Source organism: Muriventricola aceti, assembly GCF_025567565.1.
In the GTDB taxonomy this organism is placed as follows: Bacteria; Bacillota; Clostridia; order Oscillospirales; family Oscillospiraceae; genus Lawsonibacter; species Lawsonibacter aceti.
On sequence record NZ_JAOQKF010000002.1, the window covers coordinates 206,446 to 264,116 of the forward strand.

49 protein-coding genes, 1 other RNA gene and 1 riboswitch are annotated in these 57,671 nt (G+C 59.1%); of the genes, 21 read left to right on the forward strand and 29 right to left on the reverse strand.

The window, feature by feature from the left end:
- Positions 1-145 precede the first annotated feature (145 nt).
- Positions 146-496, reverse strand: a complete 351-nt coding sequence (locus tag OCV64_RS03090; protein WP_186852773.1) for a hypothetical protein — start codon at positions 494-496, stop codon at positions 146-148.
- A gap of 201 nt (positions 497-697) precedes the next feature.
- Here OCV64_RS03090 and OCV64_RS03095 point away from each other — a divergent pair, with 201 nt between their 5' ends.
- Positions 698-1,609, forward strand: coding sequence for a hemolysin family protein (locus OCV64_RS03095; RefSeq protein ID WP_240287009.1), 912 nt, complete (start codon positions 698-700; stop codon positions 1,607-1,609).
- 78 nt (positions 1,610-1,687) lie between these two features.
- Entirely contained in the window at positions 1,688-2,899 is a 1,212-nt protein-coding gene (dpaL, locus tag OCV64_RS03100; RefSeq protein ID WP_186852774.1) for a diaminopropionate ammonia-lyase, read from the forward strand.
- A gap of 168 nt (positions 2,900-3,067) precedes the next feature.
- Here the strand turns inward: dpaL and OCV64_RS03105 are convergent, their stop codons facing one another.
- From OCV64_RS03105 to OCV64_RS03120, 4 genes are all read right to left on the reverse strand, one after another.
- Entirely contained in the window at positions 3,068-4,540 is a 1,473-nt protein-coding gene (locus OCV64_RS03105; protein WP_147570801.1) for a HAMP domain-containing sensor histidine kinase, read from the reverse strand.
- Positions 4,541-4,646: 106 nt separating this feature from the next.
- Entirely contained in the window at positions 4,647-5,150 is a 504-nt protein-coding gene (locus OCV64_RS03110) for a hypothetical protein (protein WP_147570802.1), read from the reverse strand.
- Positions 5,151-5,195: 45 nt separating this feature from the next.
- Positions 5,196-5,870: a response regulator transcription factor gene (locus tag OCV64_RS03115; protein ID WP_147570803.1), complete on the reverse strand. Its 675-nt coding sequence runs from the start codon at positions 5,868-5,870 to the stop codon at positions 5,196-5,198.
- Positions 5,871-5,890: 20 nt separating this feature from the next.
- On the reverse strand, positions 5,891-6,535 hold the full coding sequence (locus tag OCV64_RS03120; protein ID WP_147570804.1) for a UBA domain-containing protein: 645 nt from the start codon (positions 6,533-6,535) through the stop codon (positions 5,891-5,893).
- Positions 6,536-6,721: 186 nt separating this feature from the next.
- On the opposite strand from OCV64_RS03120, the gene OCV64_RS03125 reads away from it, so the two are divergent.
- Positions 6,722-7,879, forward strand: a complete 1,158-nt coding sequence (locus OCV64_RS03125) for a polysaccharide deacetylase family protein (RefSeq protein WP_262669310.1) — start codon at positions 6,722-6,724, stop codon at positions 7,877-7,879.
- Positions 7,876-8,196: a hypothetical protein gene (locus tag OCV64_RS03130; protein ID WP_147570806.1), complete on the forward strand. Its 321-nt coding sequence runs from the start codon at positions 7,876-7,878 to the stop codon at positions 8,194-8,196. Before OCV64_RS03125 ends, OCV64_RS03130 begins: the two co-directional genes overlap by 4 nt.
- A gap of 57 nt (positions 8,197-8,253) precedes the next feature.
- Here the strand turns inward: OCV64_RS03130 and OCV64_RS03135 are convergent, their stop codons facing one another.
- Genes OCV64_RS03135 through OCV64_RS03145 form a run of 3 tightly spaced genes read right to left on the reverse strand, consistent with a single transcriptional unit; the run spans position 8,254 to position 10,849 of the window.
- Positions 8,254-10,167, reverse strand: coding sequence for a heavy metal translocating P-type ATPase (locus OCV64_RS03135; RefSeq protein ID WP_262669312.1), 1,914 nt, complete (start codon positions 10,165-10,167; stop codon positions 8,254-8,256).
- A gap of 56 nt (positions 10,168-10,223) precedes the next feature.
- Entirely contained in the window at positions 10,224-10,445 is a 222-nt protein-coding gene (locus OCV64_RS03140; RefSeq protein ID WP_147570808.1) for a cation transporter, read from the reverse strand.
- Between the two features lie 44 nt (positions 10,446-10,489).
- Complete coding sequence (locus OCV64_RS03145; protein WP_186852778.1) at positions 10,490-10,849, reverse strand: ArsR/SmtB family transcription factor; 360 nt, start codon at positions 10,847-10,849, stop codon at positions 10,490-10,492.
- 266 nt (positions 10,850-11,115) lie between these two features.
- On the opposite strand from OCV64_RS03145, the gene OCV64_RS03150 reads away from it, so the two are divergent.
- From OCV64_RS03150 to OCV64_RS03165, 4 genes are all read left to right on the forward strand, one after another.
- Positions 11,116-12,099 carry an Ig-like domain-containing protein gene (locus OCV64_RS03150; RefSeq protein WP_262669313.1) on the forward strand — a complete coding sequence of 328 codons (984 nt, stop codon included), beginning with the start codon at positions 11,116-11,118 and terminating at the stop codon, positions 12,097-12,099.
- Between the two features lie 93 nt (positions 12,100-12,192).
- A complete protein-coding gene (locus tag OCV64_RS03155; RefSeq protein WP_240286997.1) occupies positions 12,193-13,596 on the forward strand; it encodes an MBOAT family O-acyltransferase in 1,404 nt (467 codons plus the stop codon).
- Positions 13,597-13,609: 13 nt separating this feature from the next.
- Positions 13,610-14,764: a DHHW family protein gene (locus tag OCV64_RS03160; protein WP_240286995.1), complete on the forward strand. Its 1,155-nt coding sequence runs from the start codon at positions 13,610-13,612 to the stop codon at positions 14,762-14,764.
- 84 nt (positions 14,765-14,848) lie between these two features.
- The gene (locus OCV64_RS03165) at positions 14,849-16,177 is read left to right on the forward strand and encodes a CCA tRNA nucleotidyltransferase (RefSeq protein ID WP_262669314.1); all 1,329 of its coding nucleotides are present in this window, start codon (positions 14,849-14,851) and stop codon (positions 16,175-16,177) included.
- 254 nt (positions 16,178-16,431) lie between these two features.
- Here OCV64_RS03165 and OCV64_RS03170 read toward each other — a convergent pair whose 3' ends face one another.
- The 8 genes from OCV64_RS03170 to OCV64_RS03205 all read right to left on the reverse strand — a co-directional run bounded on the left by OCV64_RS03170 (position 16,432) and on the right by OCV64_RS03205 (position 29,608).
- Entirely contained in the window at positions 16,432-16,737 is a 306-nt protein-coding gene (locus OCV64_RS03170) for a hypothetical protein (protein ID WP_262669315.1), read from the reverse strand.
- 269 nt (positions 16,738-17,006) lie between these two features.
- The gene (locus OCV64_RS03175; protein WP_262669316.1) at positions 17,007-18,386 is read right to left on the reverse strand and encodes an alanine/glycine:cation symporter family protein; all 1,380 of its coding nucleotides are present in this window, start codon (positions 18,384-18,386) and stop codon (positions 17,007-17,009) included.
- 243 nt (positions 18,387-18,629) lie between these two features.
- Positions 18,630-22,307 (reverse strand): DNA-directed RNA polymerase subunit beta', encoded by a 3,678-nt coding sequence (gene rpoC / locus OCV64_RS03180; protein WP_147570815.1) that lies wholly within the window; start codon positions 22,305-22,307, stop codon positions 18,630-18,632.
- Positions 22,308-22,328: 21 nt separating this feature from the next.
- A complete protein-coding gene (gene rpoB / locus OCV64_RS03185) occupies positions 22,329-26,189 on the reverse strand; it encodes a DNA-directed RNA polymerase subunit beta (RefSeq protein ID WP_262669317.1) in 3,861 nt (1,286 codons plus the stop codon).
- A gap of 439 nt (positions 26,190-26,628) precedes the next feature.
- Complete coding sequence (locus OCV64_RS03190; RefSeq protein ID WP_240286987.1) at positions 26,629-26,778, reverse strand: FeoB-associated Cys-rich membrane protein; 150 nt, start codon at positions 26,776-26,778, stop codon at positions 26,629-26,631.
- A gap of 47 nt (positions 26,779-26,825) precedes the next feature.
- Positions 26,826-29,060: a ferrous iron transport protein B gene (gene feoB / locus OCV64_RS03195; protein WP_262669318.1), complete on the reverse strand. Its 2,235-nt coding sequence runs from the start codon at positions 29,058-29,060 to the stop codon at positions 26,826-26,828.
- Between the two features lie 101 nt (positions 29,061-29,161).
- Positions 29,162-29,383, reverse strand: a complete 222-nt coding sequence (locus OCV64_RS03200) for a FeoA family protein (protein ID WP_186852787.1) — start codon at positions 29,381-29,383, stop codon at positions 29,162-29,164.
- Positions 29,384-29,395: 12 nt separating this feature from the next.
- Positions 29,396-29,608: a FeoA family protein gene (locus tag OCV64_RS03205; RefSeq protein ID WP_147570819.1), complete on the reverse strand. Its 213-nt coding sequence runs from the start codon at positions 29,606-29,608 to the stop codon at positions 29,396-29,398.
- A 196-nt stretch (positions 29,609-29,804) separates the two neighbouring features.
- On the opposite strand from OCV64_RS03205, the gene OCV64_RS03210 reads away from it, so the two are divergent.
- The 3 genes from OCV64_RS03210 to OCV64_RS03220 all read left to right on the forward strand — a co-directional run bounded on the left by OCV64_RS03210 (position 29,805) and on the right by OCV64_RS03220 (position 31,592).
- A complete protein-coding gene (locus tag OCV64_RS03210; protein WP_147570820.1) occupies positions 29,805-30,176 on the forward strand; it encodes a metal-dependent transcriptional regulator in 372 nt (123 codons plus the stop codon).
- A 179-nt stretch (positions 30,177-30,355) separates the two neighbouring features.
- Positions 30,356-30,646: a hypothetical protein gene (locus tag OCV64_RS03215; RefSeq protein WP_147570821.1), complete on the forward strand. Its 291-nt coding sequence runs from the start codon at positions 30,356-30,358 to the stop codon at positions 30,644-30,646.
- A 52-nt stretch (positions 30,647-30,698) separates the two neighbouring features.
- Positions 30,699-31,592: a C40 family peptidase gene (locus OCV64_RS03220; protein WP_262669319.1), complete on the forward strand. Its 894-nt coding sequence runs from the start codon at positions 30,699-30,701 to the stop codon at positions 31,590-31,592.
- Positions 31,593-31,652: 60 nt separating this feature from the next.
- Here OCV64_RS03220 and OCV64_RS03225 read toward each other — a convergent pair whose 3' ends face one another.
- The 4 genes from OCV64_RS03225 to OCV64_RS03240 form a co-directional block, all read right to left on the reverse strand.
- Complete coding sequence (locus OCV64_RS03225) at positions 31,653-33,092, reverse strand: MATE family efflux transporter (RefSeq protein ID WP_394803816.1); 1,440 nt, start codon at positions 33,090-33,092, stop codon at positions 31,653-31,655.
- 34 nt (positions 33,093-33,126) lie between these two features.
- On the reverse strand, positions 33,127-34,461 hold the full coding sequence (locus OCV64_RS03230; protein WP_147570823.1) for a sodium-dependent transporter: 1,335 nt from the start codon (positions 34,459-34,461) through the stop codon (positions 33,127-33,129).
- 170 nt (positions 34,462-34,631) lie between these two features.
- Positions 34,632-35,999, reverse strand: coding sequence for a 23S rRNA (uracil(1939)-C(5))-methyltransferase RlmD (gene rlmD / locus OCV64_RS03235; protein ID WP_262669320.1), 1,368 nt, complete (start codon positions 35,997-35,999; stop codon positions 34,632-34,634).
- Positions 36,000-36,115: 116 nt separating this feature from the next.
- Positions 36,116-37,531: an alanine/glycine:cation symporter family protein gene (locus OCV64_RS03240; RefSeq protein WP_186852790.1), complete on the reverse strand. Its 1,416-nt coding sequence runs from the start codon at positions 37,529-37,531 to the stop codon at positions 36,116-36,118.
- Between the two features lie 116 nt (positions 37,532-37,647).
- Positions 37,648-37,745: riboswitch (glycine riboswitch) on the reverse strand.
- A 331-nt stretch (positions 37,746-38,076) separates the two neighbouring features.
- Between OCV64_RS03240 and ffs the strand changes: the two genes are divergently transcribed.
- The 5 genes from ffs (at position 38,077) to OCV64_RS03265 (ending at position 42,773) form a co-directional block, all read left to right on the forward strand.
- An RNA gene (gene ffs, locus OCV64_RS03245) (signal recognition particle sRNA large type) lies at positions 38,077-38,341 on the forward strand.
- 262 nt (positions 38,342-38,603) lie between these two features.
- On the forward strand, positions 38,604-40,328 hold the full coding sequence (dnaX, locus tag OCV64_RS03250; protein WP_262669321.1) for a DNA polymerase III subunit gamma/tau: 1,725 nt from the start codon (positions 38,604-38,606) through the stop codon (positions 40,326-40,328).
- Between the two features lie 27 nt (positions 40,329-40,355).
- Complete coding sequence (locus OCV64_RS03255) at positions 40,356-40,703, forward strand: YbaB/EbfC family nucleoid-associated protein (RefSeq protein WP_147570827.1); 348 nt, start codon at positions 40,356-40,358, stop codon at positions 40,701-40,703.
- Positions 40,704-41,005: 302 nt separating this feature from the next.
- Complete coding sequence (locus OCV64_RS03260) at positions 41,006-41,236, forward strand: hypothetical protein (protein ID WP_147570828.1); 231 nt, start codon at positions 41,006-41,008, stop codon at positions 41,234-41,236.
- Between the two features lie 163 nt (positions 41,237-41,399).
- Positions 41,400-42,773: an MATE family efflux transporter gene (locus OCV64_RS03265; protein ID WP_262669322.1), complete on the forward strand. Its 1,374-nt coding sequence runs from the start codon at positions 41,400-41,402 to the stop codon at positions 42,771-42,773.
- A 38-nt stretch (positions 42,774-42,811) separates the two neighbouring features.
- Here the strand turns inward: OCV64_RS03265 and gluQRS are convergent, their stop codons facing one another.
- From gluQRS to mltG, 5 genes are read right to left on the reverse strand one after another with little or no spacing between them, the layout of a single operon-like run.
- The gene (gluQRS, locus tag OCV64_RS03270; protein ID WP_240286974.1) at positions 42,812-43,726 is read right to left on the reverse strand and encodes a tRNA glutamyl-Q(34) synthetase GluQRS; all 915 of its coding nucleotides are present in this window, start codon (positions 43,724-43,726) and stop codon (positions 42,812-42,814) included.
- A 1-nt stretch (position 43,727) separates the two neighbouring features.
- Positions 43,728-43,946, reverse strand: coding sequence for a PF20097 family protein (locus tag OCV64_RS03275; RefSeq protein ID WP_262669323.1), 219 nt, complete (start codon positions 43,944-43,946; stop codon positions 43,728-43,730).
- Positions 43,943-44,326 carry a metallopeptidase family protein gene (locus OCV64_RS03280; RefSeq protein ID WP_262669324.1) on the reverse strand — a complete coding sequence of 128 codons (384 nt, stop codon included), beginning with the start codon at positions 44,324-44,326 and terminating at the stop codon, positions 43,943-43,945. The genes OCV64_RS03275 and OCV64_RS03280 overlap by 4 nt, the downstream gene beginning before the upstream one ends.
- 13 nt (positions 44,327-44,339) lie before the next feature.
- Complete coding sequence (locus OCV64_RS03285; RefSeq protein WP_147570832.1) at positions 44,340-45,560, reverse strand: peptidase U32 family protein; 1,221 nt, start codon at positions 45,558-45,560, stop codon at positions 44,340-44,342.
- Positions 45,561-45,616: 56 nt separating this feature from the next.
- A complete protein-coding gene (gene mltG, locus OCV64_RS03290) occupies positions 45,617-46,732 on the reverse strand; it encodes an endolytic transglycosylase MltG (RefSeq protein WP_240286968.1) in 1,116 nt (371 codons plus the stop codon).
- A 124-nt stretch (positions 46,733-46,856) separates the two neighbouring features.
- On the opposite strand from mltG, the gene OCV64_RS03295 reads away from it, so the two are divergent.
- The gene (locus tag OCV64_RS03295; protein WP_186852796.1) at positions 46,857-47,027 is read left to right on the forward strand and encodes a hypothetical protein; all 171 of its coding nucleotides are present in this window, start codon (positions 46,857-46,859) and stop codon (positions 47,025-47,027) included.
- 24 nt (positions 47,028-47,051) lie between these two features.
- Here OCV64_RS03295 and OCV64_RS03300 read toward each other — a convergent pair whose 3' ends face one another.
- Genes OCV64_RS03300 through OCV64_RS03315 form a run of 4 tightly spaced genes read right to left on the reverse strand, consistent with a single transcriptional unit; the run spans position 47,052 to position 49,602 of the window.
- Positions 47,052-47,651: a 5-formyltetrahydrofolate cyclo-ligase gene (locus tag OCV64_RS03300; protein ID WP_147570834.1), complete on the reverse strand. Its 600-nt coding sequence runs from the start codon at positions 47,649-47,651 to the stop codon at positions 47,052-47,054.
- Positions 47,632-48,180 carry a DJ-1 family glyoxalase III gene (locus OCV64_RS03305; RefSeq protein ID WP_262669325.1) on the reverse strand — a complete coding sequence of 183 codons (549 nt, stop codon included), beginning with the start codon at positions 48,178-48,180 and terminating at the stop codon, positions 47,632-47,634. The genes OCV64_RS03300 and OCV64_RS03305 overlap by 20 nt, the downstream gene beginning before the upstream one ends.
- Before the next feature lie 16 nt (positions 48,181-48,196).
- On the reverse strand, positions 48,197-48,865 hold the full coding sequence (locus tag OCV64_RS03310; protein ID WP_147570836.1) for a dTMP kinase: 669 nt from the start codon (positions 48,863-48,865) through the stop codon (positions 48,197-48,199).
- A complete protein-coding gene (locus tag OCV64_RS03315) occupies positions 48,862-49,602 on the reverse strand; it encodes a WecB/TagA/CpsF family glycosyltransferase (protein WP_317246459.1) in 741 nt (246 codons plus the stop codon). Before OCV64_RS03315 ends, OCV64_RS03310 begins: the two co-directional genes overlap by 4 nt.
- Before the next feature lie 212 nt (positions 49,603-49,814).
- Here OCV64_RS03315 and OCV64_RS03320 point away from each other — a divergent pair, with 212 nt between their 5' ends.
- From OCV64_RS03320 to polA, 4 genes are all read left to right on the forward strand, one after another.
- Complete coding sequence (locus OCV64_RS03320; RefSeq protein ID WP_147570838.1) at positions 49,815-50,798, forward strand: pyruvate kinase; 984 nt, start codon at positions 49,815-49,817, stop codon at positions 50,796-50,798.
- A gap of 2 nt (positions 50,799-50,800) precedes the next feature.
- Entirely contained in the window at positions 50,801-51,415 is a 615-nt protein-coding gene (locus OCV64_RS03325; protein ID WP_262669327.1) for an NAD(P)H-dependent oxidoreductase, read from the forward strand.
- Positions 51,416-51,603: 188 nt separating this feature from the next.
- A complete protein-coding gene (locus OCV64_RS03330; protein WP_262669328.1) occupies positions 51,604-54,714 on the forward strand; it encodes an S-layer homology domain-containing protein in 3,111 nt (1,036 codons plus the stop codon).
- Positions 54,715-54,866: 152 nt separating this feature from the next.
- Complete coding sequence (gene polA / locus OCV64_RS03335; protein ID WP_262669329.1) at positions 54,867-57,557, forward strand: DNA polymerase I; 2,691 nt, start codon at positions 54,867-54,869, stop codon at positions 57,555-57,557.
- The last annotated feature ends 114 nt before the right edge of the window (positions 57,558-57,671 follow it).

The following is a 57,671-nucleotide window of genomic DNA, read 5'->3' on the forward strand; positions in this document are numbered from 1 at the left end:
GTTTTTTCCAGTCTCCTGGCAAAAGCAGGGCCCCACACACCTCCCAATTACCCTTTGGACAGATTTTAGACATTTAGATATAAATAACCTCCCCCAGTCAAAATGACGAGGAGAGGTATCTGCGCCGATAACAACTGATAGAGAATTATTCAGCATCTTGATTCGCTGGAGTTTTTAATGTAATGCCGTATACCGTATTTATTTGTAGCGGGTCGCTTTCCGCTATCTCACCATTATAGTACACAACAATTTCATCGCCAACAGATATATCGGTATAGCTGTCTTTGTTTTCCACATCTAAAGAAACTTTACAACTTGCCCCGTTAGGATATCCCTGTGTATTGATATAGATGATAATTGCGTTATCTCTTACTTCTTCCACAGTTCCGGTAATACTTGGCTCATTTTCTATGATATAATTCATGGTTCGATTGTCGCAGCCCGCTAATCCTAATATGCAGACCAAAGTCAAAAAAAGTGCTGTCCATCTTTTCATATTCATACCCCATAAAATCCAGTTTATCTTTATATTTACTGTATCCTATTTTTCTGATTTATTCAATACTCAGTGAAAAGGACGGAGTAAAAACCCATCAGTCCAAATGTAAACAGGGAGCCCACACAGACGCCCCTTGCATAACGCTGATAGATGTGCTATCATTTATTTTATATTCTTATCTATTAAGGGGGAATTTCCGTGGTTGGGGACCATATATGGCCCATCCTATTTGCTGTTAGTCTGCTGGTCAACGTACTCCTGCTGGCCCGCAAGCCGCTCCTGAGGCTGCTTCGCCGTGAGGACGAGGTATCCGAGGACGAGATCATGGCCATGGTGGAGGAGGGCGAGGAGTCCGGCGCCATCCAGTCCAACGAAAAAGAGCTCATTGAGAATATCTTTGAATTCAACAACATCACCGCGGAGGATGTCATGATCCACCGCACCGACATGGTGACCCTGGCATTGGATGAGGAGGAGGACGTCATTCTGGACACCATCCGCCAGTCCGGACTGTCCCGATTCCCGGTTTATCAAAACGACGTAGACGATATTGTGGGTATTCTATCCACCCGGGAATATCTGCTCAACTTCCACCTGCCCGATCCCAAACCCATTCGTGAGCTGCTCCGCACCGCCTATTTTGTCCCCGAAAGTGTGCCCGCCGATGTGCTGTTCCGGGATATGCAGGGGAAAAAGACCCACATGGCCCTGGTGGTGGACGAGTACGGCGGAACCAGCGGCTTGGTCACTCTGGAGGACCTGCTGGAGGAGCTGGTGGGCAACATCTACGACGAATTTGACCCCCAAGAGGAGCAGGATATCATCCGTCTGGAGGACAACAAGTGGCGTGTGTCCGGCTCCGCCGACCTGGAAGAGCTGGCCGAGGCCCTTGACTTGGACCTGTCCGACGAGGACCTGGATTATGATACGCTGGGCGGCCTGGTGTTTTCCCAGCTCTCCGTCATCCCAGATGACGGCAGCCGGCCCATAGTGGAGGCCCTGGGACTGCGTATCCAGGTGGAGGAACTGTGTGACCGCCGGGTGGAGTGGGCGCTGGTTGAAAAACTGGAGCAGCAAGTCCCCACCGGAGAGCCAGCCCCCAATAAATGACCTTTCTTTCAGGCGGAATAGTCTTGCTCCAGGGCTGTTCCGCCTGATTCTTTTCCATCAACAGAAGGAGGAATTTCTATGGACGCCCCCATCCAGGCCGTCTCCCTGACCAGAAAGCCGGGCGGTCCACTGGCCCCCACCGCTCCCTTTGGGCTGGAGCGGGCCCGCACGGCCCAGCGATTTCACGCCAGCTTCCCCCAGTATGCCCCCACTCCCCTAGCCAGCCTGAACCGTCTGGCCGCCCATCTCGGAGTGGCGGCCATCCATGTGAAGGATGAAAGCCGGCGGTTCTCTCTCAACGCCTTTAAGGTGTTGGGCGGGAGCTACGCCATAGGGCGCTATATTGCCCGGGAGCTGGGGCTGGCGCCGGAGGATCTGACCTTCTCTCTGCTCACCTCCCCCCATGTCCGGGATCGGCTGGGCCAGCTCACCTTTGCCACCGCCACCGACGGGAACCACGGTCGAGGGGTGGCCTGGACCGCCGCCCAGCTGGGCCATCGGTCCGTGGTCCGGATGCCCAAGGGCAGCTCCCCAGAGCGGCTGGCCAATATCCGGGCTCTGGGGGCAGACGCCTCTGTCACGGACCTGAACTATGACGACACCGTCCGCCTGGTCCAGCAGCAGGCTCAGGAACAGGGCTGGGTAGTGATTCAGGACACAGCCTGGGAGGGTTATTGGGATATCCCCGCCTGGATTATGGAGGGCTACACCACCATGGCCCTTGAGGCGGTCCGCCAGTTGGAGGACCGCCCTCCCACCCACCTTTTCCTTCAGGCTGGAGTAGGCGCGATGGCCGGGAGCCTGGCCGCCTTTTTCGCTGACTTCTACGGCCAGGACCGTCCCAAAGTCGTCATCGTGGAGCCCCACCGGGCCAACTGTCTGTTCCATACGGCCCAGGCCAATGACGGCCAGCTCCATCGCGTGGATGGGGCGCTGGACACGATCATGGCCGGTCTGGCCTGTGGAGAGCCCTGCTCTATCTCCTGGGATATCCTGCGGGACCACGCGGACCATTTTCTCTCTGTTCCAGACTATGTGGCCGCTCAGGGAATGCGGGTGCTGGGCGCTCCCCTGCCCGGCGATCCCCAGGTCATCTCCGGTGAAAGCGGTGCCGCCACCCTCGGTCTTGTGACCGAAGTTCTGCGCCGAAAGGACCTGGCTCCGCTCAAGGAAGCCCTGGGCCTGGGCAAAGCTTCCCGAATCCTCTGCTTTTCCACAGAGGGGGATACGGACCGGGAAAACTACCGCAACATCCTATGGGACGGCCTGTGGCCCCACCCATCAAAATAAGGAAAAGGAATGGACGGCCCAAAGCCGTCCATTCCTTTTCCTTTCCTATCCTGCTATCCGCCGTGTTGATCACCCTCTCGACACGGTTCTGACGGAGGAACCCCGTCAGCGTCACCTTGCTGCGGATACCCTCCTGACGAAAGCAATCGGCAACGGCAGGTTGGGCTTCTATCCTTCTGTTGACGCACTCCCCGGCTTGTCCTCCTTCAGTGGAATCAGGAAGGTAATGCGAGTCCCCACATCCACCCTGGACACTACCTCAAACCAACCGCCGTGGCGGTCCACGATCCACTTGGCGATGGACAGTCCCAGACCCGTCCCTCCGGTCTTTCTGTCGCGGGACTGGTCGGTGCGGTAGAATCGTTCGAAGATGTGGGGGATGCCATCGGGAGGGATCCCCATGCCCTCGTCCTGGACGGTCACTCTTGCATACCCCTGATTGTGGGACACCCGCAGATATACCCTGCCTTCGGGTGGGCTGTACTTGAGGCTGTTGTCCATCAGGATGCGCAGCAGCTGCTTCATCAGCCCCGGATCGGCGTATACTCTTACCGGCTCTCCCTCCCAACAGGGAATGAGAAGCCGGTCAGGATGAATCATCTCCTCCTCCCGCAGCACCTCACCGGCCAGGGCTATCAGGTCCACCCGCTCCCTCTTCACCGGCTGGGAATCGTTATCCCCCCGCGCTAAGAAAAGGAGCTGCTCCACCAGCCGCTCCATGGCCTGGGCCTCGGAGCGGATGGCGTCGATGGACTCTTGAAGGGCCTCTGGGTCCGACTTGCCCCACCGGTCCAGCAGGGCGGCATAGCCCTGGATTACCGCGATGGGGGTACGCAGCTCATGGCTGGCGTCGGACACAAACCGCATCTGGGCGCTGTACGCCTGGTTCACCCGGTCCATCATCTCGTTGATGGCCTGGGCCAGAGAGCGCAGTTCCTTCTGGGTCGCGGGCAGGTCGATGCGGCTGTCCAGATGGGTGGCGTCGATCTTATCCAGCTTGTCAGCCAGGCTCTCCAGCTCCCGTTTGGACATGTGAGTCATGGAGTTGAGGCGGGCCGCGGTGGCGGCTAGGTCCTGGATAGGCCGGAGCACCTTTCTGATCGACCGCTTGTTGCGGAACAGTCCGGTGACCAGGGACAAAAATTGGCATATCAGCAGAACGACTCCCGCCCAATAGCCTGTCCCGGCGATGCCGGACAGATCCACTGTGATGGCGTAGGGCTGGTCCCCATAGTACAGCTCAATGGTGTAGTAGCTGGTCAGATCCCACATACGGTAGCCATCGGCGGTCTCCTGGGCCACCGCCCCCGGCAGCCATGAGAAGCTGGAGGACGGCTGGCCCTCTGGCGGACGGTTCAGGGGGGTGATGGTATAGTCCCCCTTCTCCATCCAGGGGATGGCCTCCACCGTCGGGACACCCCGTTCCTCCACCAGAGCCGCCACGCCGGCGCACCGGTTCTCCGCGTAATAGAATACGCCCGCGGTGGCCATGGCCGCCAGCAGCAGATCCATCACCAGAAAAATCGTAAGCTGGCGCAGGAAAAAGCCGAAATTTAGCCGAAATACCAGAGAGGAATCCCGAGCGGCGGCAATGGGGTCTGCCGGCGGGGGGGATTGAAAACGGTGCTTTTTCCGGGCCATAGGCACGCCTCCTCTCTGTGCGGTCTGTTCTTTTCAGGGCCTGTACGCACCCATTTTCTCTGTAAAACGGGATGGGCCGTGATTCAGACCCGTGGCGCACGGCCCCTCAGCAGTCCTTCATCCAATCCCGAATAGCCTCAAGACGCTCAAAGGCGACGCGGCTCCCGCCCTTTACCAGCAGATCCAGCTGGGCCTGCTCCTCAGGGGTACGGCGGCTGCCCTTGTCTTGCAGGGATTCCCGCAGAGATTTTGTGGCCATACCCACCATCCTACGCTTCAGCCAGCTCACTTTCTTAGGGGCCCAGCCCCCCTGCAAATAAAAAATAGGGGCGTTTGGCACATAGTTGGCTCTGGAGATGGTTTCCAGCACCTGCCGGCCAGAGGGGGAGAGCCCCACGCCGCACACGCCCCTGACCTGATATCGCTTCACCGCCTGGTCCACGCCCTCGATGTGGCCTGCCATCAGGGGACCCATATAGAATATCTCAGTACCTGACTCCAGACTGCGCTCCGCCTCAGTGACGCTGTACACCTTTATTTTTTCCGCTCTGCCCAGCATTTCGGCATATTCCCTGGTAAAGCCGGTGTTGGAACGGTAGACGATGACCATGGCTCTCTCTCCTTTTTCTCCTGACGGTATGGCGGGTCGCGCCCCTTACTCCTCTTTGATCACATAGCCCACGCCCCGGACCGTGTGAATCAGCTTGATGCCGAAGGCCTCATCAATCTTGCTCCGGAGAAAGCGGATATACACGTCCACCGAGTTTGTCTCTCCCACAAAGTCAAAGCCCCAGACACTGTCCAGCAGGGCCTCACGGGTCAGGACCCGGCCCTTATTTTCCAGCAGGTGGCGGAGCAGGTCAAACTCCTTTTTGGTCAGCTCCACCTCCTGGCCCCTCACTGTCACCCGGCGGCTCTCCACCTCCATTGCAAGGGGACCGACGGCCAGCATCTGGCTGTCCCGGCCACTCTTGGTCCGCAGGGCCGCCCGGATGCGGGCCAGCAGCTCCTCGATGGCGAAGGGCTTTGTAATATAGTCGTCCGCGCCAGAGTCCAGGCCGGACACCTTATCCACTACGCTGTCCCGGGCGGTAAGCATGATGACGGGGACCTGACTCTCCCGCCGCAGGCGGCGCAGCACCTCCATGCCAGACAGCTGGGGCAGCATGATGTCCAGCAGCACCAGGTCAAACGCCCCGCTCAGGGCCAGCTCCAGCCCCTTTCGGCCATCAAAGGCTTTCTCCACAGAGTACCCCTCATATTTCAGCTCCAGCTCCACCATGCGGGCCAGCTTCTCCTCGTCCTCCACCAGGAGGATGTGCTCCGCCATCTCCATCACCTCAGACCTTTTTATTCTTCCCGCTCTTTGTTCCGGTCCTGTCTGCCCGGCTCATCCGAGTGCCAGTCATGCTTCAATTCCTCCATGACCTTGTGCCCAATGTCGGCGGCGGTATCGGCCACCGTGCCCATCATGTCATTCAGCTCGTCCCGCTCCAAGTCCGGGCCGGAGAAGCGGTACCGAAAGCCCAGGAACAATCCCAGCACCAAAGCGGGCAGCACCACCCAGGGGGCGCAGATGACCAGCAGGACCAGGATCAACACCGGCAGGGCCGTGACCGGCTTGTCTTTTCGCCAGATCTCCAACTCATTTTCGATCAGCCAGCGGCGCAAGGTGTGGAGCAGGCCCCTGACCGCCCCTCTCTCTGGCTTTACCACGACGACTTCCATACTGCCGCCCTTTTTCTTTTTCTCTTTCTTTTCCTTCCGCTCCCCACCCTGAGAGGCGCTGTCCGCGGCGGAGGCGGGCTGGGGGGAAGTTCCCCCCCTGGTGGAGTAGTAAGCCCCCTCGGGCCGCGGGATCATTCCCCTCTCCTCCAAATAGATCAGGGCGTCCAGCAGGTTGCCTCCGCTGTACTCCAAAGCCTCCTTGGCCTGGGCGTAGCTCACATCCGCCTTTTCCCGCAGGCGCTCCACCTGCTCCAACGTGATATCCATGATGGGAACTCCTTTCCTCCGGAGTGGTCATTTTTTCTCTATGGTCAGGATACCACACCAGTGTTGAAAGGGAATTTACCGATTCTTAAAGTTTCATTAAAGAACGCACCCTTTGGCTGTCTTGCCCATTGGATTATACTATGATATAATGATATCCGCAACCAGAAGTCGAAAGGAGGAGCGCCCATGGACCTGAAAAAAAGAATGATCTCGCTGCTGCTGTCCCTGGTCCTGTGCGGGGCAGTCTTTGTCCCCCCCGCCTCCTCCGCCTCCTCCACGGTATACTTCACTTCCATCAACGACAATTTACGCCCTTTGACCGCGGACACCATGCCTACCTGGTCCGGCGGCGTCCTCTATGTGCCCTATACGGTCTTTCTGGCCCAGTACAACGGCGGCTTCAAGCTGGTGGATGTGGATTACAGCTATATTCATACCAGCACCACCCACAAGCTCACCCTGTACACGTTACAACAGATGCTCACCTTTGATCTGAAAAACGGCACCTGCCGGGAGGAGATCTCCGGTGAGAGCTATCCCGCTCAGGCCATCATGCGAAATGGCATACCCTACCTGCCTGTGGTCATGGTATGCAACTTCTTCGGTCTGGATTTCTCTTATACCGCCTTCAGCCAGGGCTACCTGGTCCGCATCAACAACGACTCGGTGGTCCTGTCCGACGCCAAGCTGATCGACGCGGCCAGCAACCTGATAAACCGCTACCTCCGTGAATATAACCAATCCATCAATCCCGCTCCCGATACCACTACTCCCACATCCCCTCCCACCGAGCCGGATGAGTCCAATACCACGAACGTATCCACCTATCTGGCCTTTCTCTGTAAGGATGGCCATGGACTCGATCAGATTCTGTCTGCCCTGGACAGCGCGGGCAATCAGGCACTATTCTTCTTTACCCCAGAGGCCCTGGAGCAGGAGGATGACCTGGTACGGCGGATTCTGGGTACTGGACACAGCGTCGGTATCCTGGCGGAGGGAGGAACCCCGGACCAGACCCGCGCGCTGCTGGAGGAGGGCAACCGGGCTTTGGAGCATCTGGCCTACACCAGGACCACGGTGGCGTATGTCCCTGACGGCCAGCGGGAGCTGCTGGAGCAGGAGGGGTGGGTGTGCTGGGACCAGACCATGGCCCTCTCCCCATCTGGTACCGTGGGCCCCAACACCTTCGCGGTCAACACCCTCAACCGCCTGGAGGGCCGTACCAGGACTACTTATCTGACTTTAGAGGGAGGGGAAAATACCGCCCGAATCCTGTCCGCGCTGCTGCGTCAGCTTCGGTACGAGCATTTCGTGGTATATACCCCGATGGAGACCAGACTATGAGAGAGATCGACCTTCGTCATACATATTCCGCCGCCGGGAAGGAGGCCCTTCGGGCCAGGCAGGTCCGACACCTGGAGGCCCGGCTGCGGGACTTTGGACCTGACGGCCCGGAGGTGCTGGAGGCGGACCAGGCATCTGGAACCATATTCGCCCGTTTTCCCGGCCGCTCCACGGAAAGCGTGGTTGCGCGGTTGGAGCGGGACCACGGCATTTTGGTGGACCTGGAGGGGGATCGGGCGGTCTTTCACCTCTCTCCCCAGGTAAGCTTTGAAGCTCTGGACTATGTCTGGGGCTGCCTGTTCCAGATATTGGAGTAATATCCCATCCGTCCTATCTATGGAAAAAGCCGCGGCTCTTAGGCCGCGGCTTTTGGGTTATCTGGCTTTCAGCATCCGGCTCGCATTTAAGATGGCGATGACAGATACGCCCACATCGGCAAAGACAGCCATCCACATATTGGCCCGGCCAACGGCGGACAGCCCCAGCACTAGGAATTTCACCCCCAGAGCGAACACCACATTTTGCCGCACAATGGTCAGCGTTTTCCGGGCGATGCGCACCGCCACGGGCAACTTGCGCAGGTCGTCGTCCATCAGGACCACATCGGCCGCCTCGATGGCCGCGTCAGAGCCCAGGGCCCCCATGGCCACCCCGATGTCCGCACGGGACAAGACGGGGGCGTCGTTGATACCATCCCCCACAAAGACCAGGTTCTCCTTTGGGCCTTTGGAGCGGAGCAGATCCTCCACCCGCTCCACCTTGTCCCCAGGCAGAAGCTGGGCAAAGAACTGATCCAGCCCCAACTGATCCGCCACCGCCTGAGCGGCCCCCTGGCTGTCGCCGGTGAGCATGACGGTCCTTCGGACCCCGACCTGCTTGAGCTCCCGCAGAGCCTGGGCGGACCCCTCCTTCACCTGGTCGGAGATAACAAGGTGTCCAGCGTATTCCCCTTCCACCGCCACATGGATGACGGTCCCAGGGTGTTGATGGTCCGTGGTCACCGGAATATTCTCCAAGTCCATCAGCTTCTGGTTCCCCGCCAGCACCTCCCGGCCGTCCACCTTGGCCCGGACCCCGTGGCCGGCGATCTCCTCCACGTCGCAGACCCTATTCTGCTCTGGAACACCGCCCCAGGCCTTGACGATGGACCTGGAGATGGGGTGGGTAGAGAACTGCTCTGCCAGGGCGGCGGTTTCCAACAGCTCCTCTGGAGCGCAGTCTTTGGGGTGGACTCCGGTGACAACAAAGGTGCCCTTAGTCAGAGTGCCTGTCTTGTCCAGCACCACGATTCCGGTATTGGCCAGGGCCTCCAGATAGTTGCTCCCCTTCACCAGGATACCCTGCTTGGACGCTCCGCCCAGCCCGCCAAAAAAGGACAGGGGAATGGAGATGACCAGGGCGCATGGGCAGGATACGACCAGGAAGTTCAGGGCACGGGGGACCCACACCCCCCACCGGCCAGTCAGCAGGGAGGGAAGCAGCCCCAGGGCCAGGGCAGCAAAAACCACAGCAGGGGTATAGTACCGGGCGAATTTGGTAATAAAATGCTCCGCCTGGGCCTTTTTCTCGCTGGAGTTCTCCACCAGGTCCAAGATACGGGCCACGGTGGACTGTCCGTAGGGCTTACTCACTTTCACATGGAGCAGGCCGGACAAGTTGACACAGCCCGATATCACCTCATCCCCCGGCTCCACGTCCCGTGGCAGGGACTCGCCGGTGAGAGCGGCGGTGTCCAGAGCGGAGCTCCCTTGGGTGACAGTCCCGTCCAATGGCACCCGCTCCCCCGCCTTGATAACGATGATATCATCCACCTGGACCTCCTCCGGATCCACCTGGACCAGTTGTCCCTCCCGCTCCACATTGGCGTAGTCCGGGCGGATATCCATAAGCTCGGAGATAGACTGGCGGCTGCGGCTGACGGCCACGTTCTGGAACAGCTCGCCCACCTGGTAAAACAGCATCACTGCCACGCCCTCGGCGTATTCGCCCACTGCCATAGCACCCACGGTGGCGACAGACATAAGGAAGTTTTCATCAAAGACCTGGCCGTTTTTAATATTGCGCACAGCTCTCCACAGTACATCCCAGCCAATGACCAGATAGGGGATCAGAAACAGGTACAGCCTGGGGAATGCGTAATAGGGTTCGCCAGCCTCATTCACCAGGGGCTGACCGAAATAAGGCCACATATTAAATGGTACCTCGATCTCCGGCAGCAGGGCGGCGGCGGCCAGCAGGACAAAGCTGAAGATAATACGCCAGAGCGTCTTTTTCTGCTTTCTCGTCATGGCGAAAGCTCCTCTCACAGGGATATGGACATGGGTGGCCTTAGGCCGCCTCACGTTTATTTCAGTACAATCTCGCAGTCGGGTTCTACTTTTCTGCACACCTTGACCGCCTCCTTGACGATCTGATCAAAACGGGCATCGTCCCCCTCTATGGTCATTTTCTGGGTCATAAAGCTGACAGAGGCGGAGGTAACGCCGTCAATCTTCTTGATGGCCTCCTCCATCTTAGCGGCACAGTTGGCACAGTCCAGGTCAATCATCTTATACGTCTTTTTCATTGTATACTCTCCTTTTCTCGATCCATTGGATCGCGGCATACAGGTTACTCCTCGATATGCTCCATTCCCTGGCTTAAGATGCGGACTACATGTTCGTCCGCCAGGGAATAATAAACTGTCTTGCCCTCCCGGCGGAATTTGACCAGCTTGCTGCTCTTCAGCACCCGGAGCTGGTGGGACACGGCGCTCTGGGTGACCTCCATGAGCTTGGCGATATCACAGACGCACAGCTCTCCCTCCAGCAAGGCGTACAGGATCTTGATTCGGGTGCTGTCCCCAAATATTTTGAACAGCTCCGCCAAGTCATACAGCTCCTCATCCGGGGGGAGCAGGGCGCGCACCTGGTCCACCGCGTCCACATGGACCCGGTCCTCCTGGCAGCAGGGGATAACTTCACGCTCCATTCTCTCATCTCCTTTCAATATATGAACATCTATTCATATGTTGATATTATAATAGCGTACCGCTCCTCTTTTGTCAAGAGGCCGGGGGAAATTTCATTTCCTGTCTTTCCAACAAAAATCTTGCTGTTCAGACAAAAACAAAATATAATGAATCTGTTAAATATTTTTTCTCTACCAGGGAACTTTTTTCTTCCGCCCTCGTCAAACTAGTCGTAATCCCCATCAGGGGAACCCCATACCATCCCCAAGAAAAGGAGATCAATACCATGAAACGACGTGTATTCGCTCTGACTTTGGCGCTGTCCATGGTCCTGCTGGCCGCCTGTGGTCCCAAGGGGGAGGATAACTCCTCCGGCAATCAGTCCTCTTCTACTGGCAGCAATTCTGACATGAGCACTATGGCCCCGGACGGCTCCACCTCCATCCCCGATAGCTCCGCTCCGGATGCCTCTCAGCCGGACGGCAGCCAGCCGGACGGTTCTGGGAGCACCTCCTCTGATAGCTCCCAGCCCCCTGTGGACGAGCCCCAGGCACAGGCCTCCCTGTCCCTAAACCGCAGCGACTTTACCCTGTTCAAGGCGGGAGCCACCTTCCAAATGAAGGCCAAGGCTGATCCCGCCGGCGGTGCTCTGGCCTGGAAATCCAGCGATGAGTCTGTGGCCACTGTGTCTGACAAGGGCCTGGTCACCGCTGTGGCCGTTGGAAACGCCACTATCACTGTTACCGACAGCGAAACGGGCCTGACCGCCTCCTGCATCGTCCGGTGCAACTGGGAGGAACAGAAGCCCGAGGAGGGTGGCCCCGCAGATGGCAGCGATTCCTCCAGCGGCAGCTCCTCCGGCGATACTTCCACCCCTGCCGGCAACGTGGACCTATCCGCCTTTGCTAGCGATATCATGGGCCAGTATGAGTTTGGTATGCTCCAACTCTTAGACGCCGATCTGATGGAACAGCTCTATCCTGGCATGGGCGCGGTAAGCGCGGAACAAAAATTGATCTATGGCACACTGATGACCATGAACAACGGCGAGTTCGGCCTGGTCCAGGTGAAGGACAGTAAGGACGTGGATACTGTGAAGTCCATCTTCCAGACCCGGATCGATGGTATGATCAACGGAGGAGCCTGGTATCCCGAACCCACCCGGATCTGGACCGAAAACTCCCGTGTTGTCAGCAACGGCAACTATGTCATGATGGTCGTCCATGAGAACTGCGACGCCATCGTAGACGCCTTCAACGCCCTGTTCTGATTCGAAGCAAAAGTCCCTATCCCCAGCGTTATAATCCATATGATCCCACGGCGGACGACAAGTCGTCCGCCGTTCCTTTAAGGAGTGTTGCTCATGGTCTTTTCCACCCCTACCTTTTTATTTTATTTTCTGGCGCTCACTCTGCTGATCTACTACTTGGTGCCCCGAAAGTTCCGGAACGTAGTAATCCTGTGCGCCTCTCTGTTTTTCTACTACTGGGGGGAGCGGGTCTATGTCGTCATCATGTTCCTGTCCACCGCCATCGACTATACCCACGGCCTGCTGGTAGAACGCTGCAAGCGGAGGGACAACGATAGGGGTGCCCGGATGGCGGTGGCCTCCTCCATCGTGTTCAACCTGGCCCTGCTGTTCTTCTTCAAGTACTGGGACTTTATCGCCGCCTCTCTCCAGTCGGTCGGGCTGAACTTCATGCCGGTGCTGGGTATCCACCTGCCTATCGGTATCTCCTTCTATACCTTCCAAACCATGAGCTACACCATCGATGTGTACCGGGGAGACGCCCGAGCGCAGCGATCCATCCTTAACTTTGGCACCTTCGTCACTCTGTTTCCCCAGCTCATCGCCGGTCCCATCATCAAGTATAAGGACCTGGGAGACCAAATCGATCAGCGGGACTGCACTGTGGACAAGTTTGCCTCTGGCGTCCAGATGTTTATGATCGGCCTTGGCAAAAAGCTGCTCATCGCCAACAACGTGGGGATGCTGTGGGACAGCTATAAGACCATGGCGCTGGCGGACCTGACCGTGGCGGGGGCTTGGCTGGGTGTGCTGGCCTTCACCTTCCAGATCTACTTTGACTTCTCTGGCTACTCCGACATGGCGGTAGGCCTGGGCCGGATGCTGGGCTTTGAGTTCCTGCCCAACTTCAACTACCCCTATATTTCCAAGAGTATCACCGAGTTCTGGCGGCGGTGGCACATCTCCCTGTCCACCTGGTTCCGGGAATACCTGTATATCCCCCTGGGGGGCAACCGCTGCTCCAAGGGCCGCTGGATGTTCAACCTGTTCGTCGTGTGGGCGGCCACCGGCATCTGGCACGGGGCCAGTTGGAACTATCTCATCTGGGGACTGTATTTCTTTGCCCTTCTGATGGTAGAAAAGTTTTTCCTGCTGGATGCGTTGAAAAAGGCCCCAGCCCTGGTGGGCCATGTCTATACCATGTTTTTTGTCCTTGTCAGCTGGGCTATCTTTGGCATCGAGGACGCCTCTCGGCTGGGCGGCTATCTGAAGGTGATGTTCGGTCTGGGGGGCGCTCCTCTGGCGGACGGCACTTTGGGCTACTATTTCATCAGCTATCTGCCCATCCTGGCGCTGGCGGCCCTCTCCTCCACCCCTCTGGGCGCAAAACTGTACCACAGGCTCCCTCAGCGGGCAGCGCAGGTAACAGGTGCCGCCGCCATCATAGCCGGCCTGTTGGTGTGCACCGCCTATCTGGTGGACGGCACCTACAATCCCTTCCTCTATTTCCGTTTCTAAGGAGGCGCAGACTATGTCAAACAAGTACAACAAGTTTATCACTGCCCTGTTCTGCACCTTCCTTGGCGGGATGCTGGTGGTCAGCACTCTCCTGCCGGACAAGGAGATGTCCGAGCTGGAGAACCGCTATCTCCAGAAGCCGCCCAAATTCAGCGTGGAAACAGTCACAGACGGCACCTTTATGGAACAGGCCGAGGACTATGTGGCCGACCATATCGCCGGCCGGGACTTCTGGGTGGCCGCCAAAGCCTGGTGTGAGCGTCTGTCCGGCAAGCGGGAGAACAACGGGGTCTATTTCGGTAAGCAGGACACCCTCCTGAACCGGGTGGATACCCCCGCCTGGGAGGATACCCCCGCTCAGGCGGGCGTTTCCGCCAAGCAGGGGCTTCTGACCCGCCTCGGCTTTGTGGACACGCTGGCAGGCAATGTGTCTGTCCCGGTGTACCTGGGCATCATCCCCTCCTCCTCTGCCATCTGGGCAGACCGCCTGCCCGCTGGTGCGCCCACAGCGGACGAGTTTTCCCTCATTGACCAGATGTATTTTCAGAGCGGGGCCTCTACCATCGACATGGCAGGCGCTCTGGCCGCCCACAGCGGCGAGGACATCTACTACCGCACCGACCACCACTGGACCAGCCTGGGGGCCTTCTACGGGGCCAACGCCATCTTTGAGGCTATGAGTCTGGATCCGCTGGATCTGGATGATTACCAGAAGACTACGGTCACTGACCAGTTCTTCGGCACTACCTTCTCCACCTCCGGAGTTCGCTGGGTGGCCCCTGACTCCATCGATACCTATGTGTCTGGCGAGGGGCTGAAGGTGACCTCCTGGTTCGGCTCTGAGCCCAGTGAAGGCAGTCTATATGTGGACAGCTTTTTAGAAGTGAAGGATAAATACTCCTACTTCCTGGGGGGGCGCCAGCCCCTGTGCGTCATCGAGAACCCACAGGTGGATGGCCCCAAGGTGCTGGTCATCCGGGATTCCTACTCCGACTCCCTGGCTCCCTTCCTGACGGAGCGATTTTCTGAGGTTCACCTCTTTGATCCCCGGAACAATCTGAGCAGCGTGAAGGACTATGTAGCAGACAACGGCATTGACTCGGTGCTTGTGCTCTACTCTTTCTCCAATTTTGCCACCGACCAGAATCTTTTTGTTCTGGGGCGGTGATTTCCGGGCCGGGACATTGGGACGTCCCGGCCTTGTTTTTTTTCACCCGCTCTGATAAGATAATCCCAACAGGAGGTGAGTGGCATGACAAACTGGGACAGCAGGGCGCTGGCGGTCGTCCAGCAGTTGAGGCGGTCCGGCCATCAGGCGGTGCTGGTGGGGGGCTGCGTCCGGGACAGCCTTCTGTCCATCCCGCCCCATGACTACGATGTGACCACCTCCGCCCTGCCTTGGGAGATACTGTCCTGCTGCGCCGGCTTTCCATGTCTGAATACCGGTCTGAAGCACGGCACGGTCACTGTCCTGTCCGGCGGCCTCTCTGTGGAGGTAACCACCTTCCGCCGGGAGGGGAGCTACTCCGACCACCGGCATCCGGACCAGGTGGAATTTACCAGCGACCTCACTGATGACCTGGCCCGCCGGGACTTCACGATCAACGCCATGGCCTGGGGTCCGGAGGGACTGATCGACCGGTTTGGCGGTCAAGAGGATCTGAACGCTCGGCTGATCCGCTGCGTAGGGGATCCGGACCGGCGAATGGAGGAGGACGCCCTGCGGCTCCTCCGGGGACTCCGGCTGGCCGGTCAGCTTCGTTTTACCATCCACCCGGACACCGCCGACGCCATCCACGGACACGCTTCCCAGCTGTCCATGGTGGCTTGGGAACGTATTTCCGCTGAATTTCTCCGGCTACTCTGCTCCCCCGGAGCGGAGCAGGTGTTGTTGGACTTCCCCGACGTAGTGACCCAAATTCTTCCGGAGCTGGGCCCTGCGGTGGGCTTTGACCAGCGTAATCCACACCACCGCTGGGACGTGTATACCCACAGCGTCAAGACGGCTGCCCTGGTCCCCCCCTCCCCCGCTCTCCGACTTGCCGCCCTTCTTCATGACGTGGGGAAGCCCGCCTCCTTTTTCCTGGATGAGCGGGGCATCGGGCATTTCTATGGCCACGACCGCCTGGGCGTACCGCTGGCCGAGCGGGCTATGGCCCGCCTTCGCCTGGACAACGCCACCCGGGAGCGGGCGGCCATCCTGATCTCCCGCCATCACCTGCCGGTGGAGCCTACCCGGCGGTGGGCCGGCCGGTGGCTGTCCAGGCTGGGAGAGGAGTGCTTCTTCCAATTGCTGGCTCTCAAAGGGGCGGACGCATCCGCCTGTGCCCCGCCGCTCAAGGCGGAGGAGTCCGCTCCGCTGGAGCGGACAGAGGCGCTGGGGCGGCAGTTGTTGGAGGAAAGTGCCTGTCTTTCCCTCCGGACTCTGGCGGTCAACGGTCACGACGCCCTGAAGGTCGGTCTGGCCGGTCCCCAAATCGGACAGGCTCTGCACGAGCTCCTGGACCAGGTGGCCCAAGGAGAGCTGCCCAACGAGCGCTCCGCCCTTCTCTCCGCCCTGGAGAGGTATCTTTCCCCATAAAAAATCCGCCCACGCATCGGTATGGGCGGATTTTTTTATGGGTTTTATAGACGAAACTCGTCTTATAACTTCTTACAAGTATTTATATAAGGGAAGAAAAAACCTGTATTTTCCATGGTCTTCCCGTTTCTGTGTGTATTTTCCCATATCCCCGCATAAGTTGGTTCTGTAAAGTTGAGTACCATTTTAGCAGTACAAATAATATTTCCGCCTTATTGTATTGACTGTGCGCTAAATTCAACTTCACAAGTTTGTTAAAAAATTTTTGGAACACCTCTGTCAAGTAATTCTTGTTTTTGTGAACCAGTCAAGGGGATAATATATTTCTTTCCTCTGGGTTGATATTTATTATCCTCTATTTCAGCATATAAATTCCCTACAAAATCCAACCAATTACCAGAATAATATTTAGGTTCCATAGCATTAAAAAAATCGTAACCACCTGCTGAATAAAAGACATTCAAAGCCTCTGCCAAATCACTATTTTCATCAAGTAAGTATTCATCTGGGAGTTTGAATGTTTCTTCATCCCATTCACAAAAATTATATCTTTCTTGCATATCTATTTCTTCCTACAACTTCAATTTATCGGTATCATAATTTTCTAAAAAGCAAAAAAGACCGAGGCAAATTTGGATGCCATGTTTTTTCTCATATCTGCCCATATCGTTTTATATCGCTATAGAAAATCTGGACACCAAAACATCAAAAAGCATTGCTTCCATAAGTGTCATAATGAGCAAAAAAGTCTGTATTTGCAGGGATTTTTGCGGTTCGAGGTCTTTCGATAGCAGAAATTCAAATATTATTTTTTATACACACAATCAGCTTACCGCTCCTTGAAATAGTCCCTAGTGATCTGGGCCACCACTCCCGACAGGGCTAGAAGGCCCACCAGGTTTGGAATCGCCATCATGCCGTTCAGGGTATCGGCGATATCCCACATCAGTTTGCCGGAGCCGGTGGCTCCCACGATGCAGACTAAGGCGAATACAGCTTTGAAAAGAGCCTTGACCACCTTGCTGTCATGGGTCAGATAGCCCCAGCACTGCTCGCCGTAGTAACTCCAGCCCAAAATGGTGGACAGGGCAAAAAAGAGCAGGCTGATTTGAATGACCACGCCCCCTATGGTACCAGGCAGGATCGTGTTGAAGGCGGCCACAGCGGCGGCGCCATTGGAGGTATAGCTGTCCAGGGCTGCCTCCCCCAGAGGCAGGCCGGACAGCAGCACGGTGAGGGAGGTAATGGTGCAGATCACGATGGTATCCACAAACACCTCAAACACGCCCCACATGGCCTGCTCGGCAGGCTCGTCGGTGGAGGAGGCCGCATGGGCCATCGGGGCGGAGCCGAGGCCGGCCTCGTTGGAGAACACCCCACGGGCGAATCCCTGCTTCATGGCCGCCATGATGGCGTAGCCAAAGACGCCCCCTCCCACTGCCTCAAAGCTGAAGGCGCTGGTGACAATGGATGCCAAAGCGGCGGGAATCTGGGTAAACCGCAGCAAAATAACAGCGATGCCGGCCAGGATATAGAAGCTGGCCATAAAGGGGACCAGATAGGAGGCCACCTGGCCGATGCGCTTGACGCCGCCGATGATCACCACTCCTACAATAACTGCCAAAAGAATACCGGTAACCAGAGGATCAATTCCGAACAGTCCGTTCATGGCGCCGGCAATTTCACTGGACTGGGAGATATTTCCGATCCCAAAAGAGGCGAAGCCCCCAAACAGGGCAAACAAAACAGCCAGGGGCTTCCACCCCCTGCCCAGCCCCTTTTCGATGTAATACATGGGGCCGCCCCGGTGGGCGCCGCCCTCATCTGTCTCCCGGTACTGGATGGATAGGGCGATCTCGGCATACTTGGTACACATTCCAAAAAAGGCGGACACCCACATCCAGAACACAGCGCCGGGCCCGCCCACAAAGATGGCGCCAGTGACACCGGCGATGTTGCCCGTGCCCACTGTCCCGGCCAGGGCTGTGGTCACCGCCTGAAAGGGGGACAGGTTGCTGCCGTGATCTTTTTCCGACTTGCGGAACAGAGAGCCCACCGTGCTTTTCATGATATAGCCGAAGCGCCGCACCTGAATCCAGCCGGTGCGGCAGGTAAGGTAGATGCCGGTTCCCACCAGCAGAGCCAGCATGACGGGGCCCCATACAAAGCCATTCAAGGCGCTGTTGACTGATGTAAGCATCTCCAGCATTGTCGATCATCCCTCTCCCTCTTTTAGAAACATTATAAAGACAGTCCCGCAAAATTGCAAGAGAAGATATTTGAGCCATCATTTTTTCTTTCTTTTAGGCCCGATAGCAACTGTTTTTCGCTTTAAAAAGGTGAGGCTTTTGAAAAAACGAATTTTTCTCTTTTAAAAGTTGAAAAAAGAGCGGACCGAGGGAGCGTTATACACTCCCTCGGTCCGCTTTACTGTGCAGGTTTCCTGGTCATTTTAGACCAGCGCGTCCTCGCTCTGGCTTCCAGCGGCTGTTTCCAGCTCGATAGAGCCAACCTCAAAGGACAGGTCCTCCTCGTTTTCCATCTGGGTGGGTTCCTCCAGGGCATCGGCTACGATGGCCCCGCTCTGGTCAGAGACTAGGTTGCCCTCGTCGTCGATAACATCCTCCTTACGGTACTGGGCCAGACCAGAGCCGGCGGGGATAAGCTTGCCGATGATGACGTTCTCCTTCAGACCCTGCAGGTGGTCCACCTTGCCCTTGATCGCCGCTTCAGTGAGCACCTTGGTGGTCTCTTGGAAGGAGGCGGCGGACAGGAAGGACTCAGTAGCCAGAGATGCCTTGGTAATTCCCATGAGCAGGCGGGTGCAGGTGGGCAGGCGCAGATCCTCGCCCATCTCGTTCTTCTCCCCGGCGTCAATGCGGGCCTGGACCGCCTCCTCGGCGTCCCGGAACTCGGTGATGTCCACGGTAGCGCCGGACAACAAATCGGAGTCCCCAGCGTCCTCCACCCGGACCTTCCGCATCATCTGGCGGACAATAACCTCGATATGCTTATCATTGGTGTCCACGCCCTGCTGACGGTACACCTTCTGCACCTCGCGGATCAGGTAGTTGTGGCAGTCGGACAGGCCGCGGATACGCAGCACCTCATGGGGGGACAGGGCGCCCTCGGTAAGCTGGTAGCCCTTTTCCACCGTGTCGCCCTCCTTCACCTTAATGCCGGCGGAGTAAGGCAGGGCGTAGGTCACCACCTCGCCGTCATCGGCGGTGATGGTCACGTTGCACATCACGTTGCGCTTGGTCTCCTCCATGGACACCACACCGCTGATTTCAGCCAGCTGGGCCATCTTCTTGGGCTTGCGGGCCTCGAACAGCTCCTCCACGCGGGGCAGACCCTGGGTGATATCACCGCCGGCCACACCGCCGGTGTGGAAGGTACGCATGGTCAGCTGGGTGCCGGGCTCACCGATGGACTGGGCGGCGATGATACCCACCGCCTCGCCAGCGCCCACAGGCTCACCAATGGCCAGGTTGATGCCGTAGCACTTGGCGCACACGCCGCTGCGGGCCCGGCAGGTAAGGACAGAGCGGATCTTCACTTCATGGATACCGTGTTTTTCCAGAGTCTTGGCGTCCTCGTTGAGAAGCATGGTATCTCGATTGAAGAGCACCTCGCCAGTGGCGGGGTCCACGATGTCCTCCGCGGGATAGCGGCCGTGGACGCGCTCGGCAAAGGTCTCGATGACCTGGCCGTGCTCCTCGATCTCGCTGACCAGGATTCCGTCGGAGGTGCCGCAGTCCTCCTCCCGGATAATGACCTCCTGGGACACGTCCACCAGGCGGCGGGTCAGGTAGCCCGAGTCGGCGGTACGCAGAGCGGTATCGGCCATGCCCTTCCGGGCGCCCCTGGAGGAGATGAAGTATTCCAATACAGACAGGCCCTCACGGAAGTTGGCCTTGATGGGGATCTCGATGGTACGGCCGGCGGTATCGGCCATCAGGCCGCGCATACCGGCCAGCTGACGGATCTGGGCCATAGAACCACGGGCGCCGGAGTCGGCCATCATCCAGATGGGGTTGTACCGGTCCATGGACTCCTGCAGGGCGGCGGTCACGTCGGCGGTGGTCTGTTCCCAGGCTTCCACAGACTTGCGGTACCGCTCCTCGTTTGTCAGCATACCCCGGCGGTACAGGCGGTCGATCTTGATGATCTCCTTCTCGGTCTCGGCAATCAGCTCGTACTTCTTGGCCGGGACCGTCATGTCGGCGATGGCCACGGTCAGGGAGCCCCGGGTGGAGTAATGGTAGCCCAAGTCTTTGATGGCGTCCAGCACTCCGGCGGACACGGTAAAGCCGTGCTTGGAGATACACTTGTCGATGATTTTGCCCAGTTGCTTTTTGCCCACCACGAAGTTGATCTCTGGGTCGAACATGGTCTCAGGGTCGTCGCGGTCCACAAAGCCCAAGTCCTGGGGGATGGCCTCGTTATAGATCAGGCGGCCCACCGTGGTCTCCACCAGCTTGTGGCGCATCTCACCATCTACTTCCCGGTACATACGGACCTTGATGGGAGAGTGAAGGGTGACTACCCCGGCGTCATAGGCCAGCATAGCCTCGTCCTTGTCGGCAAAACAGTGGCCAGTGCCAGCCTCGTCCCGGGTGAAGGTCAGGTAGTAGGCACCCAGGATCATATCCTGGGAGGGGATGGTAACCGGGCCGCCGTCCTGGGGACGGAGCAGGTTATTAGCAGACAGCATCAGCACCCGCGCCTCGGTCTGGGCCTCGGCAGACAGGGGGACGTGGACAGCCATCTGGTCGCCGTCGAAGTCGGCGTTGAAGGCGGTACACACCAGGGGGTGCAGCTTGATGGCCCGGCCTTCCACCAGAACAGGCTCAAATGCCTGGATGCCCAGGCGGTGCAGGGTGGGGGCGCGGTTGAGCATGACGGGGTGGTCTTTGATGACAAATTCCAGGGCGTCCCACACGGCAGCCTCGCCCTTCTCCACCATCTTCTTGGCCTGCTTGATGTTGTGGGCGGCGCCGTCGTCCACCAGCTTCTTCATAACGAAGGGGCGGAACAACTCAATGGCCATCTCTTTGGGCAGGCCGCACTGATATATCTTCAGGCTGGGGCCCACCACGATGACGGAACGGCCGGAGTAGTCCACACGCTTGCCCAGCAGGTTCTGACGGAAGCGTCCCTGCTTGCCCTTGAGCATGTCGGACAGGGATTTGAGGGCCCGGTTGTTGGCGCCGGTGACGGCCCGGCCCCGGCGGCCGTTGTCGATGAGGGCGTCCACAGCCTCCTGGAGCATCCGTTTCTCGTTGCGCACGATGATGTCCGGAGCGTTGAGCTGGATAAGCCGCTTCAGGCGGTTATTGCGGTTGATGACCCGGCGGTACAGATCATTCAGGTCAGAGGAGGCGTACCGCCCGCCGTCCAGGGGGACCATTGGCCGGATCTCCGGGGGAATCACAGGCAGTACATCGATAATCATCCACTCGGGCTTGTTGCCAGAGACGCGGAAGGCGTCTACCACCTCCAGACGCTTAACAATGCGGGCCTTCTTCTGACCGGAGGCGTCTTTCAGTTCGGCACGCAGCTGGGCAGACAGCTCCTCCAAATCAATCTGCTGGAGCAGCTTCTTGACAGCCTCGGCGCCCATACCGGCGTCAAAGTCGTCCTCGTACTTCTCCCGCATATCCCGATATTCCTTCTCGGACAGGATCTGGTTTTTGGAGAGGGGGGAGAAGCCGGGGTCGATGACAATATAGGCGGCAAAGTACAGAACCTTCTCCAGGATCCGGGGGCTGATATCCAGCAGCAATCCCATCCGGGAGGGGATTCCCTTAAAGTACCAGATATGGGACACGGGGGCGGCCAGCTCGATGTGGCCCATCCGCTCCCGGCGGACTTTGGCCTTGGTGATTTCCACGCCGCAGCGGTCGCACACCTTGCCCTTGTAGCGGATCTTCTTATACTTGCCGCAGTTGCACTCCCAGTCCTTGGTGGGGCCAAAGATCTTTTCACAGAACAGGCCGTCCTTCTCCGGCTTCAGAGTGCGGTAGTTGATGGTCTCAGGGCGCTTGACCTCGCCGTAGGACCACTCACGGATCTGTTCGGGGGAGGCGATCCCGATCTGGATGGCGTCAAATTCAGCGTAACTCATGTTTCAAATCTCCTCCCGTACTCAAAAGTCCTCGTCAGAGAACAGCCCGTCCTCCGGGCTCTCCTCATCGGTCACATCCAAGGTAAGGTCGTCGTCATCGCTCTCTCCCTTGAAGGTGAAGCCTCCAGCGGAGGCGAAGTCGGCGTCCTTCTCATAGCCGAAGTCATCGTCCCGGTCATAGAAATCGTCCCGGACGGGCTGGTAGTTGTCCTCGTCGTCATCCTTCAGCTCGATCTCCTGCCCTTGGTCGTCCAGTACCTTGATGTCCAGACACAGGGACTGGAGCTCTTTAATCAGTACCTTGAAGGACTCGGGCACGCCGGGCTTGGGCACATTCAGACCCTTGACGATGGCCTCGTAGGTCTTGACACGGCCGGTCACGTCGTCCGACTTGACCGTCAGGATCTCCTGTAGGGTGTAGGCGGCGCCGTAGGCCTCCAGAGCCCACACCTCCATCTCGCCAAACCGCTGGCCGCCGAACTGGGCCTTGCCGCCCAGAGGCTGCTGGGTGACCAGGGAGTAGGGGCCGGTGGCACGGGCGTGGATCTTGTCGTCCACCAGGTGGTGCAGCTTCAGGAAGTAGACATAGCCCACGGTAACCGGGTTGTCAAATCGCTGGCCGGTACGGCCGTCATACAGCCAGTTCTTGCCGTCCACCAGGCGAAGTTTGCCCGCCTTCTGCCACTCCCGGACCTGGGCGCTGTCGGCCATCTCCTCGGAGGACAGGGCACGCATCTCCTCCTCGCCCTCGCCGGCCAGATAGAGCTGCTTGCCGATAAGGGGCTCGTCATAGCCCACCTCACGGGCCAGGCCGGCCATTTTCAGGCACTCCTGAATATCGCTCTCGGTGGCGCCGTTGAAGATGGGGGTGGCCACCTTCCAGCCCAGGGTCTTGGCGGCGTATCCCAGATGGACCTCCAGCACCTGGCCGATGTTCATACGGGAGGGCACGCCCAGGGGGTTCAGCACAATGTCCAGGGGGGTGCCGTCGGGCAGGAAGGGCATATCCTCCTGGGGCAGGATGCGGGACACCACGCCCTTGTTGCCGTGGCGGCCGGCCATCTTGTCACCCACGGAGATCTTCCGCTTCTGAGCAATATACACCCGGACGGTCTGGTTAACGCCAGGGGACATCTCGTCGCCGTTCTCACGGGTAAAGATCTTTACATCCACCACGATGCCGCTCTCGCCGTGGGGCACCTTCAGAGAGGTGTCGCGGACCTCACGGGCCTTCTCTCCAAAGATGGCCCGGAGCAGCTTCTCCTCAGCAGTGGCCTCCGCCTCGCCCTTGGGGGTGACCTTACCCACCAGGTAGTCGCCGGCATGGACTTCGGCGCCCACCCGGATGATGCCGTGCTCGTCCAGGTCCCGCAGAGCGTCCTCGCCCACGTTGGGGATATCACGGGTGATGGTCTCGGGACCCAGCTTGGTGTCCCGTGCCTCGGTCTCATACTCCTCGATGTGGATGGAGGTAAATACATCGTCCTTCACCATCCGCTCGTTGAGCAGGATGGCATCCTCGTAGTTGTAGCCCTCCCAGGTCATGAAGCCCATGAGGATATTCCGGCCCAGGGCGATTTCGCCGTGGTCGGTAGAGGGACCGTCTGCCAGCACGTCCTGGAAGTCTACCCGCTGTCCGGCATCCACGATGGGCCGCTGGTTGATACAGGTGGTGTGGTTGGAGCGCAGGTACTTAGTTAGGCGGTACTCCTTGGTCTGGCCGTTGTCATAAGCCACGGTGATATACCGGGCGGACACCTTGGTGACCGTGCCGGGGCCTTCCGCCAGGATGGCCACTTCGGAGTCGATGCAGTTCTTGTGCTCCTGGCCGGTGGCCACGATGGGAGCCTCGGGCCGGAGCAGGGGGACGGCCTGGCGCTGCATGTTGGCGCCCATCAGCGCACGGTTGGCGTCGTCGTTCTGGAGGAAGGGGATCATGGCGGTAGCCACGGACACCATCATCTTGGGGGACACGTCCACATAGTCCACCTGGTGTTTATCCACAGAAATGGTCTCATTCCGGTGACGGCAGGTGATACGCTCGTTGACGAAGCAGCCGTTCTCGTCCACGGGCTCAGTGGCCTGGCCGATGGTGTACTCGTCCTCTACATCGGCGGTCATATAGGTGATTTCGTCGGTAACCCGGCCAGTCTCCTTATCCACCTTACGGTAGGGGGTCTCAATAAAGCCGAAACGGTTGATACGGGCGTAGGAGGCCAGATAGGAAATCAGGCCGATATTGGGACCTTCGGGGGTCTCGATGGGGCACAGGCGTCCGTAGTGGCTGTAATGGACGTCACGGACATCGAAGGAGGCCCGGTCACGTGACAGGCCGCCGGGGCCCAGAGCGGACAGACGGCGCTTGTGGGTCAGCTCGGCCAGGGGGTTTGTCTGGTCCATGAACTGGGACAGGGGGCTGGAGCCGAAGAACTCCTTGATGGCGGCGGTGACAGGGCGGATGTTAATCAGGCTCTGGGGGGTGACCACATCCAGGTCCTGAGTGGTCATCCGCTCCCGGATAACACGTTCCATACGGGAGAAGCCGATGCGGAACTGATTCTGAATCAGCTCGCCCACACAGCGCAGCCGGCGGTTACCCAGGTGGTCGATGTCATCCGGGGTGCCGGAGTTGTGGGCCAAACAGTTGAGGTAATTGATAGAGGCCATGATGTCAGGCACAGTGATGTGCTTGGGGATCAGGTCGTCCAGATGGCCGCGGATGGCGTCCTTCAGTTCCTCCCCCTGGAACTGGTCCAGCAGCTCGCACAGGGCGGGGAAATAGACCATCTCGCTGACGCCGACCTCTTGAGGGTCAAAGTCCACAAAGTCCTTCAGGTGGACCATGTTGTTAGAAAACACCTTGACCTGCTTACCGTCCACGTCGATGACAGCCTCGTTGACGCCCCGGTCGTCCAGGAAGTGGGCCCTCTCCCGTGTCAGGACCTCTCCCTCCTCGGCGATGATCTCGCCGGTGCGGGGATCGGCTACGGGCAGGGCCAGCTTCTGGCCGGACAGCCGGGACCACAGAGCCATCTTCTTGTTGAACTTATAGCGGCCCACAGCGGACAAATCATAGCGCCGGGGATCAAAGAAGGTGGCGTCCAGCAGGGTCCGGGCGGAGTCCACCGTGGGGGGCTCGCCAGGACGGAGCTTGCGGTAGATCTCCAGCAGGGCGTCCTCATAGGTCTTACAGGCATCCTTCTCCATCGTGGCCAGGATACGCTCGTCCTCGCCGAACATCTCGATGATTTCAGCGTCGGTCCGGGGCCCCAGGGCACGGATAAGGCAGGTGATGGGCAGCTTGCGGTTCTTATCGATGCGGACATAGAACAGGTCGGACAAATCGGTTTCATACTCCAGCCAGGCACCCCGGTAGGGGATGACGGTAGTGGTGTAGGTCAGGTTGTCCGCCTTGTCCGCGGTCCGGGTGTAATACATACCGGGAGAGCGGACGATCTGGGAGACGATGACCCGCTCGGCGCCATTGATGACGAAGGTGCCGGCCTGGGTCATGATGGGAAAGTCTCCCATAAAGATCTCCTGCTCGGCGATCTGCTCCGACACCCGGTCGTTCTTCTTCTGGGTGTTGCGCAGCTGGACCTTCACCTTGATGGGGGCGGCGTAGGTGGCGTCCCTGGCCTTGCACTCCTCCACGTCGTACTTGGGCTTCTCATCCATGGAGTAGTCCACAAAGGTCAGCTCCAGATTGCCGGCATAGTCGGTGATGGGGCCGACGTCCTTGAACACCTCCCGCAGGCCGGTGTCCAGGAACCACTGGTAGGAGGTCTTCTGCACCTCCAGCAGGTTAGGCATCTCCAGGATCTCCTGGTAGCGGGCAAAGCTCTTTCTCGGGGTCTTGCCGTACATTACGTCCTTGACCATGCTAAAAAATCAACTCGCTTTCTTCTGATTCCACGGTTGGTCCTTCCGTTTTTTCCTCTGGATGCAGGGAAAAACAGCCGTTTTCGCCGTCGATTTATACAAATCCGGCACTCCGCCGCTTTTCCGCACACCCGGGCGCGTTGCTATTTTGCTTGAAGTCACTCTTGTCTTTCTGTCCGCCCTGTGATAAACTAAAGATAGAGCATGGGAGATTATGCTCTTTCTTTTAGGGGACATAAAAGCATTTTATTGTACCATGGGGAAGGCGCTGTGTCAAGCGCCTTCCTTTTATTTTCCCAAAATTTCCTTGGTATAAAACCTTATCTGGAGACCTATCCGGACTTTGGACACAGCAGTTTTCAATCTACCACCCCCATGTGAAAGGAAGAAAGCCGGACGGGTGCTATCCCGTCCGGCCTTTCATAAAGGGGGAGAAAGTCTATTTATGATGGCAGCCGCCGCATTGGCCGCAGTCGCCGCCGCAGTGTCCGCCCTTCTTATGGCCCTTCCAGATAGAGCGGACTGCCAGGGCTGCCACGGCCACAAGGGCCGCGATCACGATGAGGTTTCCTATCATGGGCGGTATCATCGTCACGCCCTCCTTTCATAGCTTAGGATAGGAAAATGAATGCTCTCTTACTTCTTCGCAGTTTTCTTCGCCTCAGCGGCGGCCACGGAAGTCAGGTGGTGGATCTCGCCCTCAGGCTGATAGCCCTTGCGAAACAGCAGGAAGAGGAGGAGAACCAGAGCAGCCGCCGCTACTACGGTCCACACGCTGAAGGAGGCCACACCGGCGATGAGCCCGCCGATCTGATAGACGATCATGGAGATGACGTAGGCAAAGCCGCACATATACCCGATGGCGCCCAGGGTCCACTTGGGGTTGTTCATCTCCCGCTTGATGGCGCCCATAGCGGCAAAGCAGGGAGCGCACAGCAGGTTGAAAATCATAAAGGAGTAGGCGGTGATGCCATTGAAGTCGCCAGCCACCATGGTCCAGATGGGGGAGGAGTCCTCCATCAGGTCGATCTCGCCGGCATAGTGGTACAGCACGCCGAAGGTGTTGACTACCTCCTCCTTGGCGATGAGTCCGGTAACTGTGGCAACCGTAGCCTTCCAGGCCCAGTCGCCGGCCCAGCCCAGGGGGTAGAAGATCCAGGCGACCGCGTTGCCGATGACGGCCAGCAGGGAGTCGTTGTTGTCCTCCACAGCCTGGAACACGCCCTCCACAAAGCCGTAGCCCTGGAGGAACCAGAGAACGATGGAGGAAAGCAGGATAACGGTGCCAGCCCGCTTGATGAAGGACCATCCCCGCTCCCAGGTGGCCCGCAGTACATTGCCGGCAGAGGGGGCATGGTAGGTGGGCAGCTCCATGACAAAGGGGGCGGGCTCACCAGCAAATGCTTTGAATTTCTTGAGCATGACGCCAGAGATGATGACAGCGGCGATACCAATAAAGTAGGCAGAGGTGGCTACCCAGGAGGAGTTTCCGAAGATAGCGCCGGCGAACAGGCCGATGATGGGCATCTTCGCGCCGCAGGGGATGAAGCCGGTGGTCATAACGGTCATCTTCCGGTCCCGGTCCTGCTCGATGGTTCGGGAAGCCATGATACCGGGGACGCCGCAGCCGGTAGCCACCAGCATGGGGATGAAGCTCTTGCCGGACAGACCAAAGCGGCGGAAAATCCGGTCCATGATGAAGGCGATACGAGCCATATAGCCCACATCCTCCAGAATGGCCAGCAGGAGGAACAGCACCAGCATCTGGGGCACAAAGCCGAGCACAGCACCCACACCGGCCACAATACCATCCTGGATCAGACCGTAGACCCAGGTGCCTTCCACTACGCCCAGGGCGCCCAGGATCGCGTCGAACCAGCCGGGCACGATCTCACCGAAAAGGGTGTCGTTGGCCCAGTCTGTACCGAAGGTGCCGATCCCGATGCCGCCGTCCACAATAGAGGTCCCCATGGCGATGGTGTAAATCAGATACATGATCACCGCGAATATGGGCAGGGCCAGGATTCGGTTGGTCACGATCTGATCGATTCTGTCGGAGATGGAGAGGCTGCCCTTGGCCGCCTTTTTCTTTACCGCCCTGGACACGACACCGTTTATGTATGCATATCGCTGATTGGTAATGATGGACTCAGCATCGTCATCCAGTTCCTTCTCACAGTCAGCGATATGGGACTCCAGATGGGCCGCCAGCTCGCTGTCCAGTGCCAACTCCTCCAACACCTTCTCGTCCCGCTCGAAGACCTTGATGGCATACCAGCGCAAATACTGATCGGCCACCCTTCCCTCAATGGACTCCTCAATGTGGGCGATGGCGTGCTCCACGCTGCCGGTAAACACATGGGGCAGCTCTCCTACCCGGTGGGCTTTAGCCATCGAGACAGCCTGTTCGGCCGCCGCCATGCCGCCCTCCCCTTTCAGGGCTGACATCTCCACCACTAGGCAGCCCAGAGAGTCACCCAGCTTTTTCAGGTCGATCTGGTCCCCATTCTTACGGACCAGGTCGATCATGTTGACCGCCACCACTACGGGCAGGCCCAGTTCGATGAGCTGAGTCGTCAGGTACAGGTTGCGCTCGATATTCGTGCCGTCCACGATGTTCAGAATGGTGTCGGGTTGCTCCTTAACCAGATAATTTCTGGCCACTACCTCCTCCAGTGTATAGGGGGACAGGGAATAGATACCGGGCAGGTCCTGGATGATCACGTCCTTATAGCCCTTCAGCTTGCCTTCCTTCTTTTCTACCGTTACGCCGGGCCAGTTGCCCACATACTGGTTTGCGCCGGTCAAACTGTTGAACAAGGTGGTCTTGCCACAGTTGGGATTGCCGGCCAATGCGATCTTGATGTTCATTTCTCGCCTCTGCTCCTCTCGATTGTTAGTTATAGCTAACTTTTTGTCTGAAAAAAGCGGCTCTCGCCAGACGGCATTTTACCGTCTGGAGCCGAGCCTTTTCAGACGACCTCGATCATCTCCGCGTCACTTTTCCGGACCGACAGCTCGTAACCCCGGACATTTAATTCCATGGGGTCTCCAAGTGGAGCCACTTTGCGGACGAATATCTCGACGCCCTTGGTGATTCCCATGTCCATGATCCGGCGCTTTACCGGCCCTTCTCCATGGAGCTTGGCCACAACCGCAGTCTGGCCCACGGCCACATCCTTCAATGTCTTCATGCTTATTCCCCCTCAAATCATAATGCGGTTCGCCATACTCTTGTCTAGGGCGATCCGGCTGTCTTTGACCTGTACGATCAGGTTTCCCGCGATCTCACTTACCACAGTGATATCACTGTCCACTACAAAGCCCAATTCAGCCAGGTGCTGACGGATCTCGTCCTTGCCTGTGATCTTTTTGATCGTAACCCGTTCCCCAGACTTCGCCATCGTCAGCGGCATCATAGCTCTCCTCCTTCAGATGATTAGCGAAAGCTAACTCGCACTCAGAAAAACTAGGTTAGCATTTACTAACCCCTTTTCGTCTGTGGAGTTTATCACAACTAACTTTCCTTGTCAACCCCTATTTGAAAGTCCTTGCCTTTTTCTGGCGTTTATGTTACCCTTGGTACAAAGAGTTGCCAGGAAGGAAGGACTTTAGATGAATATCCACGAATCGGCTGAGGATTATCTGGAGGCCATTTTGATCCTGCGGGAACAGCTGGGAATGGTCCGCTCCATAGACATTGTCCACCACCTGGATTACACAAAGCCCAGCGTCAGCGTGGCTATGAAACGGCTGCGGGAAAACGGATACATTGAAATGGATGGGGACGGGCATATCACTCTGCTTCCCCCGGGAGAGGCGATTGCCCAGCGGATTTATGACCGCCACAAGCTGTTGACTCAGCTTCTGGTTCGGCTGGGGGTTGACCCAAAGACCGCGGCGGCGGACGCTTGTAAGATCGAACATGACCTCAGCGATGAATCCTTTGAAAAGATTAAAGCCCATGTCCGGCAACATACAAAATAGGCCTTGGAAACGGCCTTCTTTCCCATATCAGGTCCGCTCTCAGCATAAAAGCCGCCCATAGAGCGGCTTTTTTCTTTTCTCTCCGTATTTTTCCATCCAATTCTTTGGGAAAGGATTTGACAGACGGCGGCAAATATGTTACAATTCGGTTACAAGTTTTGAGCAAGGAGGGATTCATAGTGGCTTCTGAGAATATTCCTCTTTCCTATAAAGGGCATCCCCTGCGTCGGAAAGACAACCTGATTTACTACGGCACTATGGCCGAGAAATATATTATCATGCTCCAGATCCTGTCTACCAAGACCGTCAACGGCCTGGAGATGGCAGATAAGGTGGCCGTCCAGCTCCAGCTGACTGACCCCGATCTGCGGGGACGGGACCGTGTGGTCAAGAAAAGTGAAAAAGACAGCCTCTATGCGGCCATGGATATCGCCGCCGTGTGGCTGGACCGCTCTTTGAACGGCAAGTGACCCCTGTTGGCTGACCATCAGAAATAGAAAAGGATTTGGGAGGATCTCAGCTATGCACCTGAAGATGACCATCACCCGGCTCACCGCCGCCCTTCTGGTTTCCAGCACCCTCGCGGCCCCTGTCCTGGCCGCCTCGGGTACTGTCAATTCCGGGGGCGACCCCCTTCGGGTCCGGGCCGATCCCAACACCAGCAGTCAAATTCTAACCAAGCTGTCCGACGGCACCCAGGTAGAGGTGCTGGAACAGGCCGAAAACGGCTGGTACAAAATCGCCCATGAGGGAATCTCCGGCTTCGTTTCGGGGGAGTATCTGGTGGTCCATGAGGAGGGCCAGGAGCAGGCCGTCGCATTGGCCGCAGAGGCTGACGCGGAAGCTGTCAGTACCTTTGGCCGGATTACCGCCTCCTCCCTGAACGTTCGCTCTGGCCCCAGCACTGACCACGAAAAGGTAGGGAGCCTAGCCGCGGGCAGGGTCGTCGAACTGCTGGAGGAGAGCGACGGCTGGTACCGTATTGAAAACGGCTATATCAGCACCGAGTATGTGACCATCGTAGACCCCTCCCAAATCAGCAAGGGACAGGAAATCGCCGATTATGCCCTCCAGTTCGTGGGGTATCCCTATGTGTATGGCGGCAGCAGCCCCAAAGGCTTTGACTGCTCTGGCTTTACCAGCTATGTCTATAAGCAGTTTGGCATCACCATCAATCGCACCGCCTCCACCCAGCTGGATAACGGTACTCCTGTTTCCATGAGCGAGCTCCAGCCCGGCGACCTGGTCATGTTCAAAAAATCCGGTACCGGCAGCAAGCGGGCATCCCATGTGGGAATTTACATCGGCAACAACCAGTTTGTCCATGCCTCCACTTCCACGGTGGGCGTCATTGTCAGCGATATGGATTACGCCTATTACACCACCGGCTTTGTGGGCGGACGCCGCCTGGTCTGATTTTCTCTCAAAATTACTATAAAAACAGAGCGGGTCCCCTATGGGACCCGCTCTGTTTTTTTACTGCCGCTCTGCCTCCTGGGAGAGCGGGGGATGCCGACCCTCCAACGCTGTTAAGTCGCTGCCCTCCACCTTGGCATATGCCCGCTTCCGTACACACAGGAAGAAGATCAGATGGACCGCACCAGTGACCAGCCAACTGATGGGATAGGAGATGTACAGGCAGGAGGCTGTGTGATAGACCGGGAATATCACCGCCACCCACACCAGACGCAGGCCGCAGGCCCCCACTAGGGAGACCACCATGGGAACCACCGAATAGCCGATCCCCCGAAGGACACCTACCAGCGTATCCATGATGCCGCAGATAAAATAGGGGCAGGCGATAAAAGACAACCGGATAAGCGCCTGGGCAATGACCTCATGCTCCCCGGCAGGGACATAGAAGCCAGCCAGAGTCTCGCCAAAGAAATAGGCAAGATTACCAAATGCCAGGCCGCTTATGACCGAAAAAGAGACGCACTGGACCGCGATGCGGTCCACTCGCTTGCACTTTCCGGCTCCGTAGTTCTGCCCCACAAAGGTGATGGCCGTCTGATAAAAGGCGTTCATGGCGGCGTAGACAAAGCCCTCAATGCTGGCGGAGGCAGAGGAGCCGGCGGCCAGCACTGGGTCATCAAAGGAGTTGATGGCCGACTGGATGACCACGTTAGACAGGGAGAACACCACTCCCTGGCAGCCCGCCGGCAGGCCCACCTGGAGGATACGGCGGATGACCGACCACTGAAGGCCCAGCTTATTCAATTCCAACCGGAGAGCCCCCTCCTCCCGCACCAGGCACCAAACCACTAGAGCGGCGGAGATATACTGGGAGATGATAGTGGCCAGCGCCACACCGGCCACATCCATATGCAGGACGATGACGAAAAACAGGTTTAGTACCACGTTGACTACGCCGGATAAAAAGAGAAAGTACAGGGGACGGCGGGTGTCCCCCTGAGCCCGCAGGATGGCCGCCCCAAAGTTGTAAGTAAGCAGGGCGGGCATCCCAAAGAAGTAGATGCGCAGGTAGACGGTGGCCAAGTCGATGACGTCGGTGGGGGAGGACATCCACTCTAGCAGCTGGCGGACCATGACTGTGCCGAACACCGTCATGACCACACCACTGATGAGCGCCAGGGTCATGGAGGTGTGGACGCTGCGGCTCACATTGTCGTGGCGCCCGGCCCCCAAATCTCTGGCTACCACCACATTGGTGCCCACGGAGAGGCCCACAAACAGATTGATCAGCAGGTTAATCAGGGCCGTATTGGACCCTACTGCCGCCAGGGCTTCCTTGCCGGCGAATTTACCCACCACCACTACGTCGGCGGCGTTGAACAGCAGCTGCAACAGACTGGAGGCCATCAGCGGCAAAGCAAAGAGAAGGATCTTATCCGCTATGGACCCGTTGCACATATCGATCTCATATCGCCTCTTGACGCTCCTCTGTTTCAACACAGACCTCTCCCTTCCAATTTCTCAAATTCCTCACTCAGCCAATCCCGTGGAACACAAATCCCAGAATGACCACCAAGATCGTCAAGGGCACATAGACATACTTTCCCACAGGACCAAACGCCCTGCTCAGTGGCTTTTGCCTGCCGGTCTCCAGTTCTTTCCGAAGCTTGCTCCACCCCAGCACATAGTAGATGGAGATGGCACCCAGCACAGCTCCGATGGGGACCACTTGGATGGTGATAAAGTCCATCCAAGCTCCTACCCGCTCCTCTGACTCCATGAAGATCCCTACTCCAATTGTCAGTGCAGAACAGATGACTACCGCCGTCTTTCTCCCCAGCTTGAAGTGTGTCTGCCAGCTCTCGGACACGGCCTCAAACATATTGATCAGAGAGGTAAGACCGGCAAACAGGACTGACAGGAAGAAAAACGCGGCAAACAGCCGGCCCATAGGCATCTGCTGGAACACGGTGGGCAGAGTGATGAACATGAGAGGCGGGCCGGATTTCACGTCTAGGCCATAGGCAAAGACAGCCGGCATGATGGCCAAGGCGGACAGCAGGGCGGCCATGGTATCAAAGATTGCCGTCCGCAGGGACGCCTTGGGGATATCCTCCTTCTTGTCCAAATAAGCTCCGTACACGATCATTCCAGAGCCAGTGATAGACAGGGAGAAAAAAGCCTGCCCCATGGCCATGACCCAGGTGTATGGCTCCAGCAGCTTGGACCAGTCTGGGACCAGCAGGAAGCGGTAGCCCTCTCCCGCCCCAGGTAAAGTAGCCACCCAGATGGCCAGAATGATGAACAGGACATAGAACAAGGGCATTAGGATACGGCTCACCTTTTCGATACCAGAGGTGACGCCGAACATCAGCACCAGGCAGACCATAGCTATCACTACGGTATGCCACAGGGGATTGCCAAAGTGAGAGGCGGCCGCCGTGAAGAAGGCAGTGGGCTCCGCCGTCATCAAAGTTCCGGACAGGGCGCCGGCCAGGCTGTTGAGCACCCAGCCCAGAATGACAGCATAGCCGATGGCGATACCCAGGGATCCCATCAGAGGCAGCCAGCTGACCACGCTGCCCACCCGCTTCAGTCTAGGGTCCCGCTCCTGAAAGCACCGCTCATAGGCGCCGATGGTCCCAGTACCCGCCAGACGGCCGATGCCGAACTCAGCGGACAGGCCCACCCAGCCAAACAGGAAAACGAACAGCAGATAGGGGATCAGGAAGGCCGCCCCTCCATACTGGCCCAGCCGATAGGGAAACAACCAAATGTTACCCAGCCCCACAGCTGAACCAACACAGGCGATGACAAAGCCTATGGAGGAACTAAATCCCCCGTTCTGGTGTTTTTTCTGATTTGCCATACTCTGATTCTCCTAATTTCAAGTTTCACTTTTTAAAAGATCTGCTCCAGCGAATCAGTTTTTTATACTATCACAAAAGGAATAGACTGTCTAGTACCATGGACTTATTCTTGATTTCTTTATTACCCCCCAAAAAATATTTATATCTTTTTGTCTTCATATGCTCCTCCTTAACCAACATCGATCTCCGACTCCCGCGACAGAAGCACCACCGTTTCCACATGGGCGGTCCGTGGAAACAGATCCACCCCCTGTGCCTTCACCGCCCGATAGCCCAGCTCCCCAAACCGCCTCACATCCCTGGCCAGGGTGGCCGGATCACAGGACACATAGACGATCCGTTCCGGAGCCATGCCGGCCAGGATGGCAGGCACCTCCGGTTGGAGCCCCTTCCGGGGCGGGTCCACACAGATGACCTGGGGGCGAACTCCCTCCCCACTTAGCCTGGCGGCCACCGCCCCGGCGTCACCGCAGAAAAATTCTGTGTTTTCCACGCCGTTTCTCCTGGCGTTCTCTCTGGCGTCCTGGATGGCCTGGGGAACGATCTCCGCGCCGATCACTTTTGCGGCCCTCCGGGAGAGGGCCAGGGAGATGGTGCCGATGCCGCAGTACAGATCCAGCACGGTCTCCCTTCCGGTCAGGGCGGCAAAGTCCAGAGCCACAGCGTATAGCCGCTCTGTCTGTGCCCGGTTGATCTGGAAAAAGGATGGCACAGACAGGCGGAAGGTATAGGCGCACAGTTCCTCCTCCAGATAGTCCCTCCCCCAGAGGGTGTGGTACTCCGGACCCAGGATGACGTTGGTGTCCGCCGGGTTGACATTGAGCACCACACCCACTACACCTGGCTCGCACTCCCGCAGGGCTGACACCAGTCGGTCCGCACCGGGCAGCACAGGCTTCCAGGCCACGACACAGACCAGCGCCTCACCCCTACTGTTGGTCCGGACATAGAGGTGGCGCACGACGAACCGGCCCTCCATATGATACTCGGAAGGGAGATGAGCCGCCCATTCTTCAAAGGCGCGTTGGAGGCGCGAGACCCGCTCCGGCTGAAGCAGGCAGTCCTCCACCTCCAACACTTGGTGGCTCCTGGCCCGGTAATAACCCGCCCGGACCCTGTCTTCCGCTCGATCCACTGGGAATTGGACCTTGTTTCGATAGCGGTCGGGCTTCTCTGCCCCCAGCACCGGGGGCAGCTCCAGTCTTACGCCGCCTACCCGCTCCAGGGCGTCGGCGATGCGCTGCCCCTTGGCCCGAAGCTCCTCGTCGTAAGTCATGTGTCGGAACTGGCAGCCACCGCATCTGCCGAAAACAGGGCAACCGGGTTCCAACCGCTCCGGCGACGGCCGCAACAGCTCCACTCCCCGGCCCCAGGCCACCGTCTTATTCACCTTCTCTAACCGGACGTTCCATCGCTCGCCCGCGATGGTAAAGGGCACAAAGACCACCCGGCCCTCCAGCCGGGCCACCCCCATCCCCTCTGCGGTGTATCCGGTGATATCCAAGGCGTGGATACTATTCTTCTTCCAATCCGCCATGAGGCCACCCCACTTTCTTTTCAGCAATACTATATCATGTCCCGCCTCTGTGGTAAAGGACAAAAAGGGGCGCCCGGACCAGTCCGGACGCCCCCCTGGAGAGGGACAGACTCGCGTTACTTTTTCACACCCACACCGTGAGTGGTCCTGACCACCAAACCGGTCAGGGCGAAGAGGGCAATGGCGTTGGGGATAACCATCAGGTTGTTGAACATATCGGTCAGCTCCCACACAAAGTCGCTTCCGGTCACAGTACCCAGGAAAATAAACCCAAGCGCCAGGATCGAGTAGACTACGGCGCCCTTCTTGCCGAACAGATAGACTACGTTGATCTTGCCAAACAGATTCCAGCTCAGGATAGTAGAGAAGGCGAAGAAGAACAGACAGATGGCCACGAACATAGCCCCCGCCTCGGCGCCAAAGACGGAGCCGAAGGCGGTCTGGGCCAGGTTGGTCTTATTCAGTACCTGGCTGGCGGCGGCCGCGCCGCACTCGGCCAGCGGCCCGCCGGGGGTATACAGGGTGGAGATGACCACAAGAGCATTCAGAGTCAGCACCACAAAGGTATCCATGAATACACCGATCATAGCCACCACTCCCTGATCGTGGGGGTCGGTAACATTGGCCTGGGCGTGGGCGTGGGGGGTGGAGCCCATGCCGGCCTCGTTGGAGAACAGGCCCCGCTTCGCGCCCTGACTGATGGCCTCCTTCAAGGCGTAGCCGAAAGCGCCGCCGATGATGGCCTGGGGCTGGAAGGCGTACTGAAAGATCATGGCGAAGGTGGCGGGGATATACTGGATGCGGGCGGCAAGGACACCCAGTCCGCCTACCAGAAAAATCACAGCCATGATGGGGACCAGCTTTTCAGTGACAGAGGCCAGCCGCTGTACACCACCCACGAAGATGAAGCCACAGATGACTACCAGCACGATGCCCACGATCCAGGAGGGCACACCGAAGGCTGTTTCAAAGGTGGAGCCGATAGAGTTGGACTGAACCATGCAGCCCATGAAGCCCAGGGCCAGGATGATGGCCACAGCAAAGAATCCGGCAAGGAACTTGCCGAAGCCGCCCTTAAAGGCAGTCGTGATGTAGTAAACGGGCCCGCCCTTGTAGGAGCCATCGTCGCTCTTCTGCCTGGTCTGGATAGCCAGGGTGGCTTCCGCGTAGATGGTAGCCATACCAAAGAAGGCGATGACCCACATCCAGAAGATGGCGCCGGGGCCGCCGGCCAGGATGGCCCCCGATCCGCCCACGATGTTGCCGGTGCCCACCTGGGCCGCGATGGCGGTAGCTAAGGCCTGGAAGGAACTCATGCCGTGCTCCTGTTTTCCGCCGTGGAGGGACAGGTTCCCAAAAACCTTTCTCATCCCCTCCCCAAAGCAGCGCACCTGGACAAAGCGGGTCTTGATGGAGTACCAGAGACCGACTCCGATGAGCAGGAAGACCAGGATATAGTTGGACAAATAGGTATTAATGCTTACTACGACAGGATATAGTGCCGATTCCATGGACGCAACCAATTCTTGCATTTGATACTCTTTCCTCTCCTACAAAAATAAAAACGGAACGACCGAATAAACCGACCGCTCCGGAGAATACACGCCCAGCGCACCTGCGCACGTGTAAAACAGATGCCCACAGGGCATCTGTTTCCTCTGTCCTTTTGCCTGAGAGATTAACGGGACACGCCGCCCCGCCTTGCACCTTCGGCACTCGTTTTCGAGTTTCTCCAGAGTTACATCCGCATCCAGTCCTCATCCCCTCTGGGGACACCTGAGAGTGTTACTCCTTCGGCATGCCGTCTGGCCATTTTCCTGGATACTTCGTCTGTCCTATTCAGTTGCTCCGTTACCATACCACACCCGGCGGATTTTGTCAACCTCTGGTGGACATTTATTCTCTCACAGTGGAATTTCTGTGCGCCGGGCCTTGTTTTTTGTGCAGTCCGCCTTGAAAAGAGGCATTCTTCCAGGCTCTCGCCTCTGTTTTCCCCCTTTTAAATTTTTCATTGATAAATTCCCTCGGATATAGTAAAATACATGATAGCGTTGTTCCGCTTCGGCGCGGAGCAAGGCCGCACTAGTCGGGGAGATAGCGGTGCCCTATACCCGCAATCCGCTACAGCGGGGATGAATCCCGGCCCCCGGACGTGTAATGTGTCGTCTGCCCTGGATAAGCAGTGATGATAGACCGGTCCCGCGCAACGGGGTCCCGTGAACCGTGTCAGGCGGGGAACCGAGCAGCACTAAGCGGTCCGCTCCGTGTGCCGTGGGGTCACTGTTCTTGAGCCGGCTGTCCAGGTAACGGGCATATTTCACGCTTCAAAGGCCGGTGTGCGGTCTTACTCCGCGTCGAAGCAAACTCCATATCATTCGTACTGCCGCAAGCGGCAGTCCTCACTCATTTCGTTGCTTCTCCTTTTCCAAAGGACACCCGCTCCGCTGGGCTGTCCTTTGGGGGCCGATTACGGCCCTCTTTTTCCTGCAAACTCCATATTATTCCTACTGCCGCAAGCGGCAGTCCTCATCCATTCTGTGGTTTTTGTTTTTAAATTGGCTCCGCCCCAAACGGCGGGGCTGTTTTTCTCCGTGAGGTGATTTGATGTACCAGGCCCTATACCGAAAGTGGCGGCCCCGCACCTTTGAGGATGTGGTAGGCCAATCCCACATCACCGAGACTCTGCGCCAACAGGTGGCAGGTGGCAGGCTGTCCCACGCCTATCTGTTCACTGGCACCCGAGGCACCGGCAAGACAACCTGCGCCAAGATTCTGGCTCGGGCGGTCAACTGTGAAAACCCTCAGAACGGTGACCCCTGCAACCAGTGCCCCGCCTGCCTGGGCATTGAGAATGGCTCCATTTTGGATGTACTGGAGCTGGACGCCGCCTCCAACAACGGCGTAGACCAAGTCCGAGCCCTGCGGGATGAGGCGGTCTACACCCCTGCCGCCGTCAAAAAACGGGTCTACATCGTGGACGAGGTCCATATGCTGTCCACCCCCGCTTTTAACGCCCTGCTGAAAATACTGGAGGAGCCGCCTCCCCACCTTCTGTTCATCCTGGCTACCACCGAGCTGCATAAGGTGCCCGCTACCATCAAAAGCCGGTGTCAACAGTTCTCCTTCAAGCGGATCCTCCCCGGTCAAATTGCACAGCGTTTGGAATATGTGGCTGGGCAGGAGGGCATCGACCTGACCGCCGAGGGCGCGGCTCTGCTGGCCCGCCTGGCGGATGGTGGACTGCGGGATGCCCTATCCCTGCTGGACCAGTGCTCCGGCGGGGGGCAGAGGGTAGACGAGCAGACCATTCTGGACACGCTGGGTCTGGCGGGCAACCTGGAAACCGCTAAACTCATGGGCCATATTGCCGGGCGGGACGCCGCCGCCGCCCTGGACACCCTAGGCCGTCTGTACGGCAACGGTAAGGATGTGGGCTCCGTGCTCGGTGAGTTGTCCTCCCTGGCCCGAGACCTGCTACTGCGGAAGACGGCGCCCCAGGGAGGGACTTCCCTGCTGGCCGGAGGGTACGACGAGGCCACTATGCGCCAGCTAGGCGGGCAATTCTCCGCCGCCCGTTTGCTCCAGGCGCTGACTTTACTCCAATCCACCGCCGCGGAGCTGCCGCGGAGCAGCAACCGCCGGACCGACGCGGAGCTGTGCCTGATCCGCTTATGCGATGAGAGTCTAGATGGCTCCGCCGCCGGACTGTCTGCCCGGGTGGCACGGCTGGAGGAGCTGCTGGCTGGCGGGGCGCCTGTTCCGGCCGCTCCCCCTCCATCCACCCCTACCGCCCCCAGCGTTCCCGCCGGACCGGCGCCCTCTCCCGCGGAGGATCCGCCCCCCTGGGATGACCGCCCCCCGCTGCCAGAGGAGCCTCCGGAAGAACCGGAGCGCGTATTTGATGTTCCCGTGGAGGCTCCCGCCCCCACGCCGGTGCCCGCCGTGCCCGGCTCTGGCGGAGGGGATCGGTCTTTTTGGCCCGCCTTTGCGGCTGGGTTGAAGGGAAAGGTGTCACCCTCCGTCCTGCCCTATCTCCACAATCCGTCCAAGGTGACCGGCGTGTGGAAAAATGGGCAGTTGACCCTGTGGACAGACAGTGAGTTCACCCGCTCCATGCTCAACAAGCCCGCCATTCTGGAGGGGCTGGCCCGCGCTGCGGGCGACGCTTTCGGCGGACAGCCCAGAGTGAGCATCGTCGCCGGCAGGCCCCCCGAGGAGGACCTGTCTCCCGCTCCCAGCCAGCCCTCCCCCCAGTCGAAGGGCTCCGGTGATGCTCTGGACCAGCTGCTGGCCTTTGGGGAAAAGTTTGACAACATCATCATACAATAAGATTCAGGACAAAAAGGAGTGTTTGATATGGCAAAAGGTTTTGGCGGCCGCGGTATGCCCGGCATGGGCGGCGGCATGAACATGAATATGCTCAAGCAGGCCCAGAAGATGCAGCAGGACATGATGCGTTTGCAGCAGGAGCTGCAGGAGAAGGAGTACCAGGCCGCGGCCGGCGGCGGGGTGGTGTCCGCCACCGTCAATGGCAAGCATGAGCTGAAGGCTCTGGTCATCGACCCGGAGGCCGTGGACCCCGACGACGTGGAGATGCTCCAGGACATGATCGTGGCCGCCGTCAATGAGGCCATGCGGGCCGCTGACAGCGACGCCGCCTCCACTATGCAGTCCATCACCGGTGGACTGGGTCTTCCTTTCTGATTTTTAACCCTTCAAGCCGCCCAAACCGGGCGGCTTTTTATTTATTTTTACAGTTTTATTTGACAATTATTTGATTTTATAGTATGTTTTTACCATGCTATAAATATCAATCTCATACAAGTCCATGTTTTATCGAAGGGGGGCTCATTATAAAACGCAGGTATAAGCAAGAGATCCCAGCCACCCTGATTTTAATTACTTGGGGAATCGAGTCCTCTCTCTGGATCCTCTACTCTTCTTTCCCACAAGTTATCTCAAGACTGTTTTTCCCCATCTGTTTCCCCATATATAGTTTTGCCCGTATGTCCTTTTATGACCAGATCCGCTATGAAGAGGAGGGGGAGGCGCGGTTTTGCGTTCAGGCCGCCATGTGGTTCGGCGTATTCGCCTGCCTGACCGTTCTGTCCTCTCTCATCACTGGTGGGCTGTATCTCTGGAAGGGCTGGTATCCCTGGCTCCTCCTTCCCCTTGCCCGGCTCCCCCTGGTGTATCTGACTTACCGCATCTGGATTCGGCCAAAGGAACAGAGTTGACTATTACAAATGCAGGACCGGGCTTTCGGTCCTGCTTTTTTTCTTGCCATAGAGCTAAAATCAGTATAAAATGAAAGAAAAAGAGAACAGTGACCCCTCCCCTCTCTGTCCGGCGTGGCGGCGCCGGGGCGGGAGCTTTCACTGTCTGGAAAGAAGTGAGGAAATGCCCCTGTTTCATCAGCACCAGCTCCATGAACCGCCTGACCAGCGGACCAAGATGCTGGAAACCCCCGTCCCTTCTCTGATCGTCACACTGGCCATCCCCACCATCATCAGCATGATGGTCACCTCCATCTACAACATGGCCGATACCTATTTCGTGTCCCAGTTGAGCACCAGCGCCTCCGGCGCGGTAGGTATCGTCTTTTCCATCATGTCCATCATCCAGGCCGTTGGCTTCACGGTGGGCATGGGCTCCGGCTCCATTGCCGCCCGTCTGATGGGCCAGGGGAATCACCGTGACGCGGATGCCTACGCCTCCAGCGCCGTCCTCATGGCCCTGGTCCTCGGGCTGCTGCTGGCCGCCCTCGGCCTGGGTAACCTGGGCAGCCTGATTTGGGCCCTGGGCAGTACGGAGACCATCTACCCCTACGCCATGGACTACGCCCGCTATATTCTGATGGGCTGCCCAGTGATGGTCCTGTCCTTTACCCTGAACAACCTGCTCCGCTGGCAGGGGAAGGCCAGCCTGGCCGTCTTTGGCCTGGGCACTGGTGGTGTGCTCAACATGGTCCTGGACCCCGTCTTCATCTTTATCTTTGACCTGGGCATCGCCGGGGCGGCCATCGCTACCCTGCTGAGTCAGTGTGTCAGTCTGTGCATTCTCGCCTCCTTCTTCCTGTTGAAGAAAAGTGATTTAAGAGTCAGCCCCTCTTGTATCTCCCGCTCCCCCAAGCTCTATCTGTCCATTCTGAAGCAGGGAATGCCCTCCTTCTTCCGCCAGGGCATCCTGTCCCTGTCCACTATGGCACTGAACTTCAACGCCAAGATATACGGCGACGCGGCGGTGGCCGCTCTGGCCATCGTTACCAAGGTGTTCACCTTCATCCAGTCCATCGTCATCGGCTTCGGCCAGGGCTTCCAGCCAGTGTTAGGCTATAATTACGGGGCCGGACGGCTGGACCGGGTCAAGGAGGCGGTGAAGTTGTCCGTCAAGACCTGCACCATCATCTTGACAGTATGCGCAGTGGTAGGCTTTGCCTTCGCCCCCCAAATCGTCACCCTGTTCCGGGACGACCTTATGGTCATCGACATCGGCACCCGGGCCTTCCGCTACCAGTGCTTTACCCTCCCACTGGGGGCGGTGCTCACCTTCGCCAATATGTTCTTCCAGTCCCTGGGCAAGTCTGTCCGGGCCACCATCCTGGCCGTCTGCCGCCAGGGCGTGTTCATCCCTCTGGTCTACCTCCTGTCCTGGCAGTTGGGTCTCACCGGTCTGGAGCTCACCCAGGCCGTCTCCGACCTGGCAGCCTTCCTCATTTCCGGCACCATCATGGTACACTATTTTCTGAGAGAATTTGGGAAGGAACGGGTATGACATACAAATATAACGGCCTGACGAATACCGTCAGGCCGTTATATTTTCTCTCCTATGGACAGCGTGAGGTCCTTTCGGGGGAGTTTGTCCCAGCGGAATAGAGGGAGCAGTTCCTCCGGCGCAACCTCCTCCTCCCGGTCCAGCAGCCCGGCGGCATGGGCCAGCGTTCCCACGATCTGTGGGGCAGTAAACCGACTCTGGAGCTGCCCCAGCTCCTGGTCCCGGTCCCTCTTTGCCAGCCGCCTGCCATCCGGGGCCAGCAGCAGGGGGACATGGCCGTACTGGGGATGGGGCAGGTTCAGCCGCTCCTGGAGCCAGATCTGCCGGGGGGTGGAGGAGAGCAGGTCGCTCCCCCGCACCACCTGGGTCACCCCCATCTCGGCGTCATCCACCACCACCGCCAACTGATAGGCGTACACCCCGTCGGACCGGCGGAGAATAAAGTCTCCGCAGTCCATTTTTAAATCCTCTTCGTATTTTCCGCATAACATATCACAAAAAGAAATGGATTTTTCCCCCACTGCCGCCCGCCAGGCAGGGCGGCGTGTCTTTTCCAGCTTCTCCCGCTCCGGAGCCGTCAAGCTCCTGCACCGTCCGTCATACACAGTTATTCCGTCCGAGCGGTGGGGGGCAGAGGAAGCCAGACGCTCTGCACGTGTACAGTAGCAGGGATAGACCAGCCCCTGCCTCTCCAGCTCCCGGAAGGCGGCGGCGTAGGCCTCTGTCCGCCGGGACTGATAGACCGGCTCCCCATCCCAGTCCAGCCCCAGCCACTCCAGATCCCGCATCACCTGGTCGCAATACTCCTGCCGGCACCGGTCCGGATCCAGATCCTCCAGCCGCAGGACGATGGAACCTCCCGCGCTCCGGGCGGCCAGCCAGGCCAGCAGGCAGGACCACAGGTTGCCCAGGTGCATCCGTCCGCTGGGGCTGGGGGCAAAGCGGCCGATCATGTTACTCCTCCGTTCCATATTCAGCAACTACCCGCTTACATCCGGCACAGTGCCACGCCGGCGCCCTAGGCGTGCTCCAGAAGTGCTTGGTCAGTTTGACCTCTCCCTCCCTCAGAGCCATGACCACCCCTTCCGCAATTTCAGGGGAAAAGATAATACTCCGGCTACTCTGCAGAAAGCCTTGCTTCATCTCCTGATTACACCATGGGCACAGCATCATTTTTTCTCCTCTCCATACTCCTCCAGCGCCTGCCTTAAAAACTCCGCGTCCTTGTCGTCCAGGGCGTGGAGGCCGGCAGTTTCCTCCAGATGGTGGGTGAACTCGTGGGCCACGGTGGCAAAGATCTCGTCCTTCCATCCCTCCTCGTCCTCCTCCGGCAGCAGGGCGGCAAAGGAGCCGTAATACAGGACGATATACCGCCCCAGCATATCGTGGACATACTCTCCCATAATGTACATCTCGCCGGGGGGAAAGTCCGGATCAGGCAGGGCTCTCTCCTCCAGCTGGATGCCCCCGTCCAGGTCCAGAAAGAAGGCGTCGGGGAACCCGCCGGCGATCTCCTCCAGCCAGTCGCCCATCTGTTCATAGGTGGGTACCATGATCCTCTCCTCCTTACTGGGGACTCAGGTCCGCTTTTCGGCGGAGCAGGGAGAGGGGCGGCACCTGACAGGGCAGCTTCATGCGGAAGGTCATCTGAGGGTGGCGGACCTCCTCCAGTGGAAGGCCATCCCCATCCCAGAGGCCCTCCACCCACAAAGCCTGGGGCCGGACATTGGGCCCCACCAGCTCCAGACTGTCGCCCACTCGGAATTTATTGTTCAGGGTCAAAAGGGCATTTCCCTCCCCGTCACAGGACTGCACCTTGGCCACGATCTGCCAGTCCCGGACATATCGGGAATTCTCGGTGTACTGCCCCGGCTGTCCATAGAAAAAGCCGGTGGAGTAGTGGCGGTGGCTGATATGCTCCACCTCGTCCCGCCACACCGGGTCCAGCGGCTCTCCCGCCGCCGCCGCGTCGATGGCGTGGCGGTAGGCTCCGGTGACGATGGCCGCGTAGTAGGCGGACTTTGCCCTCCCCTCCAGCTTTAGAGAGTCCACCCCCGCCTCCATCAAGTCGGCCACATGGTCGATCATGCACATATCCTTGGAGTTCATGATATAGGTCTGTCCATTCTCCTCATAGACAGGGAAGTACTCTCCCGGCCGCTTCTCCTCCATCAGGGCGTACTGATACCGGCAGGGCTGGGCGCACTCCCCCCGATTGGAGTCCCGCCCGGTCATGTAGTTAGACAGCAGGCACCGGCCGGAATAGCTGACGCACATGGCCCCGTGGGCAAAGACTTCGATCTCCAGCTCCTTTGGAGTCTTGGCCCTGATCTCCTGAATCTCCTCCAGGGACAGCTCCCTGGCTAGAATCACCCGACTAGCCCCCAGGTCGTGCCAGGCCTGGGCGGACTGGTAATTGACGATGCTGGCCTGAGTGGAGATATGACACTGGACCTTGGGGGCGTGTCTCCTGGCCAGGGCCAGGGTGCCCACATCTGCCAGAATGATGGCGTCCACGCCCACCTCATTGAGATATTCCAGCCACTCCGGCAGCCGGGCTACTTCTTGGTTGCGCGGCATGGTGTTGCAGGTCACATGGACTCTGACCCTATGGGAGCGGCATAGGTCCACGGCCTGTTTCAGCTCTGTCCGGGAGAAATTTCCGGCAAAAGACCGCATTCCGAAGTCGGTTCCGGCCAGATAGACAGCGTCCGCCCCATAGGCCACCGCCATCTCCAGTCTCTCCATGTCCCCCGCCGGGGCCAGCAGCTCGATCTTGTTTCTCATGTTTATCTATCTCCTTCAGAAAGGGGCAAGGGCGCCGGCCCTTGCCCCTTTGGGAATCACTTGTATCGCTCCTGGGAATTGAGGAAGCTCTGGAGCTGGTCATAGGTATTGAAGAAGTGGTGGAGATTATCGTCGCCCAGAGCGTAATAGAAGTAGCTGGTATCCGCTGGCTCCAGGGCAGCCATGATGGCCTCCATGCCAGGATTGGCGATGGGCGCCGGGGGCAGGCCCTTATACATATAAGTGTTATAGGGGGAATCGATGGCCTTGTCCGCCTCCGTCGGCACCTTTCCGCCGTTGATATAGGCCAGGGTAGCGTCGATCTGGAGCAGGCCCACAGTTTCACCCTCAGGATGCTCCAGGCGGTTATAAATGACGGAGGCAATCTCCTCCCGGTCAGATCCGTCCGTTTCCCGCTCGATCATGGAGGCGATAGTCAGGATTTCCCGCAGGGAATAGCCTGTTTCCTCCACTTGGGCCCGTATATCATCGGTGACCATGGAGTCAAAGTAGACCAACAGCTTATTGATGGCATACACCGGATCGTGGGGGGTATAGAACTCATAGGTGGACGGCATGAGGTAGCCTTCCAGCCGGTGGTAATCCCCCAGTGGGATATCCTGGAGGAAGGAGAAGGCGTAGTCGTGGTTGGCGGCGGCTTCCTGAAGCTCCTCCACCGTGGCCACCCCCTTCTCTTCCAGCAGGGCGAAGATCTGGTCCAGGGTATAGCCCTCTGGGATGACCACATCCACCACCGACCGGGTGGCGGAGTTGGCACTCATGCCAGCCAGCAGAGCCCGGTAATCCATATCCGTGTTCAGGGTATAGGTACCCATCGTCACATCGTCCTTGCCCCCTGTGAAGGCGGCAAAGAGCTTGAAGAGCCACTTATACTCGATCAGCCCCTCATCCTCCAGCCGGTTCACGATGCTGTTGAAGCTGTCCTCCGAGGAGATGGTAATGGTCACTTCCTTCTCATCCTTATTCAGGGCCAGCACATCGTTTGCGGCGATCCAAAGCAGGCAGGCCAGCAGGATGGACACTCCGATGACTCCTACCACATAGAGCACGGCGAAGCCGGCGGTCCGGCCGGTCGAGCCGCGGCGGGGACGGCGGGCGGCGGTGCGCTCCTCCCGCCCGCTTCTTCGTTCACTTCTTCGTTCCTGGGGCATTCAGGTCAGCTCCTAATAAAATTTTTCTGGGTCCTTGTCACCAGGGACAAGGGACCTCCATAGAATAGTACAGAACGCACGGGACACACCGTCCCGGCGGGATTTTAGAGAGGTGTGAAAACATATGTGTTGTGGAAACAACGGCTGGGGCGGCAACGGCTGCCTGTGGATCATCCTGCTCATCATCATCCTGTTCGCCTGCGGCGGCTGGGGCGGCAACGGCTGCGGCTGCAACAACAGTTGCGGCTGTGGCTGCGACAACGGCTGCGGCAACGACAACTGCGGCTGCTGCTGAGTGGACCGGCAAAAGGGCGGGGGATCAACCCCCGCTTTTTGCCGAAGAAAGGTGGGACAGGCACTCCTCCTCGGTGACCACCAGGTCCACCGGGATATCATAAGGTCCCCTAGGCAAACGGTCCTGCAGGAGAGCGGCCCGGCACAGCCCCACCTTCCACCCGGAGCAGCCGGCCAGCCACCGGTCATAGTAGCCGCCGCCGAAGCCCAGGCGGTAGCCCTCCCGGTCATAGCACAGGCCGGGGACCAGGATCAGGTCGATGGCCGCCCGCTCCAGCAGAGGGGCCTGTTCGTCCGGCTCCAGAAGGCCAAAGGCCGCCGGCACCAGCGGGCGGTCCGAGGCATACCCACGGACCTCCATCCCCCTGCCGGGGAGCATCCGGGGCAGGCCCACCACCTTCCCCCGCTCCGCCAGCTGGCGGACCAGCTCTCCAGTGTCCGGTTCCCGCTCTGGGATGCCCCAAAAGGCGAAGATTGTCTTTGCGCCCTCCACTTGGGGCAGAGATAGGAAGTGGGCAAAGAGGGCCCGGTCGCTCTCCCGCCGCTCTGACGAGGGCAAAGCCGCCAGCCAGCGGCGGACTGTTCGGCGCAGCGCCGCCTTCTCTTCAGTAACAGATGGAAGCACGGACTTCCTCCGCTCTCTCCCGGCCGGCCAGGTATTCCACCAGCGCCAGTCCGAAATCAAAGGCGGAGCCGGCCGCCTGCCCGGTAATCAGCTTGGCTGGGCCATCCACCACCACGTGGGACGGGCTGTCAGCTGCCACGGCTCCGTTCATCTGTCCCTCCATGCCGGGATAGCAGATGGCCCGTCTGCCCTCCAGCAGCCCCCACCTGCCCAACAGCGTAGGGGCCGCACAGATGGCGGCCAGAGGGATTCCCCGCTTCGCCGCCTCCCGGACCAGCTTCTCCACAGTAGGTTCCTGGCCCAGCTTCTGTACTCCCACACCACCGCCGGGCAAAACCAACATGTCGGCCCGGTCCAGCTCCACCTGGTCCAAAGTCAGATCCGCTTTTATTGTGATCTGCCGGCCTCCGGCCACCACCGCTCCGTCTGTGGACACCAGGGCCGTTTCCACGCCTCCTCGGCGGAGCAGGTCGGCGGGGACCAGGGCCTCCGCCTCTTCAAAGCCGGGAGCGAGCAGGATATAGACCATATTAGAATACCTCCTTTTACAGTAAGGGGGTCACCAGGGACCAGATCTCCTGGTGTATCTCCTGGATGGAGCGGAGCTGCCCCTCCCTGTCTAAACAGGAGATCCGCTTCCAGCCCAGCTCCCCAATGGCCTGGTGGGCGCAGGCGCGGCAGGTGGCTAGATACTCCGTGTCCAGCTCATGGATGTCCGCCTTGGTATGGGTGGCCGACTCCCGGCCGCGCAGCAGCTCCACCGACTTTTCAGTAGGCATATCCAAATAGAGCACCAGGTCAGGCCGGGGCAGTCCCAGCTTGTCGTGTTCAAAATCGTCCAGCCAGCGGAGGAAGGCGGTCCGCTCCCCCTCTGGGCACTTGGCCCCCTGGTGGACCGCGTTGGAGGTGGTATACCGGTCGGTAAGGACCAGGCCCCCCCCGTCGTAGTATTCCCCCCACACCTTTTTTAAGGAGGCGTATCGGTCCACCGCGTAAAACGCGGAGGCGGCGTAGGGATTTACGTCCCCTGGATGGCTGCCGAACTCACCCCCTAGGTACATCCGGATCAGAGCGGAGGACGGCTCCTGGTACTGGGGAAATACCAGCTTTTTGTACCCTTGGCCCATGGCGTCCAGCCGCTGGCACAGCTGGCCGAACTGAGTGGACTTGCCAGAGCCGTCGGTCCCTTCAATGACGATCAGCCGGCCCCTCATGACTGGTCCCTCCTGCCCCGCAGGCGGGCGCCAGCGGACTTAACCAGCACAAGAGGCAGCTTGGCCATCCGGCCCGCCCGCTGGGGCTCCTTCTTCAGGCGGTAGGCCCACTCCAAACCCAGCTTCCGCCAAGATTCGGGCGCCCGCTCCACGTTGCCGGCAAAGACATCCAGGGCGCCCCCCAGGCCAATGGCCAGACGAGCGCCTGTGTGCCTGCCCCACCGGGCCATCCACTTCTCCTGCTTGGGCGCGCCCAGGCAGACAAACAGCAGATCGGGCCGAGCGGCGGCCACCTCCAGCAGCACGGCCTCCTCGTCCTTAAAATAGCCGTCATGAGTGCCGCACAGGACGATATTAGGATGCCGCTCCAGGATGCGGCGGCCGGCCTCTTGGGCCACGCCGGGCTTCGCCCCCAGCAGGTAGAGCCGACCCCCCATCTGGTCCAGCTTGGCCAGCATATCAGCGGCAAATTCGATACCGGGAACCCGCTCCTTCAGGGGTGTGCCCAGTATCTTGGCCGAATAGACCACACCAATGCCGTCTGGGATGACCAGGTCGGCACTGTTGAGCACCTGACGGAAGTCGGCGTCTTTTTCCGCCGCCAGGATAAATTCCGGATTGGGTGTCACCACATAGTGGAACTGCTCCTGCTCCAGCATGGCGGTGCCCAGCTGGGCAGCCTCCTGCCGGGACACGTCGTCAAACCGGACACCCAGAATATCTTTCTTCAAAGCCATCCCTCCCAGGGAACAGTAAAGCATTGCCCAATGGGCATATGCCAGGATTATAGTATTTTACCACGCTCTGGCAAAAAAGTCTATGAATTTTCCATGAAGGTTTGTCCAAGGCGGACATTGGAACACCTGCGCTTTCTTACCGTTGACTTTCCTCCGCTCTTTCCTCATAATAATAGATACCGTAAGGCATCACATACACGGGAGGTACCCTCATGGAATTTTATGGGACCTTAGGCGGGCTCTGCCGTGACCGGGCTCTGTTGGTCCGCCTGTTCCGAGCCGGGATGACCGGGGCCAGGCTCAACCTGTCCCACACCAGCCTGTCCCAATGCTCCGCTCTGCTAGAGGAGCATTTCTTTCCCGCGGCACGACAGGCCGGGGTGGACCGCCCCCATCTCATCATCGACCTGCAGGGGCCGGAGCTGCGGCTAGGCACACTCCCCATCCCCATCCCCATCAAGACCGGAGACGATATCCTGCTTGGCCAGGACGGCCTCCCTGTCCCCCAGGTAGTGGTGTCCAGCGCCAAGCCGGGGGACCAGATCTCCATTGACGACAGCGCCATTCTCCTAGAGGTGAAAAAGGCCAGCTCCTCTGTGCTGCTGTGCCGGGTGCTGCGGGGCGGCACTCTACACAGCAGGAAAAGCCTGGCTATTCTAGGAGTATACCCGGATACACCAGTCCTCACCCAGGAGGATCTGATGAATCTGGACCTGGCTGGACAGTTTGGAGTGACCCACATTCTTCAGCCCTTTGTCCGGGGACAGGAGGATATCCGGGCACTGCGCCAGGCCTTGGACCAGCGTGGGCTGGGCCGCATCCAAATCATGGCCAAAATAGAGAACCGCCAGGGTCTGGACCATCTGGAGGAGATCATCTCCGCCGCCGACCAGCTCTGCATCGCACGGGGCGACCTTGGAAACTCCATGCCCCTCTGGGAGCTGCCTGGGGTTCAGAAGGATATCGCCCGGCGGTGCGTGGCCGCGGGTCGTGACTTCTGCCTGGTCACCCAGCTATTGTGGTCCATGGAGCATCGTCCGGTGCCCACCCGGGCCGAGGTATGCGATATTTACAACGGCGTGCTGGACGGGGCCTCCTCTCTGATGCTCACCGGGGAAACCGCCGCGGGCCAGTACCCTGTCCGGGCGATGGAATATCTTGTCAAAACCGCCCATGAGGCGGAGAAAGGACTCTAAGCATGGAACGTCTGCTTTTTTTGGATGCCTGTGTACGGGGGCCTGAGCTGTCCCGCACCTGGCGGTTGTGCCAGCGTTTTTTGGAGGAATATACTACGCTACATCCCCAGGTGCAGGTCTGCCACAGAGATTTGAGAGAGTCTCTGCCCATCCTGACAGGGGAGCTGGCCCGCCAGCGTGACGGCTGGATTGCCCGCGGGGAAGATGATCCACGGCTGACCCCCGCCCGCGAGATCGCCTCGGCCGATCTGGTGGTCGTGGGCGCCCCTTACTGGGACCTCTCCTTTCCCGCCGTTTTGAAGGTCTATTTGGAGTGGTCCAGTGCGCTGGGCATCACTTTCCGCTATACCGAGGACGGGCGGCAGGTCGGACTGAGCCAGGCCCGCGCCCTGGTCTATCTCACCTCCGCCGGCGGCCCCGTAGAGGGGCAGAATTACGGCTTTGACTACCTAAAAGCCCTGGGCGCTATGTTTGGGATTCCCCACGCCTACTGTGTGGCCGCGGAGGGCCTGGATATCCAGGGAACCGACGTCCAGGCTGTCCTTCGCCGTGCCGGAGATAGGGCCGCTTCCCTGGCCCGCCAGCTGGCCCAGGAGCCGATGTGCCTTCAGGGATAGTCCCCGCCCCTCCTTAGATTTGGAGCGCCATATGGCGCTCCAAAATTTTTTCTCATTTTCCCTTCTCTCTTCCTTTCTCCGCCGGATAGGGTACTGTAACCACGGGGCCCACCCACGAAGGCCGGTCCCTATCCCCCACCTTACCCGGCGGTTCAGCCGCCTGACTGTTCAGAAAGGATGACACGTATATGAAGCACAAGAGGTTTTTTCCCCGCCTGACCAGCCTGCTCTGCACTCTGGCCATGTCCCTGTCCCTTGTCCCTGCCGTCTCGGCCGCCAGCCAGCCGGAGCCCCTGATCTCCACCAACCGATATGGCTACTACAACGGTAACTGGGCCGTCCCCCGCTCCTCCTATCTATACCAGGATGGCCAGGACCTGGTTCGGGTGGAGTACCGGAAAGGCAGCCAGCTGGTGAATGGCCAGACTGGCCAGTTCCTGGAGTGGCTCACACCCACCACCCTAGTGGTAGAGACCTATGACAGCCACTTCCAGTTGAAGGAGACTAGAGAACTGGAAGTAGAGCTCCCAATCTGGGGCGGCTTCTTTGCCGGGGAGGACTACAACTTCGTGGTTTTCGGCCAGGAGAATCCCTCAGAGAGCGACAGCGCCGAGGTAGTCCGGGTGGTCAAATACTCCAAGAGCTGGGAGCGGCTGGACCAGGCCAGCCTAAGAGGGGCCAACACCACCATCCCCTTTGACGCCGGCGGCTTTACCTGCGCCGAGGACGGCGGCCTGCTGTACATCCGCACCAGCCACGAGATGTACGCCAGCTCCGACGGTCTGAACCACCAGGCCAGCCTGTCCTTCACAGTCCGCCAGGAGGACATGACCATCTCCGACGTGGCCTCCGCTGTGTCCAATCCCGCCACGGGCTATGTATCCCACTCCTTCAACCAGCTGATGCTGGTGGACCAGGAGGGCAGGCTGGTCGCGCTGGACCACGGCGACGCCTATCCCCGTGGGGCGTCCCTGTACCGCTGTGACGGCCAAAGCGGGCGGCGGGGGACCCAGCTCCTAGTAGCCAGCTGGCCTGGTTCCATCGGCGCCAACGTGACCGGCGCCCAGGTCACCGGTCTGGCCGAGACCTCCACCGGCTACCTCACCGCGTACAGCTACACTGGGAAGGGCGCTTCCTCCAACCTGACCGCCGACGTGAAAAACATCTATCTGGCTTACACCAGCAAAGATGATTTCTCTCAAAGCGGCACCAGGACCCGCCAGATCACCTCTTACGCCAACGGCGGGAACATCTATGGTTCCCAGCCCGTCCTTGTCCCCACCAGCCTGGAGGATGGCTATATCATCTGGTCTATGGCGGAGAAGGCGGACAACGGCTACTACTACAACACCGATTCCATCGGCTATGCCCGCTACTCCGCCGAGGGCTCGGTGTCTGACCTCAGGACCGCCGAGGGCGTCATGGCCTCCGACTGCACCCCCATCGTCTACAACGGACAAGTGGTGTGGTACGCCACCGATGACTCCGTCCCCGTGTTCTATGTTCTAGACGAGGACGGTGTCACCGCTTACCCCACAGCGGGAGAGGAGTCTGAGCCGCCCGCGGAGCCTGAACAGCCGGAGCGGCCCAGCCGGCCCTCCGCCCTGTCCGATCCCCGCCAGGCAGCCACCATTCGGCAGGCTGTGGAGCAGGCCGATCTTCTCTCCCGCCGGATCGTACTGAGCAACCCCAGCCGTCTGGCTATCCGGGAGGACGGCTCCCTGTGGGGCGCAGGCCCCGGCTATCTCACCGAAGAGGAGAAGGCCCAGTACCCTGTCAAGCTCATGGATGGCGTGCGCCAGATCTGTTGCTCAGACAACGACCTGCTCCTGGCCGTAAAGGAGGACGACACTCTCTGGGCCTGGGGCTACTATGTGGGCTCCCTAGGGCTGCTGGACAGCTTTGACGCCTGGTCTGAAACTCCCATCAAGGTGGCGGACAATGTCCGATCTGTGGCCACCGGCAAATTCGGCGCCATGGTGGTGCGTACCGACGGCTCTCTGTGGTACTACGGCCTGGTGAGCGCGGGAGAGGACGGTTCGGGCACCGACTATGGCGCCGCCGACCCCGATTCCTACGGCCCCCACCATGTGATGGACAATGTGGTCATGGTGGATGCCGGCCTGTCCCGCTACGTGGCCCTGAAAGAGGATGGCTCCGTCTGGGTCTGGGGCGCCGACGGCTATGGCGGCGACGGCAAGATGATTCTCTACAACGGCGACGCTCCTCTGCCCCTGACCAAACTGCTGGACGGCATGATCTCCGTCGGTATGGAGGGGGAGAGCGGCTGGGCCATCGATCAGGAGGGCGGCCTGTGGACCTGGGGTGTCAATGACAACGGCGAGGTGGGCAACGGCATGGCCTATGACACCGTCACCCCTTGGAGCGAGGGAGTCGGGCAGTCCACGCCCGTCAAGATCATTGACCGGGATGTAATCTCCGCCGAGCGGGGCGCCGCCGTATTAAAAAGCGGTGATCTATACACCTGGGGCATTACCGAAGAGGGGGGCGACACGGTTTCCAGCTACGGCTTCCACGTCCAGAGCTTCCCCATCAAAACCGGGGAGGACACTGTTATCGCCAATACCGCTCTCTGCTCTGATGGCTCCCTCCACGCCCCAGATGGCGAGGTTCTCATTGACGGTATCTTTACCCCCAGCGGCCAGTCTGTCCAAGGGACGGTGGACCAGGAGAGGAAGCCCAGCGGCACCTCAACGCCCGGTCAAACAGAGCGGCCCGACCAAGGCGCCGCCCCCCACTTCTCCGACATCAAGGCGGGCCAGTGGTTCCAGCCCTACGTGGAGAAGGTAGTCCAAAACGGACTGATGACCGGCATGGGAGACGGGAGGTTCGAGCCCGGCGGCGACCTATCTATCGCCCAGACTCTGGTGCTGGCCTATCAGATCCACAGCCGTGAGAGCGGCGGCCCGCTTCCCCAGACCTCCGGCGGCTGGTATATGCCCTATTACCAGTACTGTCTGGACAACGGCATCCTCACCGCCCGTGACTTTCCTCAGTCCTGTCTGAACGACAAGGCCACACGGTATGATATGGTCGCCATTCTGGATCAGGCCATCCCCGATGACCAGATGGAGGCAATCAACACCGTCCGGGACGGCGATGTCCCCGACTTGGGGGAGGGGGATGAGCTGGGCGATGTGGTCTATCGGTGGTACCGGGCCGGTGTGCTCACTGGGGACGAGGAGGGCCGCTTCCACGGCGGCAGCGACATCACCCGGGCCGAGGTGTCGGTCATTCTCTGCCAGCTCGCCGGGCTGGTGGACCGGGCCAGGCTGTGAGCTCCTATCCCCACCGGCCCCCAGAGTCCGAAAAAACCTGGGTCCCATTTCGGGACCCAGGTTTTTTCCTTGCCCTTCTTGGGAAAGACTGTTATACTGTAAAATGTAATTTTATGTCCGGCCTTCTGCCGGAGTGAGAGGGAGCTCCCGCTATGAAAAAACTGATGGTCATTGACGGCAATTCCATCGTCAACCGGGCCTTCTACGGAGTCAGCCAGAACCTGACCACACGGGAAGGTCAGCCTACCAACGCCATCTTTGGCTTTTTGAACATTCTGAACAAGCTGCTGGACGACAGCCAGCCCGACGCTCTCTGCGTCACCTTTGACCGGGCCGCCCCCACCTTCCGCCACCTGGCCTACGAGGGATACAAAGCCACCCGCAAGGGGATGCCCGACGAGCTGGCCAGCCAGCTTCCCCTGCTCAAGCAGGTGCTGGGGGCCATGAACATCCCCATGTACGAGCTGGATGGCTGGGAGGCTGACGACCTGATCGGCACCATCTCCGTGAAGGACCGGGCGGCGGGCTGGGAGACCATCATCGTCACAGGAGACAAGGACTCCCTCCAACTAGTGACAGACACCACCACAGTGAAGCTGGTGTCCACCCGCATGGGCCGCACCGACACCCGTGACATGACCCCGGCCTCCTTTCGGGAGGAGTATGGCTTTGACCCCATCCACATTATCGACTTGAAAGCCCTGATGGGGGATGCCAGCGACAACATCCCCGGTGTCAAGGGGGTGGGTGAAAAGACCGCCATGGCCCTGGTGCAGCTGTACGGCTCTATTGACTGCCTGTATGACCATATGCCCGATATCTGTATGGCTCCGTCCACCCCCGCCAAGCCCGGCGTGGTAAAAAAGCTGGCCGAGGGCAAAGAGATGGCCCGCATGTCCTATGACCTGGCCACCATCCACACCGACGCCCCCATCGATTTCGACCCGGAGCGCAACCTGCGCCAGCCGCCGGACAACAACGCTCTGTACCAGCTGTTCCTGGATCTGGAATTCGCCAAGCTCATCGACAAGTACCACCTCGCCGCTCCCCAGGGGGAGGGAGAGGCCCAGAGCCAGCCGGGGGCGGAATACTCCTGTACCACCGAGGTCGTCACCACACAGATCCGGCTGAAGGAGCTGCTGGCCCTCTGGTCTACCAAGGACAGCGTGGATGTCCTGGCCCTGCCGGGGTTGGACGTAATATGTGTGGAGTGCCGGCTCAACGAGAAGGAGAACCACGCCGCCCTGTTCCTCGCAGACAAATTCCAGGGACACAACGAGTTTCTGCGGACTTTTTTCGCAGACCCGGACATTAAAAAGGTTACGCACGGGCTGAAGGGCCTGTGGCGCTCCCTGCTGGCTGAAGGGATCTCCCCCGCCGGCTTTGTCTTTGATACCGAGGTGGCCGCCTATCTCCTGGCCCCTACCGACGGCAGCTATGACCTGGAAAAGCTGGGGCTGACCTATTTCAGCTTTCAGCCCGCCAAGGCTGGCGACTATTTGGCCGAGGGAGCTTTCGGCCCCCTGGCTGATCCGGTGGGCCCCGCCGCCGCCCTCACCTCCCACTGCGCCCTCATCGGCGCCCTCCACGGGGTATTGGAAAAGCGCCTGCGGGAGCTGGAGATGTGGGACCTGTATGAGACCATCGAGCTGCCCCTGTGCTCGGTGCTGGCTGAGATGGAGGCAGAGGGCTTTCTTATTGACCGGGGCGCCCTGGTGTCCTTTGGGGGGATGCTCACCCAGCGCATCGACCAGGCCCAGTCCCGCATCTACGAGCTGGCTGGGGAGGCCACCTTCAACATCAACTCCACCCAGCAGCTGGGCCATGTTTTATTTGAAACGCTGGGGCTCCCACCTGTGAAAAAGACCAAAACCGGCTGGTCCACCAATGCCGAGGTGCTGGACAAGCTGCGGGGCCAGCACCCCATCATTGACGAGATTCTGGAGTACCGCCAGCTCACCAAGCTGAAGTCCACCTATGTGGACGGTCTGTCCAAGGTCATCGGTCCTGACGGGCGGCTCCGCACCTCTTTCCAGAATACGGTGACCGCCACTGGGCGGCTGTCCTCCACTGAACCCAACCTTCAGAACATTCCCGTCCGCACCCAGTTGGGGGCCGAGCTGCGCAAGATGTTCGCGGCCCCGGCCGGCCGTGTGCTGGTGGATGCGGATTATTCCCAAATCGAGCTGAGGCTCCTGGCCCATATGGCCGGCGATCCGGCTATGATCGACGGCTTTAAGAGCGGAGCCGACATCCACACCATCACCGCCTCCCAGGTCTTTGGTGTCCGGCCCGAGGAGGTCACCCCCTCCATGCGCCGCTCGGCCAAGGCGGTGAATTTCGGCATCGTGTACGGCATCTCTCCCTTCTCGCTGTCCCAGGACATCGGCGTATCTGTCCAGGAGGCCAAGGAGTATATGGACAAGTATTTCGCCCATTACTCCGGTGTCCGGGCCTATATGGACGGCGTAGTGGAGCAGGCCAAACAGACCGGCTTCGTGGCCACCCTCTTTGGTCGACGCCGCTGGGTGCCGGAGCTGAAATCTTCCAACTTCAACACCCGGTCCTTTGGGGAGCGGGTAGCCCTTAACGCCCCCATCCAGGGCACCGCCGCCGACATCATCAAGCTGGCCATGATCCGGGTGCGGGACCGGCTTCGCGCCGAGGGGCTGAAGGGACGCCTGGTCCTCCAGGTCCACGACGAGCTGATCGTGGAGTGTCCGGCGGAGGAGGCGGATAGAATCTGCAGCCTGGTGGAGGAGGAGATGGAGGGCGTGGCTGCTCTGTCCGTCCCTCTGCTGGCCGAGACCCACGCTGGAAAGAGCTGGGCGGACGCCCATTAGCCCGCCGCGCTGGCCCGGACCGCATCCTCTTGTCCTTTCGGAATACTTCACCTTGAACCTGCTTGGTTGGGAACGTCCAATGGGCATTCCTCCCCCCGCATCTCCGCCACCTAT

Excerpts from the sequence above, each read along its gene's own strand:
- OCV64_RS03125 (WP_262669310.1), top strand. The coding sequence starts at position 6,722 with ATGGACCTGAAAAAAAGAATGATCTCGCTGCTGCTGTCCCTGGTCCTG.
- OCV64_RS03120 (WP_147570804.1), bottom strand. The coding sequence starts at position 6,535 with ATGGATATCACGTTGGAGCAGGTGGAGCGCCTGCGGGAAAAGGCGGAT.
- OCV64_RS03320 (WP_147570838.1), top strand. The coding sequence starts at position 49,815 with ATGGAATTTTATGGGACCTTAGGCGGGCTCTGCCGTGACCGGGCTCTG.
- OCV64_RS03210 (WP_147570820.1), top strand. The coding sequence starts at position 29,805 with ATGAATATCCACGAATCGGCTGAGGATTATCTGGAGGCCATTTTGATC.
- OCV64_RS03310 (WP_147570836.1), bottom strand. The coding sequence starts at position 48,865 with ATGAGGGGCCGGCTGATCGTCATTGAAGGGACCGACGGCTCTGGCAAG.
- OCV64_RS03280 (WP_262669324.1), bottom strand. The coding sequence starts at position 44,326 with ATGGTACCCACCTATGAACAGATGGGCGACTGGCTGGAGGAGATCGCC.
- OCV64_RS03260 (WP_147570828.1), top strand. The coding sequence starts at position 41,006 with ATGTCCTTTTATGACCAGATCCGCTATGAAGAGGAGGGGGAGGCGCGG.
- OCV64_RS03175 (WP_262669316.1), bottom strand. The coding sequence starts at position 18,386 with ATGCTGGAGATGCTTACATCAGTCAACAGCGCCTTGAATGGCTTTGTA.
- mltG (WP_240286968.1), bottom strand. The coding sequence starts at position 46,732 with ATGCCCCAGGAACGAAGAAGTGAACGAAGAAGCGGGCGGGAGGAGCGC.
- OCV64_RS03230 (WP_147570823.1), bottom strand. The coding sequence starts at position 34,461 with ATGGCAAATCAGAAAAAACACCAGAACGGGGGATTTAGTTCCTCCATA.
- OCV64_RS03155 (WP_240286997.1), top strand. The coding sequence starts at position 12,193 with ATGGTCTTTTCCACCCCTACCTTTTTATTTTATTTTCTGGCGCTCACT.
- OCV64_RS03240 (WP_186852790.1), bottom strand. The coding sequence starts at position 37,531 with ATGCAAGAATTGGTTGCGTCCATGGAATCGGCACTATATCCTGTCGTA.
- OCV64_RS03140 (WP_147570808.1), bottom strand. The coding sequence starts at position 10,445 with ATGAAAAAGACGTATAAGATGATTGACCTGGACTGTGCCAACTGTGCC.
- feoB (WP_262669318.1), bottom strand. The coding sequence starts at position 29,060 with ATGAACATCAAGATCGCATTGGCCGGCAATCCCAACTGTGGCAAGACC.
- OCV64_RS03330 (WP_262669328.1), top strand. The coding sequence starts at position 51,604 with ATGAAGCACAAGAGGTTTTTTCCCCGCCTGACCAGCCTGCTCTGCACT.
- gluQRS (WP_240286974.1), bottom strand. The coding sequence starts at position 43,726 with ATGATCGGCCGCTTTGCCCCCAGCCCCAGCGGACGGATGCACCTGGGC.
- OCV64_RS03130 (WP_147570806.1), top strand. The coding sequence starts at position 7,876 with ATGAGAGAGATCGACCTTCGTCATACATATTCCGCCGCCGGGAAGGAG.
- rpoB (WP_262669317.1), bottom strand. The coding sequence starts at position 26,189 with ATGGTCAAGGACGTAATGTACGGCAAGACCCCGAGAAAGAGCTTTGCC.
- OCV64_RS03150 (WP_262669313.1), top strand. The coding sequence starts at position 11,116 with ATGAAACGACGTGTATTCGCTCTGACTTTGGCGCTGTCCATGGTCCTG.
- OCV64_RS03115 (WP_147570803.1), bottom strand. The coding sequence starts at position 5,870 with ATGGCGGAGCACATCCTCCTGGTGGAGGACGAGGAGAAGCTGGCCCGC.
- dnaX (WP_262669321.1), top strand. The coding sequence starts at position 38,604 with ATGTACCAGGCCCTATACCGAAAGTGGCGGCCCCGCACCTTTGAGGAT.
- OCV64_RS03285 (WP_147570832.1), bottom strand. The coding sequence starts at position 45,560 with ATGAGAAACAAGATCGAGCTGCTGGCCCCGGCGGGGGACATGGAGAGA.
- OCV64_RS03325 (WP_262669327.1), top strand. The coding sequence starts at position 50,801 with ATGGAACGTCTGCTTTTTTTGGATGCCTGTGTACGGGGGCCTGAGCTG.
- rpoC (WP_147570815.1), bottom strand. The coding sequence starts at position 22,307 with ATGAGTTACGCTGAATTTGACGCCATCCAGATCGGGATCGCCTCCCCC.
- OCV64_RS03220 (WP_262669319.1), top strand. The coding sequence starts at position 30,699 with ATGCACCTGAAGATGACCATCACCCGGCTCACCGCCGCCCTTCTGGTT.
- OCV64_RS03165 (WP_262669314.1), top strand. The coding sequence starts at position 14,849 with ATGACAAACTGGGACAGCAGGGCGCTGGCGGTCGTCCAGCAGTTGAGG.
- OCV64_RS03170 (WP_262669315.1), bottom strand. The coding sequence starts at position 16,737 with ATGCAAGAAAGATATAATTTTTGTGAATGGGATGAAGAAACATTCAAA.
- rlmD (WP_262669320.1), bottom strand. The coding sequence starts at position 35,999 with ATGGCGGATTGGAAGAAGAATAGTATCCACGCCTTGGATATCACCGGA.
- OCV64_RS03295 (WP_186852796.1), top strand. The coding sequence starts at position 46,857 with ATGTGTTGTGGAAACAACGGCTGGGGCGGCAACGGCTGCCTGTGGATC.
- OCV64_RS03305 (WP_262669325.1), bottom strand. The coding sequence starts at position 48,180 with ATGGTCTATATCCTGCTCGCTCCCGGCTTTGAAGAGGCGGAGGCCCTG.
- OCV64_RS03275 (WP_262669323.1), bottom strand. The coding sequence starts at position 43,946 with ATGATGCTGTGCCCATGGTGTAATCAGGAGATGAAGCAAGGCTTTCTG.
- OCV64_RS03205 (WP_147570819.1), bottom strand. The coding sequence starts at position 29,608 with ATGATGCCGCTGACGATGGCGAAGTCTGGGGAACGGGTTACGATCAAA.
- OCV64_RS03190 (WP_240286987.1), bottom strand. The coding sequence starts at position 26,778 with ATGATACCGCCCATGATAGGAAACCTCATCGTGATCGCGGCCCTTGTG.
- OCV64_RS03090 (WP_186852773.1), bottom strand. The coding sequence starts at position 496 with ATGAAAAGATGGACAGCACTTTTTTTGACTTTGGTCTGCATATTAGGA.
- OCV64_RS03110 (WP_147570802.1), bottom strand. The coding sequence starts at position 5,150 with ATGGTCATCGTCTACCGTTCCAACACCGGCTTTACCAGGGAATATGCC.
- OCV64_RS03105 (WP_147570801.1), bottom strand. The coding sequence starts at position 4,540 with ATGGCCCGGAAAAAGCACCGTTTTCAATCCCCCCCGCCGGCAGACCCC.
- OCV64_RS03135 (WP_262669312.1), bottom strand. The coding sequence starts at position 10,167 with ATGACGAGAAAGCAGAAAAAGACGCTCTGGCGTATTATCTTCAGCTTT.
- polA (WP_262669329.1), top strand. The coding sequence starts at position 54,867 with ATGAAAAAACTGATGGTCATTGACGGCAATTCCATCGTCAACCGGGCC.
- OCV64_RS03315 (WP_317246459.1), bottom strand. The coding sequence starts at position 49,602 with ATGGCTTTGAAGAAAGATATTCTGGGTGTCCGGTTTGACGACGTGTCC.
- OCV64_RS03145 (WP_186852778.1), bottom strand. The coding sequence starts at position 10,849 with ATGGAGCGTGAAGTTATCCCCTGCTGCCAGGAGGACCGGGTCCATGTG.
- dpaL (WP_186852774.1), top strand. The coding sequence starts at position 1,688 with ATGGACGCCCCCATCCAGGCCGTCTCCCTGACCAGAAAGCCGGGCGGT.
- OCV64_RS03200 (WP_186852787.1), bottom strand. The coding sequence starts at position 29,383 with ATGAAGACATTGAAGGATGTGGCCGTGGGCCAGACTGCGGTTGTGGCC.
- OCV64_RS03255 (WP_147570827.1), top strand. The coding sequence starts at position 40,356 with ATGGCAAAAGGTTTTGGCGGCCGCGGTATGCCCGGCATGGGCGGCGGC.
- OCV64_RS03160 (WP_240286995.1), top strand. The coding sequence starts at position 13,610 with ATGTCAAACAAGTACAACAAGTTTATCACTGCCCTGTTCTGCACCTTC.
- OCV64_RS03265 (WP_262669322.1), top strand. The coding sequence starts at position 41,400 with ATGCCCCTGTTTCATCAGCACCAGCTCCATGAACCGCCTGACCAGCGG.